The organism is Mycobacterium sp. AT1 (assembly GCF_002043095.1).
Lineage (GTDB): Bacteria > Actinomycetota > Actinomycetes > Mycobacteriales > Mycobacteriaceae > Mycobacterium.
Genome location: NZ_MVOC01000057.1, coordinates 57291 through 113864, shown reverse-complemented (window position 1 = coordinate 113864; position 56574 = coordinate 57291). Strand labels below are relative to the sequence as shown.

Here is a 56574-nt window from a genome sequence, read left to right as displayed (position 1 = left end):
AAGGCCCGAGCCGAAGAGGCTTAGGGCTTGGCGGTGATCCGATCGGCGACCCTGGCGATCGGCGACGTCGTGGCGCGACCGCCGAACTCGTGCCGGTCGGCGGCCTTGTACGCCAGGTAGACGCTGCGAACGCCGAGCCAACGCAGCGGTTCGGGCTCCCAGTTCTTGGACCGGTGCCCCACCCACGCCATCTCCGTCCGCGGCGTCTTCTCACCGAGCACCAGCTCCGCCAGCGTCCGTCCGGCCAGATTGGTCGCCGTCACACCATGCCCGACGTAACCACCCGCCCAGCCGAGTCCCGTCGCCCGGTCGAAGTCGACGCCCGCCGACCAATCCCTCGGGACCGCGAGTACCCCGCACCAGCCGTGCGCGATCGGCACGTCGCGCACCTGCGGCAGCACGTCGTGCAGCATCGCCGTCAGCTCGCGGATCGTGCGCTGCGGCACCCGGCCGTCGACGTCGGTCCGCGACCCGTAGCGGTAGGGCACGCTGCGGCCGCCGATGGCGATGCGGTCGTCGACCGTGCGCTGGGCGTAGAAGAAACCGTGCGCCATGTCGCCGACGGTCTCGCGGCCGTCCCACCCGATGGAATCCCACACCTCCTCACCGATCGGCTCGGTGGCGATCAACGAACTGTTCATCGGCAGCCAGCGCCGCTTCAGTCCGGGCAACCCCGCGGTGAAGCCCTCGGTGGCGCGCAGGATGACGGGCGCCCGGACGGTACCCGTCGGGGTCGTGGCGCGACCCGCGGCGATCTCGGTAACGGGAGACATCTCGTAGACGTCGACGCCGAGGCGCTCCACGACGTCGGCCAGTCCACGGGCCAAAGCCGCCGGCTGAATGCGGGCGCAGTGTGGCGTGTGATGGGCCGCGACCACGCGCGAGAACCGAACCCGTTGCGCCGCTTCGGCCGTCGTCAACTCGGTGAAGTCGGTGAACCCCCAGCTGCTTTCCTCGGCGCGCCGTTCGGCGAGCCGCTGGGCCTGGGCGGCGTTGCGGGCGATCTGCAGGGTGCCGCCCTTGACGATGCCTGCCTCGACGCCCTCGCGTTTGGCGACCTCGATGACCTCGTCGATCGCCTCGAGGAGCGCCCGCTGCCAGGCCACCACGGCGTCGCGTCCGCGCTCGCGAGCCAACGCGTCCCGGTCTCCTGGCGCCATCCCCGACAACCAGCCACCGTTGCGCCCCGACGCGCCGAAACCCGCGAACCGCGCCTCGAGGATGGTGACGCGCAGCGAAGGGTCCGCGCGCTTGAGGTAGTAGGCGGTCCACAGCCCGGTGAAGCCGGCGCCGACGATGCAGACGTCGGCGTCGCGGTCACCCGGCAGCGACGTGCGTGGGGAAGGGATCTTGTCGAACCAGTGCGAGACATGACCGTTGACGGGAGGCACCACGGAAGTGTGCCAGGGCGGGTCGTCCTACGCCTGCCGCTCTTGCCACCGGCCCTGCTCGGCACAGTCCTCGTACCAACACGACGGACCGCGCCGAGACTCGGGTCTTCCACCGAGTTGGACGATCCGGTAGTACATGGGATGTCCGCAGACGCAGGTGTCACCGGTGTATTCGTTGTGCCTGGACATCGTCGATCCCTCCGTTGGGTGGCCCCCACCGGGGATGCCCAATCCCGCCGGAATTACTCCAACGACGGCCGGTCGGGCAGGCTGGACCCACGATGACCACCGCTGCCGCCCTCCTGCCCGACCCGAGCGACCTGTCGACGCTGCGCGCCAACGGCACCGACCCCGACGAACTGTTCGCCTCGTTCGCCGCCTGGGCCGAGGCGAGCGGGACCGTGCTCTACCCGGCGCAGGAGGAGGCGCTGATCGAGTTGGTCAGCGGCGCGAACGTCGTCCTGGCCACCCCGACCGGGTCGGGCAAGTCGCTGGTCGCGACCGGCGCGCTGTATGCGGCCCTCGCCGCGGGGACACGCAGCTTCTACACCGCCCCGATCAAGGCGTTGGTCAGCGAGAAGTTCTTCGCCCTGTGCGACGTGTTCGGCGCGGCCAACGTCGGCATGCTCACCGGCGACGCCTCGGTCAACGCCGGAGCGCCGATCATCGCGTGCACCGCCGAGGTGCTGGCCAACACCGCCCTGCGCGAGGGCGCCGCCGCCGACATCGGGTTGGTGGTAATGGACGAGTTCCACTTCTACGGCGACCCGGACCGCGGCTGGGCCTGGCAGGTGCCGCTGCTGGAACTGCCGCGCGCACAGTTCCTGCTGATGTCAGCCACCCTCGGCGACGTCACGTTCCTACGGGAGGACCTCACCCGTCGGACGGGCCGGACGACGGCGCTGGTGGCCAACGCCGAGCGGCCAGTGCCGCTGCACTACTACTACGCGACCACCCCGATGCACGAGACCATCCAGGACCTGCTCGACACCAAGCAGGCCCCGGTCTACGTCGTGCACTTCACCCAGGCGTCGGCACTGGAGCGGGCGCAGGCCCTGATGAGCGTCAACGTCAGCACCAAGGAGGAGAAGGCGGCCATCGCCGAACTCATTGGCGCGTTTCGCTTTTCGTCGGCCTTCGGCACGACGCTCTCGCGGTTGGTCCGACACGGCATCGGCGTCCACCACGCCGGCATGCTGCCGAAGTACCGGCGCCTGGTCGAACAGCTGGCGCAAGCCGGGCTGCTCAAGGTCATCTGCGGCACCGACACGCTTGGCGTCGGCATCAACGTGCCCATTCGCACGGTGGTGTTCTCGGCCCTGTCGAAGTACGACGGCACCCGCACCCGGATGCTCAACGCACGCGAGTTCCACCAGATCGCCGGGCGCGCCGGGCGGGCCGGATACGACACCGCGGGCACCGTCGTGGTCGAGGCACCCGAGCACGAGGTCGAGAACCTCAAACAGTTCGCCAAGGTCGCCGACGACCCGAAGAAGCGCCGAAAGTTGGTGCGCCGCAAGGTTCCCGAGGGCATGGTGCCGTGGAGCGAGAAGACCATGACTCGACTGATGGAGGCCACCCCCGAGCCGTTGACGAGCAACATGCGGGTGTCGACGGCGATGATCCTCGACGTCGTCGACCGTCCGGGGGATCCCTTCATCGCGATGCGACGGCTGCTCACCGAGAACCACGAGCCACGCAAGCGGCAGCTCAAGCACATCCGGGAGGCGGTCGGCATCGCCCGGTCGCTGCTGCAGGCCGGGGTGCTGGAACGGCTTCCCGAACCCGAGGCCGACGGCCGCCGCTACCGGTTGACCGTCGACCTGCCGCCCGACTTCGCCCTCAACCAGCCGCTGTCGACGTTCGCCCTCGCCGCGATCGACGTGCTCGACCCGGCGTCGGAAACCTATGCGCTGGACGTCGTTTCGGTGATCGAGGCGACGCTGGAGGATCCACGCCAGATACTGTCGGCCCAGCTGAAGAAGGCCAGGGGCGAGGCCGTCGCCGCGATGAAGGCCGAGGGCGTCGAGTACGACGAGCGCATCGCGCTGCTCGACGACATCACCTATCCCAAGCCGCTGGCCGACGTGCTCGGACACGTCTACGACGTGTACTTGCAAAGCAACCCGTGGGCCGCCGACGGCCAGCTGTCACCGAAGTCGATCGTGCGAGAGATGTGGGAGCGGGCCTTCACGTTCCGGGAGTTCGTCAGCGTCTACGCGTTGACCCGCTCCGAGGGCGCCGTCCTGCGCTACCTCTCCGACGCGTTCAAGGCGCTGCGCTCGGGCGTGCCCGCCTCGGCCCGCACCGAAGAGGTCACCGACGTCGTCGAGTGGCTGGGTGAGCTTGTCCGCCAAGTGGATTCGAGCCTGCTCGACGAGTGGGAACAACTCACCAGTCCCGATCAACCGTTGGACGCCCCGGTGGCGGTGCCTGCCCGTCCGCGTCCGCTGACCGGCAACGAGCGGGCCTTCACCGCGATGGTCCGCAACGCGCTGTTCCGCCGGGTCGAGCTCTTCTCGCACCGCCGGTGGTACGACTTGGGCCAGCTCGACGGGGACGCCGGGTGGACCACCGAACGCTGGGCGGAAGTCGGCGCCGAGTACTTCGACGAGCACGACTCGGTGGGCACCGGCGCGGACGCCCGCGGTCCCGCACTGTTGATCGTCGACCGCCAACCCGACCGATGGGACGTCCGGCAGATCCTGGACGACCCTGCCGGCGACCGGGATTGGGGCTTCGACGTCGAGGTAGACCTGGAGGCGTCCGACGAGGAGGGCGCGGCGGTGATCCGGGTGGTCGACGCGGGGCGGATGGGGTAGCCGGCGTCAATTAGGTGTGCGTCGAGCGCAGTCCAATCTGGTCGCTTGTCAGTGCCATACGGCGCCCTGGTGGCATGACGAACACGTCGATGTCTGACATGGGCGACCCCGTAGGTGCCACACTGGGGACATCAGCAGATCGCGAGGTCGATGGCATGCCCAAGATTGCAACCCTGACCGATGACGAGTTACGGGCCCGGCGCGAGCAGATCATTGCCAGGCTGGGCATCTCGTCGGAGGAACTTCGCGACCGGGCTGCGCACTACGCACTGGTGGGCGACGAACACGACGCCTGGGAACAGCTCGAATCAATCGCATTCCTCTTGGGTGAGACCCGGGCTTAACACCGGCGCCCTACTGCATGCCCATCTCTCATAGAGATTTCAACGAGCAAGTAGTCACCTTCGCGACCGACGTCGAAAATGCAATTACCGCCCTGCGCAACGACGATTGGCAGGTCGAGGCCGGGCTGGCGTCGCAGGACAGCGACCGGCTACGCGCCGTAGTGGACGGGAGTGTTCAGCTCCGTGCGACCGGAGACAATACCGTGCTGGCCGAGCTCAGCGCCGTATACAAGCTCTGTGTGGACTCGTTTAGCCACTACCTCGCCGTTGAGCACTCATCGTTCGTGTTGAAGGCAAAGCTTGACCGCGCGCCCATCATCCGATGGGAGTACGACCGGGACGCCCGGAGCAAGCCCAGCTCGCATATTCAATAACGGCTCATCGCGGCGCCTTGTCACACATTCTCTCCCAACCGAACCACGACACACCGCGCAGCATCGAGTCACTGCACCTTCCGATGGGCGGCGACCGCTTCAGACCGTGCATCGAGGACGTTGTCGAGTTCCTCATACGAGACTGTGGTTTTCCTGGAGCCGACGGGTGGAAACACGTTGTCCGCGAGGGTCGCGCAAAGTGGCGGCGAATCCAGACCCGTGCGGCCGTGCGGGATTCACCAGCCGCTGCGGTGGCTCAACTCGAAGCGATGGGATACGCCGCGACCTCACCGGAGAACGGTGAAGAGCGAGTGCATGGAAAACCTCACCGGCTGGTATTCATCGGTCGGACGCGCTCGGACGACCGCCTAGACCACTAGGCCTCAAGTCGCACCAACCATGGTTCCCGCCTGTGGACGAACTCGCCACTGTGGATAGACAACGCTCTCAACGGTTCTCGGCCCGGAAATTGTCGGTGCCGCGAGACACGCTCGCGGCAAGAACCGACAGAAGGGCAGACACGCCATGTGCTGGCAATGCGACCACCCCGACAAGACATTCGACGACTACCTCGCGCTGCTTCGCCAGACGATCGTGGCGCACGGCTGGGCAGTGCAACACGTCGAAAGCGACCGCAGACCCTTCTCCTACACCGTCGGGCTGCACGAGCGCGGCCTGCCGGAGCTCCTGGTCACCGGCCTGCCAACGAAACAAGCCGGCTGGCTGCTGAACACGTTCGCCAAGCGGATGATCGGCGGCCTTCGACCGGTGCCGGGCGATCAGCTCGTGCTGCCGGCGAACACCCGCCTCGAAGTGGTCGACGTCGAGCATCCCGACGCCCACATGGGGCTGGCCATCGCGCTCGAGGGCTACGACGTCCGCGCCATCCAGCTGGTGTGGGCGGACGGCCGGGGCCGGTGGCCCTGGGCGTCCGGCTTCGACGGCGGTCACCGCCGTCAACCGGTACTCGGAGCGCGGACGACCAACGCGTGACTAACCCCAGGAGGTCTCGCCGTGGCGGTCGACGAACCGCCCCGAGCCGTGACCGGGACCCTCCGTGGCGAGCGCGACGACGGCGTCGGTGCCCTCGGTGACGGTCTGCGGCCCGGAGTTCGCGTTCAGGTCATGGGTGAGCTCGAGTGATCCCATTCCGCTGCCGACGTTGACGATCACCGGGTCCGACGAGCGTCGCAGCAACGGCAGGAAGGCGATCGTCGTCCGGACCACTCCGAGCACGTTGACGTCGAACACGGCGTGAAAGTCCTCGGCCGTCAGATCGGCGGCGTCGGCGTACGGACCGGCGACGCACGCGTAATTGATCAGCACGTCGAGCCGACGGGCGGTCTCGTAGCCAAGTCCCTTGTTCGCTCCGGTGATGAAGGTGATCGTCCTGGCTCCATGCTGCCCCTTGGTGACGCGGTCCGAGACCGTGGCGAGCGTCTCCGAGGCCGAGCCGACGCGCGCTGACAAAGGTAGGCAAAGCCATGACCGATGCCGCCAAAATGACCGACCAGCAAATGTGTCGGTGCTAGCCTCCGATCAGTGGGGAGCTGGTCGCAATCGGCACCGGCACGTCTAACGGCGGAGGAACGGCCATGAGCACTGCGGCTGAGCGGGCCACCCAACTCGACCTCGTCGCGCGCCTCAAGTCGTCCTATCCCGAACTGCCCGACGCACCCACCCCTGATCTGCTGGACCACGGCCGGTTCGTCGCCTACATGAAGCCCGTGCACGACGTCGGCGGCGAGCCCGACGCCCCGATGAAGTACGAGAACAAGGACTACGAGTACTGGGAGCACATGACCTACGTCATGTGTGAAGTGCTTGCCTGGCGCGGCATTTGGCTGTCCGAGGAACGGCGTCGCATCGGCAACGTCGACGTGCAACGCGCGGTGTATCTCGGCTTCCCCTACTACGGCCGGTGGCTGCTGTCGGTGGCGCGAGTACTCGTCGAGAAGCACCACATCGGCCTCACCGAGCTCAGCGAACGGATGGCCGAGGTCCAGCAGCGGTACGCGGGCGGGCTGGCCGGCAAGGCCTTGCAGGCACAGCCGAAGTTCGAGGGCGACGGAGCCGAGGTCAAGCGCAACAGCCACATCGTGCACGCGCTGGGCAAGGGCGACCCGCAGGTGTACGCCGGCAAGGCGGGCAACCCGAAGTTCGCGGTGGGCGACCGCGTTCTGGTGCGGGAGCTACCCGTGCTGTTCTACACCCGCACACCGGAATACGTGCGCGGCGCGACCGGCGAAATCGCCGCCGTGGCCTATGAGAGCCCCGCCGCCGAGGACGAAACGTGGGACATCCCCGACGCCAAGCCGGAGTGGTTCTACGTCGTCCAGTTCACGATGGCCGAGCTCTGGGACGACTTCAACGGCCCGCCCACCGACACGCTGCGCACCGAAATCCCCGAACGCTGGCTGCGCGCCGCCGACTGAACGGACCGACATGACCCACGACCACGACCACGACCACGACCACGACCACGACCGCACGGTGAAGCCGATGGTCGACGAGATCACCGACTTCGAGGTGCTGGAGATCGCACTGCGCGAGCTCTGCATCGAGAAGGGCATCTTCACCGCTGCCGAACATCGGCTCTTCACGGAGTTCGCCGAGCAGATCGGGCCGACGCCGGCGGCGCGGTTGGTCGCCCGCGCCTGGCTCGACCCAGACTTCGAACGACTCGCCCTGACCGAGCCGATGACGGCGAGCAAGGAGGTCGGCGTCGACTGGCTCGAGCCGACGGGCTTCGGCACCCCAAGCGACTTCACCGCCTTTCAGATCCTGGCCGACACCCCGACGCTGCACCACGTGATCGTGTGCGCCCTGTGTTCGTGCTACCCGCGACCGATCCTCGGCAACTCACCGGAGTGGTACCGCACGCCCAATTACCGTCGGCGACTGGTGCGTTGGCCGCGGCAGGTGCTTTCCGAGTTCGGGCTCTACCTCGGCGACGACGTCGAGGTGCGGGTGCAGGACTCCAACCAGAAGCATCGCTTCATGGTGATGCCCGTGCGCCCGGCGGGCACCGACGGCTGGACCGAGGATCAGCTGGTCGAGATCATCACCCGCGACTGTCTGATCGGTGTCGCCCTGCCAAAGCCCGGGGTGACCACCAACGTCGTCACCGCCACCCGCGCCGCGATGCACCCGGTCGGGGAGTGACGATGACCGACGTCGACGGCGAGGTGCTGCGGTCCATGGTCGACCCCGATCAGGTGTGGCCGCGGATGGCGGCCAAGTACGGCGTCGAGAATCTCGTGCCGCCGTGGAAGACCAGCCTCGACGGCCTGTGCGACGCTCTGGATCACGCGGCGTGTGACACGCCGGTGCCGAGTTTCAAGGAGCGCCGCGACGAGGAGGACTCGCTGTCGGCGACGGTGTACTCCGACCTGCCGTATCCGGAGAACCAACTGGTCGCCCTCGCCCATTCGCTGCTGGCCCGCGGTGTTATCGCCGAAGACGAACTGCGACAAAGACTCTCGGACGTGCGCCGACGCCTGGAGACGTGACCGGGCGGGGTCAACCCGTTTGCTTGCTCCGCCGTTTGGCCTCTCGCAGACCGACCCAGAACTTGGCGGCCTCCCGGATCGACTCCTCGACCGGCCGGGGGTGCCAACCGAGTTCACGTCTGGCCTTGCTGCAATCCACGGGCGCCTCGGCCCGCATCAGCCGCAGCGAGTCGATCGACAGTTTCTCGTCGGTGCCCGTGATACGCGCCTTCGCACTGCCGAGCACGGCCATCACCCAGGCGAGCGCCAGCGGGATCGACCGGGTGGGTGCGGGCACGCCGGCCGCCTCGGCGGCGATGCGTACCACCTCGGCGTTGCTGATCATCTTCTCCGAGATCAAGTACCGCTGCCCGACGCGACCCTTCTCCGCGGCCAGGACCAAAGCCTTTGCGGCGTCGTCGATTCCGACGGCCTCCAGCTCGACGCCGCCCATCACGAATGGCAGCTTGCCGAAGGCCGCGCCCGCGATGATCGCACCGTGTGGAGTGCGCCCCCAGTCGCCGGCACCGTAGGTGGTCGACACGCACATGGCGATAGCCGGCAGTCCGCGATCGCGGACGTACTCCATGACGAGGTTCTCGGCCTGAACCCGAGACCGCACGTACGGCGTCAACCCGCGGTCGACGATCACGTCATCCTCGGTGGCGACCCGGCCGCGCTCACGGCCCACCGTCGCGTAGCTGCTGGTGAAGACGAAGCGCTCGAGGCTCGCGGCGACGTCGGGCCGGCACGCCACCTCGAGCACGTTCCTGGTGCCCTCGACGTTGGTGCGGAACAGCGGGGCGGGGTCCTTCAGCCAGCCGCGGGTGTCGACGACGCAGTAGTAGACGACGTCACAGCCGATCATGGCCTCGTGCAGGACCTCGTCGTCCCAGATGTCGCCGACGAATCGCGTCACGTCGAGGTCGACGATGCCGATCGTGTTGGCCCCGGCCCGCACCATGACGCGGACCTCCTGCCCGTCCTCGACCAACCGGCGGGCGACATGGGACCCGAGGTAGCCGTTGCCCCCGATGACGAGCGCGGTCACGAGCGCCTCCCGTACGTCGTCATCCACGCCGCCGCCTCGTCGGGCAGCGTGCCCAGCTCCTCGGCCTTGCGGCACCACTTCACGGTGGCGGCCACGAAGCGCAGCGGATTGTAGACGTCTTCCTGCCGACACCACTTCCCGTCACCGGCGTAGGTGACGATCGAGATGTTGGTCGCGCTGATGATGGTGCCGTCGCCGGGATCGCGCATGGGGTTGTCGAGTTCACACAGCACCCGGCTCGTCGATTCGTCGATCACCGTCCACAACGACGGAAACGACGTCATGTAGCTACCCGGGAAGTTCTCCATGGTGTTCCAGATCCACGGCCGCACCTGCTCACGGCCGCGCATCGTGCCCGCGGCGTGCTCGACGTAGGTGACGTCGTCGGTGTACTGGTCAACCCATGGATCCCAGTTCCTGGTCTCGGCGGCCGCGGCGACAGTTGCCTCGAATCCGGCGAACGCCTCGACCAGCTCGGCACGGCTGTAGGTGGTACCCGTCACACCCAGAACTAGAACACGTTCTACCTGACTTTGTCGAGCGGCCGTATCGTCCGGATGGTGAAGGTCCTCCGAGCGGTGGCAGCCGGCGCGGCAGCGATGCTGCTGAGCGCGCCCGTCGCATCCGCCGATGACCACGCGGGCCTCGTCGACGTCGGTGGCGGCCGCAGCCTCTTCATGAACTGTCAGGGGGAGGGTTCGCCGACGGTGTTCGTCATTCCCGGCAAGGGCAGCTACGCCGAGGCGTGGAATGCCGCCATGCCCGACGACGACCCGATTCGCTCGTCGCCGTACGACCTCATCGAAGAGGCCCGCATCGACCTGACCCCGCAATCGACCCAACCCCTGGTGGCACGGACGACGCGGATCTGCGTCTACGACCGCCCCGACACCCGACCCGACGGTGACGAGAAGTCGACCCCGGTATCGCAGCCGCACACCGTGCAATCCGACGTCGACGACGTGGTGAGCCTGATCCGCGCGGCCGGGCTGCCGACACCAATGGTCTTCGTCGCCCATTCCTACGGCGCGCTGATCCTCGACCTTCTCGCCAGAGAGCATCCGGAACTGGTCGGCGGGCTGGTGTTCTCCGAACCGACGTCCGAATTCCTGCCGATCGTCGGCAGGCCTGATCAGAACGCCGCGTTCAACAGCGACGCGCAGATCGGCGCCCCCGGCGAGGAGACCGTGCTGCCCGACGACGCCTTCGCGAGGATCGCCGCCGCGCCGCCGCTGCCGCGGGTGCCCGCGATCGTGTTGAGCGCGGACAGGTTCGCGGCCCCGTCCGCATTGAAGCCGGACAACTACACGCAGGCCCAGATTCACCAGGCAAACGACATGCTGGCGTCCGCCCTCGGCACCACCAACGTCATCGTCGCTGGCACGGGGCACAACCAGATGTTGTACCAACCGCACGCCATTGCTGACGAGATCGTGACGATCGTCGACGAGGTCCGCGCCGGGAACTAACCGAACGCCGCGTGAGGTTGTACGAGTGCCGACCCAAGGAGGATCAGTGGCAGCTACGAACCCCATGAACCCCAAGACCTACGACAAGAACCCCGCGGCGGTGAACGCCCTGTCGCCCGAGCAGTACCAGGTGACCCAGAAGAACGGCACCGAGCGACCGTTCACCGGCGAGTATTGGGACAACCACGAACCCGGCATCTACGTGGACGTCGTGTCGGGCGAACCGCTGTTCGCCTCGACCGACAAGTTCGAGAGCGGATCGGGCTGGCCGAGCTTCACCAAACCGATCGACGCGGCCAACGTGCTCGAGAAGCGCGATCTGAGCCACCTGATGCTGCGCACCGAGGTTCGGTCCGCCCACGGCGACAGCCACCTCGGGCACGTCTTCAAGGACGGCCCGCGCGAGGCCGGAGGGTTGCGCTACTGCATCAACTCGGCTTCGCTGAGATTCATCCATCTCGACGACCTCGAGGCCGAGGGCTACGGCGACTACATCACGCTATTCAAGGAGGCACGGGCATGACGACCAAGAAGGCAATCCTCGCAGGCGGCTGCTTCTGGGGCATGCAGGATCTGATCCGCAAGCAGCCCGGGGTCGTGGCGACGCGCGTCGGCTACACCGGCGGACAGAACGACCACCCCACCTACCGCAAGCATCCCGGGCACGCAGAGGCCATCGAGATCGAGTACGACCCGAGCCAGACCGACTACCGCGCACTGCTGGAGTTCTTCTTCCAGATCCACGATCCGACGACCAAGGACCGCCAGGGCAACGACGTCGGCAGCAGCTACCGGTCGGCGATCTTCTTCGTCGACGACGAGCAGAAGGCCGTGGCGCTGGACACCATCGCCGACGTGGAGGCCTCCGGCCTGTGGCCGGGCAAGGTCGTCACCGAGGTCACCCCCGCGGTCGAGTTCTGGCAGGCCGAGCCGGAGCACCAGGACTACCTGGAGAAGTTCCCCAACGGGTACACCTGTCACTTCCCGCGGGCGGGATGGAAGCTGCCGAGGCGCGAAACCGCCTCGCAGTAGCTCCCTTTCCCACGACAAGACACAAAGGGCCCTGAATCCTCGCGATTGAGGGCCATTTGCGTCTGCTCGCGGGGCTGGAGTTACCCGAGGGGGGTGGTCCGTCGTCGCATGACGACGCGGCCACCCGCCTTGGGCGTGTAGGCGACGCCGCGCGAGTGGATCTTCTCGTCGGGTGCGGTTGTCGTCTCGATCTCGAAGTGGCGCAACACCGTTCGCAGGACGACGTCCATCTCGACGTTGGCGAATGCCGCCCCCACGCACCGGCGGGTGCCGCCGCCGTAGGGCAGGAAGGCGAACGTCGACGGTCGCTTGCCCATGAAGCGCTGCGGGTCGAACCGCTCGGGGGACGCGAAATCCTCCGCGCGGTCGTGGATGTGCTGGATCGCGACGAAGATCGAGTATCCCCGCGGAATCACCCACTCGCCGAGCTGGAACGCCGGGGCGTACACGTGGCGCCCGGCGAAGTCGATGATGGTGCGCGCCCGCTGCGTCTCGAGGATCGTGGCCTGGCGGTACTCGTTGCCGTCGGTGCGCGCCTCGTCGACCAGCCCGTCGAGCACCTGCGGGTGTCTGCTCACCCGCTCCAGCACCCACGCCAGGGTCGACGCGGTGGTCTCGTGGCCGGCGGCCAACAACGTCAGCAACTCGTCGCCAATGTCTCGCCTCGACATCGCCGAACCGTCTTCGTAGGTGCTGCGCAAGAGCAGGGTCAGGACGTCGTCGCGGTCGTCGAAGTTGGGGTCGGCCTTGACGGTGTCGATCAGTCGCTCGACGACGGCGTCGTACTGACGGCGATAGGCGGCGAGCCTGCCCCACGGGGTGAGCCGCCCGTAGGTGCGCGACGGGGCGGGGAGCACGGCGAGCCGGGAACCCAGGGTGACCCACGGCGGGATGATGCGCCGCAGCTCGTCGAGTTGCTCACCATCGGCGCCGAAGACGGCGCGAAGGATCGCGTTCAGCGTGATTCGCATCATCGGTTCGAGGGATTCGAATTGCCGGCCGTCGGGCCACGACGCCGCTTCACGCAGCGTTTCCTCTTCGAAGATGACCTCGTAGTTCTTGATGCTCTTGCCGTGAAACGGCGGGGTCAGCAGCTTGCGGCGGCGCTTGTGCTCGGTGCCGTCGAGGGCGAACACCGAACCCGAACCGAGGATGCGGCTGAGGTTGGGCTGGATGTTTCCGACGTCGTCGGTGTTGGCCGCGAACAGTTGCTTCGCGATCTGCGGATCGGCGACGGTCACCATGTTCCCGAACACCGGCACCCGCAGGGTGAACACGTCACCGTGCCGGCTCGTCATCGCGTCGACCATCCGGCGCCGCGACGCGATGAACCCGAGCGCCTGAAGGAACTTCGGCAGCCGCGGGCTGGGCGGCAGGTTGATCTCCGGCGCTACCTCGACGGCTGGCGTCGCCTCGATCGTCGCTTCACTCACGGAAGGCTCCAAACTCGTTGTGGTACCGCGTCGTACCGGTGTTGGTGTAGTACGGTACCGCCTAGTACCGAACATGCGCAAGGGTCGGAGACGAGGGCGAGGTGAACTCAGTGGTAGTCGACGTGTCGCCGCCCGGTACGACCGCGTTTCGCCGACGACTTCTCGACGGCCTCGCCGAGTCGATCGCCGAACGCGGCTACCGCGCGACGACCGTGGCCGACGTCGTCCGAGGCGCCAAGACCTCCAAGCGGACCTTCTACGACGAGTTCGCCAGCAAGGAGGAGTGCTTCGTCGAACTGTTGGCCGCCAACAACGACGACCTGATCGCCCGCATCACCGCGGCGGTCGACGGCGAGTCAACTCCCGATGAGCAGGTCTCCGCCGCCGTCGGCGCCTACGTCGCGCACATCGAATCGCGCCCCGCCATCACCCTGAGCTGGATCCGAGAGGCACCCGCGCTCGGCGACCTCGCCCGACCGCTGAATCGCCTTGCGATGCAACATCTCACGGACATGTTGGTCGCCATCAGCGGCAGCCCCGGGTTCGTCCGCGCCGGCTTGGCGCCCATCTCCCGATCGCTCGCGCTGATTCTGCTCGGCGGGCTCAGGGAGCTGACGGCACTCCTGGTCGAAGACGGCCGAGACGTCCAGGACATCGTCGAGCCCGCCGCCACCGCGGCGCGGGCCATCCTCGGACTGTCCGTCACCCCAGAATGAGGCGCGCCGACCTCTCCAGGCGCTGCGCAATCCCGTCGTAGGACGCGTAACCCATCCCGACGCGCACCAGCGCGCCCGAATACAGCATCTCCAACGAGTCGATGACGTCTTCGTCGACCTGCGGTCCCAGGGCCGCCGTCAGCCGCTCCCTGATGTCGCGCCCGATCCGCTGACGGAGCACCTCGACGTCCGGATCCTTGCCGAGAAGCGCGCTCGTCACCGCCCCCGCGAACTCCGGCTCGTCGGCGACCAGCAGCGCGATGTGCTGCAGCACGTCGACGACACGGGTGGCGCGGTCGTCGGACTCGTGTGGGGCTGGAGCGGCGCCGGCAAGCCTGCGCCAGAACACCTCGGCGACCAGGTGCTCCTTCGAGGAGAAGTAGGTGTACGCCGTCGCCGCGCCGACACCGGCCTCGGCTGCCACACGCCGTACGGTGAGTCCGCTGAATCCGTCGCGGTTGAGAAGGTCGACCGCGGCGCGCTCGAGACGGTCAACCGTGTCGGCCTGCTTGGCGGTCAGACGGCGCCGAGTCGACTCCAAGGCCGCATCGGACACGTGTCTGGACGCTACTACAACTCGTTGCGACCAGCAACGGTAAGTTGACCGTCATGAGCACCACCGAGACTGCCCTACCGGCTGCCGCCGCCCATTTGTTCGAACTCGCCGCGCAGGTCACCGGCTTCATGCCCGCCGACGAAGGCCGCGCGCTCTACGACGCGGCGGTCACCTACCTCGGTGACGGGGTCGGCGTCGAGATCGGCACCTACTGCGGCAAGTCGACCGTCATGCTCGGCGCCGCGGCCCAGCAGACCGGCGGCGTGCTCTACACGATCGACCATCACCACGGCTCCGAGGAACACCAGCCGGGCTGGGAGTACCACGACACCACCATGGTCGACGAGGTGACGGGACTCTTCGACACCCTTCCGACGCTGCGCCACACGCTCGACGCCGCCGGGTTGGACGACCACGTCGTCGCCGTGGTCGGCAAGTCCTCCCTCGTCGCACGGTCGTGGCGATCCCCGTTGCAGCTCTTGTTCATCGACGGCGGACACACCGACGCCGCGGCCCAGCAGGACTTCGACGGCTGGGCACGATGGGTCGCCGTCGGCGGCACGCTGGTGATCCACGACGTGTTCCCCGACCCCAACGCCGGCGGTCAGGCCCCGTACCGGGTGTACCGCAGGGCACTGGACACCGGTGCGTTCCGCGAGGTGTCCGCGATCGGTTCGATGCGAGTGCTGGAGCGCATCACCGGCACGCCAGGCGAGGCGCTCGACTAAGCCGACCGAGCGGCAGCCCGTTCGAACAGTCCTATGCGCGAGCGGCTGCCCGCTCGACGTCGAGGAGCTGCTCACCCCGCCGTTCCTCGTCGTAGGCCTTGCGTCCACCCCGAAGGCCGAACAGCCGTTTGGACATCAGCAGGTAGATCACGGCAGCCACGTTGATCGTGAACGCGGCCACCCGGGTCGTCGTGATGCCCTTGAACACCAGGTCGTAGATCTCCAACGGCAGGAAGACCGACGTCGCGATGACGGCGAAGTACTCACCCCACCTGGTCAGCAGCCACAGCCCGACGCCCTCGACGAGTTCCAGGATCGCGTAGGCGACCAACGCCAAACTGATCAGCACCAGAGTGGACGGTCGGGCCGCCAGCGCCCGCTCCAACTCGTGGATTGCCGTCATCTGGTCGACCTTGATCCCGGAGGCCCGCAGCAGCGGCAGGTCCCGGTCGAGTGCCGCCTGGATGGATCCCCTGGCACCGTGGAACGTCCACACCGCCCACGCGGCGAACGCGATCAGCACCGCGCGGATCCAGCGCTCCACCGCGAGTGCGCGCAGGATGAGCGCCTGCCGCAGCGCCTTGCCCCGGATGACGAGCGGCGCATCCTCGGTGGGCCCGCGCCCGTGGGGTGGCCCCGACACGAAGTCCCCGCAGCGCAGGCAACGCCACACCTCGCCGAGACCCGTCCTACCGCTGAGCCTCTCGGCGAGCGCGTCGTCGTCGGGCGCGTAGGTGACGTGGCCGCGCCGCGCACACGTGAACAACGCCCAGCGGTCGTGGTCACGAGCTACGTCCATGGCGGGCTCCTTGCCGACGGTGAGTGCGAAATCCGAGGTTGCCCCGGCGACGACACTACCCACGGCGCGTGGCAAACGCGGCGGCGGAACCCCAGCGCGCGGTTGTACGTTGAGCACCTGAGCCATACCGCAATCCGCCGATCTGACGGCCATGCATAATTTGCTCACTGGGGCGGGAGGGTGGACGTGGGCGCATTCGGGCGCTGGTGGCGGCAACCCAGCCATTACGACTGGTTGAGCGGTTACATCCACTCCCGTGGCATCAGCCGGGCCACCCGCCTCATGATGGCGGTGATCTCGGCGTCGCTGTCGCTGTGCCTGGTGGCCCTCCTGCTGGGGGCGGGCGGTCCGCGCGACCCCCTTCCGGTGGCGATGACGTGGCTCGCCTTCGCCGGCGGTGTGTCCGGGATGATCCTGTGGTCGGTGCGGTGGCCGAGCCCCGCGCAATCGGTCGCGTTCGCGTTGGTGACCAACACCTCGATCGCCCTCGCGTGCCTGGCCTACCCCGAACCGGTGTCCACGCTCGTCGGCTGCATCGCCTTCGCGACCAGCGGTGCCTACATCGCGTTCTTCCTCACCTCGAAGTACGTCGTCTACAACTTCGCCGTCGCTGCGGTCGTCGCCACCACCGCGGCGGTCCAGATGGCCTCGGACGGACACGTCGCGCTCGCGGCGGTGGACCTCTTCCTGGTGCTGCAGGTGAACATCGCACTGCCGCTTGCCATTCAGGTGCTCATCCGGGCGCTGACCAACGACCTGGTGCGGGCCGAGCTCGACCCGTTGACCAACCTGTGCAACCGGCGGTCGTTCCAACTGGAGACCACGAGCCTGCTGCTGGCTACACCCGCGACGGACATGTTCCTGCTGGTCGCGGTGGTCGACCTCGACGACTTCAAGTCGATCAACGACCGTCACGGCCATCTTGCGGGCGACCGGGTTCTGGTCGACGTGGCCAACGCCTTGCGGGCGAGCGCCTGCGAGACGGCGATCATCGCGCGCACCGGCGGAGAGGAGTTCGTCGTCGCCGACACCTCCCCCACCGGTGACGCGACGCCGCTGGCCCAACGGATCTGCGACACCATCGCCCAACTTCCGGTGCCCGTCACCGCCAGCGTCGGCACGGCGTGCGCACGGCTCGACGAGGTGCCCGCGCGTCAGCACGAGTCGATGGTGCACTATCTCGTCGGGGTAGCCGACAAGGCGATGTACCGCGCCAAGCGCAGCGGCGGGAACAGGTTCCACCACCACGGTTACATCCGGTGAACTCCGGTGGTCAGCGGCCGGATGTCGCGCAGGCGCAGTCGAATTCGCCCTCGAGACCGCGGGGAAGATCGACGCCACGGAAGATGCCGCTGCCCGCCGTCGTCGACGACAGCGCGTCGGCCGCGAGGATCATGGCGGCACCCGTCCACGTGGTGCGCTCGACGGGCCAGCGCTTGCCGTCGGAGAACACCAGACCGGTCCAGTAGGAGCCGTCCTCCTCGCGGAGGTGCTGCATGGCGGCGAACTGCTCGTGTGCTCGTACCGAATCGCCGATGGCGTCCAGCGCCAGCACCAGTTCACAGGTCTCGGCGCCCGTCACCCACGGCCGGTGGTCGACACAGCGAATGCCGAGACCCTGCACGACGAACCGGTCCCACCGCTCGTCGATGCGCGCCCGTGCGGCGCCGCCGCGCAAGGCTCCGCACAGCACCGGGTAGTACCACTCCATCGCGTGGTCGTCCTTGAGGTTGAACGACTCGGGATGCTCCACGATCGCGTGGCCAAGGGTGCCGACGGCCACCTCCCACTCCGGCTGCGATTCGCCGACGTAGTTGGCCAGCGCCAGCGCGCACCGGATGCTGTGGTGAATGCTCGCGCAACCCGTGAGCAACGCCTCCGGCAAGATTCCGGATTGACTTCTGGCCCAAGCGATCTCGCCGCCGTCGAGCTGCATCGTCAACACGAAGTCGACGGCTCGCCTGACGACCGGCCACATGTCGTGAGCGAAGCCGCGGTCACCCGTGACCAGCACGTGGTGCCACACGCCGGTGGCGACGTAGGCGCAGAAGTTGCTGTCGCTGTTGCCGTCTTCGAGAACGCCGTTGCGCATTTGGATCGGCATCGAGCCGTCGGTGCGTTGCACGTTGCGGCACCAGTCGAAGGCCGCCCGCGCCTGGTCCCACAGTCCGGTGACGGTCAACGCCATCGCGTTCTCGACGTGGTCCCACGGGTCGGTGTGCCCACCGGTGAACCACGGCAGCGCCCCTGAGGACTCCTGCGTCGCGGCGATCGACTCCCCCGTTTGACGGCACTGTTCCGGCGTCAGAACGCCTGGGACCCCAGGAATCTCGTGACGCCGCACGGATCAGGCCGCCGGCTTCTGGAAGCCCGCCGGCTTTTCAAAGTACAAAGCGACGCTCTTGCCGATCAGCGGGTTGAGCAGCGACTCGGCGTTGCGGGTCAGCCACGGCCGGGACATCATGTCCCACACCAGCATCTTGTGATAGGTCGTGACGAGCGGATTGTCCGGCTTGTCGACGCCGACGGCGCACTTCAACCACCAGAACGGCGAATGCAGCGCGTGCGCGTGATGCCGGTGGTCGAACCGCATGCCCCTTGCGGTGACCTTGCCCTCGAGTTCGTCGGCTCGGTAGATGCGGATGTGTCCGCCCTCGTTGGCGTGATACTCGTCCGAGAGCGCCCAGCACACCTTCTCGGGCAGCCAGCGCGGAACCGTAACGGCAAGTCGCCCACCGGGTTTGAGCACGCGGACCAACTCGTCGATCGCGGCTTCGTCCTGCGGGACGTGCTCGAGGATCTCCGAGGCGATCACGAAGTCGAAGGTGCCGTCGTCGTATGGCAGGTCGAGCGCGTCACCCTTGACGGCCTCGGCCTTCGCCGACGCGGGCGCCTCGCCCTGTTCCTGCATCGCCTGCAGGATCGCGTCGACGTTGTTCAGCTCGGCGACGTCCTGGTCGAAGGCGACGACGTCGGCCCCCCTGCGGAACGCCTCGAACGAGTGCCTGCCCGCTCCGCATCCCACGTCGATGAGGCTGCTGCCCGCACCAACACCCAACCTGTCGAAGTCGACGGTCAACATGTCTTCACTCGTTTCATTGCGCGTTCGTAGACGGCGACCGTCTGTGCGGCCACCGATTCCCAACTGAAGACGTCCACGGCGCGCGCGCGGCCGTTGGCGCCGAGTCTGCGCAACTCCAATGGGGAGTCGAGCAATTCGCCGAGCACTCTGGTCAGGTCGTCGACGTCGCCGGGGCGGACCAGACGTGCGCACACGTTGTCCTCGCCGACGACCTCGGGAAGGGCGCCAGCGCGGCTGGCGACGATCGGCGTGCCGCTGGCCATCGCCTCGACGGCGGGCAACGAAAAGCCTTCGTAGAGAGAAGGAATGCAGGCCACCTCGGCCGAAGCGAGCAGGTCCGCCAGTTCGTTGTCGGTCAAGCCGCTCGAGCTGTGCACGATGTCGGAGATGCCGAGTTCGGCGATCAGCTTCTCGGTGGGCCCGTTCGGTTCGAGCTTCGAGACCAGCTGAACGTCGAGATCACGCTCGACCCGCAGCCGGGCCACGGCATGCAGCAGATGGCTGACGCCCTTGAGCGGGACGTCGGCACTGGCGATCGCGATGATGCGGTTGCGCACCCGGTGCTCGCTGGGCCGGAACAGCTCGGTGTTCACGCCGAGGGGCACCACGTGCAGCTGGTCGGGGTCGACGTCGAAGTCGTCGGCGATGTCCACGGCCGACGACGTCGACACGGTCAGCAGCTCGGGAATCTTGCGCGCGACCTGCTTCTGCATCTCGGCGAAGGCGTACCACCTCTTGACCAACGGCTTGCGCCACCACGTCGCGGCGGCGACGTCGACGACGCGGTCCCTGGTGATCGGGTGGTGCACCGTGGCCACCAGCGGCAGGCCGAGCTTCGCCACCTTGAGGAGAGCGTCGCCAAGGCTCTGGTTGTCGTGGACGACGTCGAACTCGTCGCGCCGTTCACGCAGAATCCGCGCGACGCGCATGCAGAACGTCTTCGGCTCGGGGAAGCCGGCCGTCCACGTCGTGAGGAGCTCGAGCAAATCGATGCGGTCGTGGATTTCCCTGACGTGCGGGACGCGGAACGGATCGGGCTCTCGATAGAGGTCCAGGCTCGGCACCTTGGTCAGACGCACCCGCGGGTCGAGACCCTCGGGATATGGCTGCCCCGAGAACACCTCAACGTCGTGGCCAAGTTCTACGAGACCGCGACTCAAATGACGGACGTAGACGCCCTGTCCACCACAGTGCGTCTTGCTTCGATACGACAGAAGGGCAATCCGCATGGCTAATTCACCGCGGCCAGAGTCGGAATCTGCGCTCTGGACATGTGTCCAGACTATAGTTTGACTGGCTAGCTGCCGCAACGCGGCCATCCGCGACGACCGCGGCGGGCAACGTCACGGCGGCGGGAATCCGCCGGTCGCCACCGGCCCCCAACGCACCGGCGTGACCCTGATCAGGCATTTTCCCTGGTCGACCATGGCCTGGCGGTACTCGTCCCAGTTGGAGTGCTCGCCGGCGACCGCCCGGAAGTAGTCGACCAACGGCTCGACCGCATCGGGCAGATCGATCACTTCCGCATCCCCGTCGACCTGCACGTACGGGCCGTTGAAGTCGTCGGAGAGCACCGTCACGCTGGCGCGTGGATCGCGGCGAACGTTCGCCGCCTTGGCCCGCTGCGGATAGCTGGCGACGACGATCCGGCCCGCCTCGTCGACCCCGCCCGTCACCGGCGAGCTCTGCGGCGAACCGTCCGATCGGAAGGTGGTCAGCACCATCCGATGCCGGGGTCGGACGAAGTCGAGCAGTGCGACGAGGTCCACCCGGTCGGCGGTGGCGTAGTTGCGGGCCATCCCTGCAGCCTACGGACGGTGGTCCGGCTTGCGCTTCAACGTCCAGGACGGAATCCAGTGGGTGACGGACTTCCGGTTGGGGCCGTAGGTGATGTCGTAGGTGACCAATCCCCACCAGAAGCCCTGCTCACAGAGCCCCCAGCAGCTGAGTCGACCCTCGACGACCGCGTGCATCTGCAGGCCGGCCGGGTTGTAGCCGCCGGTTCGGTGGGGTTCGCGGGGGAAGACGGCCGACAGGTCGACCAGGACGGGCGTCGGTGGGTCGACGCGGCGGAACGCCTGCTGCACCGGCTGACCGTGATAGCCGATCGACTGGAGCTCGCCCATCGTTCGATCATATGTTCGAACGGGGTAGCACGAATGCGAAAGGCCGCGGGAAGCCGAGCACCTGGAGTTGGGCCCCGGGAATCGCCGCCGTCGGCACCCGCCGCACCTCGCCCGACGACGGCTCGTAGCAGTCGAACGCCATGCCGTCGCAGCCGACGAGGAGCACCCAGTGCCGCGGGATCACGTTCCCGATCAGCATCGCGACCGGCCATCGCGCCCGAACGGCACGTTCCACATCGGCCAGTTCGTCACCGGGTCGCGCCAGCCGCCAGCCGTAGCGGACGCGGTGCGCGGCGCTGTGCACGCTGACGACCTTCGCCATGCCCCACGGCGTGGTGCCGAGCGTGCGCGGCCAGATCCGATTCGCCACCGCATGCACCCGGCCCTGCTCGGCGTCCGACCAGCGCGGGTCCGCGAGGTTGGCGCGGTAACCGGGGTCGAGAAGCGCACCAGCCATCAGCGCGACGGTGGGCCCGCAGGTCACCCCGTCGCGCTGGCGAAGACGCGGCACGACGAGCTTCACCCCTCCGAGGCTAGGCCGACCGACGTGATTCGGCGCCGCCCGAGTGGGTATCAGTGAACACATGTATACCGAAGGGCGGACCGCATGAGTTTCGACCTCACCCCCACCATCGCGCAGCACGACCTGGCCAGGCGCGCCCACGAGTTCGCCGAGGACGTGATCCGTCCGGTGGCCGCCGACTACGACGCCCGCCAGGAGTTCCCGTGGCCCGTGCTCGAGGAGGCCGCTCAGCAGGGCTTCTACAGTCCGCTGTTCTATCGCGACCTCATCGGCGACCCCAGCGGCCTGTCACTGCCGATGTTCATGGAGGAGATCTTCTGGGGGTGTGCGGGCATCGGCCTCGCCGTCGTCATGCCCGCGCTCGCCCTTTCGGCGATCGGGCAGGCCGCCTCACCGGAGCAGATGCTCGAATGGGCGCCGCAGTGCTTCGGCACCCCCGGCGACCTGAAGCTGGCCGCGCTGGCCATCTCCGAACCCGAGGGCGGCAGCGACGTCCGGAATCTCCGCACCACCGCGCGCCGGGATGGTGACGACTGGGTCATCGACGGCCACAAGATGTGGATCGGCAACGGCGGCATCGCCGACGTGCACGTCGTCAACGCGAACGTCGACCCCGACCTCGGTCACGAGGGCCAGGCGCTGTTCATCGTGCCCGGCCTCACGCCGGGGCTGGAGATGGTCCGCAAACTCGACAAGCTGGGGTGCCGCGCCTCGCACACCGCGGAGCTGAAATTCTCCGGCGTCCGCGTGCCCGCCGCGAACCTGCTTGGCGGCCACGAGAAGTTGGAACACAAACTGGCCAAGGCCCGCGAGGCCGTCGAAGGCGGCAAGCACTCCGGGTCCGCGACGCTCGGGGCGCTCGAGCAGACCCGGCCGATGGTCGCCGCGCAAGCACTCGGAATCAGCAGGGCCGCACTGGAATACGCGACGAGCTACGCCAACGACCGCGAGGCGTTCGGCGCTCCGATCATCGACAACCAGGGCATCGCCTTCCCGCTGGCCGACCTGGCGACCCAACTCGACGCCGCGCGGTTGCTGACCTGGCGGGCCTCCTGGATGGCGGCGACCGGCGTGCCGTTCGAGCGAGGCGAGGGATCGATGGCCAAACTCGCCGCCACCGAACTGGCGGTGAAGACCACCGAGCGCGCGATCCAGACGATGGGCGGCTACGGCTACATCAAGGACCATCCGGTCGAGAAGTGGTACCGCGACGCCAAGCTCTACACGATCTTCGAGGGCACCAGCGAGATCCAGCGGATGGTCATCTCCAACGCGCTGGGCGCCGCGGACGGCAGGCCCCCGATGCACGTCGACCTGGAGCCGACGGGCGGACCGCTGAACGCCTGGTTCGGCCGCGGCACCCCCGCAAGAACCAGGGTCGCCAATCGGGCCATGGAGGCCCGCGACCGCGTGCCGCCGCCGGTGATGAACCTCGCGATGAAGGTGCTCAAGCCCCCGCGCAAGAAATGACGGCCGAGGTTCGCGGTACCCCTGGTATCGCCTCGCCCGGTCTGGCAACATTACCGACGGGTAGGGTTCCGTCGTCCGCAGGACTCGACAAGGGGATATGACAGTGCAGTCGTTGCAACCGAACGTGGCGTATCTCGCGCAGGGCACCGAGGGTGGCGGCGCCGCCCTCAACGAGATCATCGGCCTCTCCGCGGGCGGGTTGGTCGTCGGCGTCGCCCTCATCTGGGTCGGCTACCTGCACCGAATGCGGAAGATCACCTGGCTGCACGATCTGGGCGAGTGGGCCGGGCGCAAGTTCAACCGGCCGGCGTGGGTGGCGCTGCCCATCGCGTTGTTCATCACGACCATCATCAGTGCGCTCTTCGGCTTCATCTGGGACGTCAGCCTGCACATCGGAAAGGGCCGCGACCCCGGCCCCCTGGCGAACCCCGCGCACTACTTCATCCTCTTCGGACTGTTCATCCTCTTCGTCGCCGGCTGCTTGGCCTGCGTGCTGCCCTACGACAAGCCGGGACCGTCCGCCGTCCGCATCACCCGGCACTGGTATGCCCCCGTCGGCGGCCTCCTGATGGCCGGCTGCGGCCTCTACGCCCTGATCGGATTCCCGCTCGACGACGTCTGGCACCGCATCTTCGGCCAAGACGTCACGCTGTGGGGTCCCACCCACCTGATGCTGATCGGCGGCGCCGGCTTCTCGACGCTGACCGCGCTGTACCTCGAGCACGAGGGCCGCCGCGCGGTCGGTGAGAACCAGCCCAAGGACGGCCCCGGCATCAAGTTCATCCAGTACCTGGCCTTCGGCGGCATCGTCATCGGCTTGTCGGTCTTCCAGGTGGAGTTCGACTTCGGCGTCATGCAGTTTCGCCAGGTGTTCGAGCCGATGCTCATCGCCGCCGCAGGCGCCTTCGCTCTGGTGGCCGCCCGGATCATGCTCGGCCGCGGCGCGGCGATCGTCGCCGCCCTGCTGGCCATCGCGCTGCGCGGACTGGTCGCGATCCTCGTCGGCCCCATCCTCGGCGCGCCGATCAACTGGTTCGCCCTCTACCTCGGCGCCGCCGTCGTCGTCGAGTTGATCGCCCTCACCCCGCTGATCAAGAAGCCCCTGCTGTTCGGTCTCGTCGGCGGCATCGGCGTCGCGACCCTAGGCCTCTGGCTGGAGTCGTTTTGGATCGACGCCGTCTACCGGTACTCCTGGCCCACCAGCATCTGGCCCGAGGCGCTGGCCATGGCCGTGCCGGTCGCCGCACTGGTCGGCGTGTGCGGCGCGATGGTCGGCATGGTGCTGACCAACCAGAAGCTGCCCAGCCGCGCGATCGGCATCGGCATCGTCACGCTCGCCGTGATCGCCATCGGAGGCGCCACCGCGAACGGCCTGCGGTACGACGTCCCGCAGAACGCGACCGCCTCGTTCACCATGACCGAGGCGCCCAGCATCGGCGACCAGCGCATGGCCACCGCCGACATCCGGATCAACCCACCGGACCTGATCAGCGAGGACCCCAACTGGGTCTCGGTGCTTGGCTGGCAGGGCGGGCTGGCCAACCAGCGCGGCATCTTCGTCGACCACCTCGAGAAGGTCGGCCCTGGCCACTACCGCTCGACCCAACCGATGCCCGTATCGGGCCAATGGAAGACGCTGCTGCGCGTCCACGACGGCCGCATGCTGACCGCGGTGCCCATCTACCTGCACGGCGATCCCGGCATCGGAGCGCCCGAGGTGCCCGCCGACGCGCAGATGACCCGGCCGTTCGTCTCCGAGATCACCATCCTGCAGCGGGAGCGCAACCCCGACACGCCGCAGGCACTCTGGCTCATCGGCTGCCTGATCGTCCTCGCCGGCACCCTCCTCATGATCGCCGGACTCGCTTGGGGCGCAGGCAGACTCAACAAGAACGAGCCGACCGAGAGCAAGACCGAGTCCGAGCCAACCGCGCGGGTATGAGCCAGGCACCCGACGTCCAAATCCTCGCCGACCACTCGGCGCTGCTGGCGATCCCGGCGTTCGCACCGGCCATCCTGGTGGTGGCCGTGGTCATCTGGGTGGCGCGGCGAGACCGCAGGCTGGAGGCCGAAGAGGACGAGGACGCGACACCCAGCGGACCTTCAGCCGCCGCCGACCAAGATGGGACACCGTGACCACGCAGACGACACTCGCCGCCCTGACCGCCACCACCGCGTTGCTCCTCGCGGGATGCGGCGGATCCACCGATTCCGGTGCGACGTCGAGCAGTGCGACGGCCTCCGGCGGCTCGGGCAGCTCGACCTCCATCCCGCAGCTGTCCGACCAGCAGGCTCCCCCTGAGCAGCTCGTCGTCGACGTCACCATCAAGGGCGGCAAGGTGACGCCAACCAACGAACAACTTCAGGCCAAGGTGGGCGACCCGATCGTGCTTCGGATCGACAGCGACGCCGCCGACCAGCTGCACGTCCACTCCAATCCGGAGCACACGTTTGCCGTCGAGCCGAAGCCCGGTCAGTCGTTTCAGTTCACCGTCACCGTGCCCGGCAAGGTCGACGTCGAACTGCACGAACTGAACCGCACGATCGCCTCCATCGCCGTGCAGTGATCCTCGCGCACGGCCTTGGTGGCTCGAACGATCTACCGATCCCGTACACCTACGCGCTGATCGGCGCGGCGTGGGCGCTGACGTTCACCTTCGCCGTCGTGGCCCTGGCGTGGAAGAAGCCGCGCTTCGACGCGAACAAGCCTGGCCGCCCGCTGCCGCAATGGGTGACGACGGTGTGCGACGCCCCCGCGACGCGCTGGACGGTGGCCGTTGCGGGGCTGCTGCTGGCGGCGTGGGTGGCGGTCGCGGCGGTGTTCGGTCCGCAGGACGGCGACAACGCGCTGCCCGGCGTCTTCTACGTGCTGCTGTGGGTCGGTCTGGTGGCGCTGTCGCTGGCGATCGGCCCGGTGTGGCGCCTGCTGTCGCCGGTGCGCACCGTCTACCGGCTGCTGCCGCCGTCGCGTCGCGCCCCACCGCTGAGCTATCCGGACGCGTGGGGCTACTGGCCCGCCGCCGCCGGACTGTTCGCATTCGTGTGGCTCGAACTCGCCAGTCCCGACCCCGGATCGCTTGCGGCAGTGGAGATTTGGCTTTCGGTCTATGTCGCCGTGACGTTCGCCGGCGCGTTGGCGTTCGGCACCAGGTGGAACGCGCGCGCCGATCCCTTCGAGGTGTACGGCGTGGTGGCGTCGCGGTTGTCACCGATGCGGCGCAACGACGACGGCCGCATCGCGATCGGCAACCCCTTCGACCACCTGCCGTCGATGCCGGTGCGGCCGGGAACGATCGCGGTGCTCGCGATCCTGCTGGGGTCGACGGCGTTCGACAGCTTCTCGGCGATGCCGCAGTGGCGCAACCTCGTCGACGAAGCGTCCGGCAGCACGCCGGCGATCGCGGTCCTCATCCGCACCGCCGGACTCCTGCTGTTCGCCGGCGTCGTGGCGACGACGTTCTGGTTCGCGGCCCGCGCGACCGGCGGGGTCGACGCGCAGCGCCGTCGCGAACTGCCAGGGCTGATGGCGCACTCGCTGATCCCCATCGTGATCGGCTACGTGTTCGCCCACTATCTGACCTACCTCGTCGAACGCGGCCAGCAGACGGTGCTGCGGCTGGTCGGACTGCCCGACGTCCAGCCGTACTACCTGCTGTCGTCGCACCCCTCGGTGCTGGCGACGCTGAAGGTGGGATTCGTCGTCGGCGGGCACGTCGCCGGGGTCATCGCCGCGCACGACCGCGCGCTGCGCCTGCTGCCCAAGCGCCACCAGGTGACGGGGCAGCTCGCGATGATGCTGGTCATGGTCGGCTACACCTTCACCGGGCTCTACCTGCTGTTCGGCGGCTGATCGGGGATACTGGCGGCATGCGCGCTCTGATCGTCGTGGACGTACAGAAGGACTTCTGCGAGGGCGGTTCGCTGGCCGTCGAGGGCGGTGCCGAGGTGGCGCGGCGGATCACCGAGCTGCTGGCCGGGCACGACTACGACCACGTCGTCGCCACGATGGACTATCACGTCGACCCCGGTGGGCACTTCTCCGAGGACCCCGACTTCCGCGACACCTGGCCGCGGCACTGCGTCGCGGGCACGCCTGGCGCGGAGTTCCACGACGGGCTCGACCCGTCGGCGTTCGAGGACGTCTTCCACAAGGGCCACTACTCGGCGGCGTACAGCGGCTTCGAGGGGTTCCACTGCGACCACGGCACCGGGCTCGCCGACTGGCTGCGCGGGCACGACGTCGACGCGGTGGACGTGGTCGGGATCGCCACCGACTACTGCGTGAAGGCGACCGCCGCCGACGCGGTCGCGGCCGGGTTCAGCACCCGGGTCCTGACGGGCCTGACGGCGGGAGTGTCGCCCACGACGACCGCCGAAGCACTCGACTCATTGCGGGCCGCCGGGGTCACGATCGCCTGAACCACCCCGGGTGACCGTGACCACACGGCCACCCGCCGTCGGTTTGCACACCCCGGTAATTGGGCAGTTCACACCCGGTGGCCAACCGGCATACCTCACGTTGGTGCGTTTCGCCCGCCATGCTCCCGCGGCCGATCGCACCGTATCGTCGCCTTGTTCGACCTTCACCTACACGGAGTGTGCATCTTGGCCCCACCCAGCTCGTCAGCCACCAGTTCGAAGGACACCGCGACGCCTGCCGTCATGCCGGCGTCGCAGCCCGACCCCCCTGCACGAGACGAGATGCAGTGGGAAATGTGGCCCGGCAAGGCCTACCCGCTCGGCGCCACCTACGACGGCTCCGGTAGCAACTTCGCGGTCTTCAGCGAGGCGGCCGACTACGTCGAGCTCTGCCTCTTCGACGCCGACGGCGTCGAGACCCGGCTGAAGCTCCCCGAGGTCGACGGATACATCTGGCATGGCTTCGTGCCCGACGTCGAACCAGGTCAGCGCTACGGCTACCGCGTGCACGGCCCGTACGATCCACCGTCCGGGCAACGCTGCAACCCGAACAAGCTGCTGCTCGACCCGTACGCGAAGGCCATCGACGGCACCTTCCAGTGGGACCAGTCGCTGTTCTCCTACGACTTCGGCGACCCAGACAGCCGCAACGACGACGACTCGGCGGCGAGCATGCCCAAGTCCGTCGTCATCAACCCGTTCTTCGACTGGGGCACCGACCGTCCGCCGCAGCACGAATACGCCGACTCGATCATCTACGAGGCCCACGTCAAGGGTCTGACCGAGACGCACCCCGACATCCCGGAGCGCAGCCGCGGAACGTACGCCGCGATCGCGCATCCCGCGATCATCGAGCACCTCAAGGACCTCGGGATCACGGCGATCGAGCTGATGCCGGTGCATCACTTCGCCAACGACTCCACCCTCATCGACAAGGGGCTGTCCAACTACTGGGGTTACAACACCATCGGCTTCTTCGCGCCGGACTCCAAGTACGGCGCCAGCGCCACGCCCGGCGGTCAGGTGCAGGAGTTCAAGGCGATGGTGCGGGCCCTTCACGAGGCCAACATCGAGGTCATCCTCGACGTGGTCTACAACCACACCGCCGAGGGCAACCACATGGGGCCCACCCTGTCGATGCGCGGCATCGACAACGCCGCGTACTACCGACTCGTCGACGACGACAAGCGCTACTACATGGACTACACCGGCACCGGAAACAGCCTCAACGCCGGCCACCCGCACGCGCTTCAGCTGATCATGGACTCCCTGCGGTACTGGGTGACCGAGATGCACGTCGACGGCTTCCGGTTCGACTTGGCGTCCACGTTGGCCCGCGAGTTCTACGACGTAGACAAGCTCTCGACGTTCTTCGAGCTGGTGCAGCAGGACCCGACCGTCAGCCAGGTGAAGCTGATCGCCGAGCCGTGGGACGTCGGCCCCGGCGGCTACCAGGTGGGCAACTTCCCTCCGCAGTGGACCGAGTGGAACGGCAAGTACCGCGACACCGTCCGCGACTTCTGGCGTGGTGAAGACGCCAGCCTCGGCGAGTTCGCGTCGCGACTGACCGGCTCGGCCGACCTGTACGAGCACACCGCCCGCCGGCCGGTCGCGTCGATCAACTTCGTCACCGCCCACGACGGTTTCACGCTGCGGGACCTGGTGTCCTACAACGAGAAGCACAACGAGGCCAACGGCGAGGGCAACAACGACGGCGAGAGCAACAACAGTTCCTGGAACTGCGGCGTCGAGGGTGAGACGGACGACCCGGAGATCCTGGCGTTGCGCGCTCAGCAGGTGCGCAACTTCATCACCACCAACATCCTGTCCCAGGGTGTTCCGATGATCTGCCACGGCGACGAGTTGGGCCGCACGCAGGGCGGCAACAACAACGGCTACTGCCAGGACAACGAGATCACGTGGATCGACTGGTCGACCGCGGACGCCTCGCTGATCGCGTTCACGCAGTCGGTCGCCGCGTTGCGCGCGGCGCATCCGATCTTCCGCAGGCGGCGGTTCTTCGACGGACGCCCGGTCCGCGTTCGGGGTTCCGAGCGGTTGCCGGACATCTCGTGGTTCGCGCCCGACGGCTCGGAGATGAGTGACGAGGACTGGGATTCGGGCTTCGGCAAGTCCATCACCGTGTACCTCAACGGGCAGGGAATTCCCGACCTCGACCCACGCGGCCAGCGGGTCACGGACGACTCGTTCGTGATGTGCTTCAACGCCCACCACGAGCCCATCGACTTCACGCTGCCGCCAAAGGAATTCGGCGCGGCCTGGCAGCCCGTGATCTACACCGTCGAGGGTGCGGTCATGGAGGGATCACGGCCGGTGGCGGCGGGCGCCGCCCTGTCGGTCGAGGCCCGCTCGGTAATGGTGCTGCAGGCCGCCGAGGAAAGCTCGGGAGCCCCCGACTAGACGCGCTGGACGATCCCGGATGGCCCGCCTGTGGCGGGCCATCCGGCGGTCGCGCGTTATTCGACGATGTCGAAGAACGACGAGCCGTCCTCTGGTGTGCCGTCGATCTGACCCTGCTCGCGGCCGTGGCGCTGCGTGTCGAGCCGGTCCAGCTCGTCGTCGGCCACCACCTCGAGCCCGCCGCCAGCGTCGGAGTCGTGGGCCTCGGTCTCGTCGTCGTCCTCGGCGTCCTCGTCGTCCAGCTCGGCCGTCACGTCGGGCACCTCTTCGGACAACCGCTCGTCGAGGGTCTCGTCGTCCTTGGCGTCGATCCACCGCTCGGGCGGATCGGCGACCTCGTCGCCGTCGTCGTTCCGGATCTCGTCGGAGTCGAGTTCTTCGGACTGCGACAGCGGGAAGTCGTCGAAATCGGATGTGGACATGCCGCCATGGTGCCCGAGGTGAGCCCCGGGTAAACCCCGACCCCAATCGTTACCTCTGCGACAGAGGTAACGTGGCGGGATGCACACCAGCACCGACCTCGCGGCCGAACTGCTCGCGACCGCGGGGCGCTTCCGTCGGCAGGTTCGCCGATCCGGCGGAGGCCCCCGGATCGGCTCCGGACTTCCCGAATCGCAGGCCGAACTTCTGCGGTTGGTCGGTCGCCAACCCGACATCGCGGTGCGCCACGCCGCCGCCGACCTTGGCCTGGCCCCCAACACCGCGTCCACCCTGGTGTCGCGGCTCTGCGCCGACGGGTTGTTGGTGCGCACCGTCGACCCCGACGACCGGCGCGTCGGCCGGCTCCGGCTGACCGAGTCGGCCCAGCGGGTCGCCGACGAATCCCGGGCCGTCCGCAGAGCCGCGCTCGGCGCCGTGCTGTCCCGCTTGGAGCCCGGTCAACGCGAGCGCCTGCACGACGGCCTGACGGTGCTGGCCGAGGTCACCCGCCTGTTGCACGAGGAGGAGGCATGACCCCCACACCGGCGATCGAGTGCCGCAACCTGACTCACCGCTACGGCGACTTCACCGCAGTCGACGACGTCACCCTCGAGGTCCAGGCGGGCGAGACGCTCGGCCTGCTCGGCCCCAACGGCGCAGGCAAGACCTCGGTGGTCCGGGTGCTCACCACGCTCACGCCCGTCCAGCACGGCGAGGTGCGCATCTTCGGCCTCGACGCCCGGCGCGACACCATGGACATCCGCCACAACCTCGGCTATGTGCCACAACAACTCTCGATTGAGTCCGCCCTGACGGGCAGGCAGAACGTCGACCTGTTCGCCCGGCTCTACGACGTCCCTCGCAAGCAGCGCAGGGCGCGGGTCGACGAGGCACTGTCGGCCATGCAACTCCTCGACGTGGCGGAGAATCTCGCAGGCACCTACTCCGGCGGCATGGTGCGCCGACTGGAACTCGCCCAGGCTCTGGTGAACCGGCCGTCGCTGCTGATCCTCGACGAGCCGACGGTTGGACTGGATCCCATTGCCCGCGACGGGGTTTGGTCACAGGTGGCCGACATGCAGGCCGAGTACGGCATGACCGTCCTGCTGACCACCCACTACATGGAGGAGGCCGACGCGCTGTGCGACCGCGTCGCGCTCATGCACCACGGCGTGCTGCAGGCCGTCGGCTCACCGCACGACCTGAAGTCCGCGCTGAGCTCCGACGCCTCCCCCGACCCGACGCTCGAAGACGTGTTCCGCCACTACGCCGGGTCCGATCTGACCGAGGACGCCGCCAAACGCGGCCTCAACGAAATCCGTTCCAGCAGAAGGGCGGCACGTCGTGCCAGTTGACCTGATCCGGGCGCCGCGCGGCATCCGGCGCACGGGCGGCCTGTTGCGCCGGATGGGCGCGTTCGCGCTCGTCGAATTGCAGAAGCTCAGCCACGACCGCAGCGAACTCGTGACTCGCATGGTGCAGCCCGCGCTGTGGCTGCTGATCTTCGGGCAGACGTTCTCCCGGCTGCACGTCATCGACACCGGGAACGTGCCGTACCTGGCCTTCCTCGCCCCAGGAATCATCGCGCAGTCGGCCCTGTTCATCTCGATCTTCTACGGCATCCAGATCGTCTGGGACCGCGACGCAGGAATCCTCGCCAAGCTGATGGTCACCCCGGCGCCGGCGTCGGCCCTCATCACGGGCAAGGCGTTCGCGGCCGGCGTGCGGTCGGTCGCGCAGGTCGTCGGTGTCATGGTGATCGCCTACCTGATGGGAATCCACCTGACCGCCAACCCCATTCGCATCCTCGGGGCGATGGTGGTGGTGGTGCTCGGGTCGGCGTTCTTCGCGTGTCTGTCGATGACGCTGGCGGGTCTCGTGCGCAACAGGGACCGGCTGATGGGCATCGGACAGGCCATCACGATGCCGCTGTTCTTCGCGTCGAACGCTCTCTACCCCGTGGAGGTGATGCCGCAGTGGTTGCGCTGGCTCTCCGCGGTGAATCCGCTGAGCTACGAGGTCAACGCGCTACGGGCGCTGCTGCTCGGCACGCCGGGCAACACCCTGCTCGACGTCGGAGTCCTGCTGATCGCCGCCGCGCTCGGAGTCTTCACCGCGTCATCACTGTTGCGGCGCCTCGTCAGATAGTCCCGCCCGCTCCGGCGCGAGCAGGTCGTAGGCCGTGACACCTCCGACCGTCACGGCCGGAAACTGGCTGCGGACCCAGCGCTGGATGTCGGAATGGGTACCCGAGCGGAACTCGCCATTCTTGTCGCCGCGGACGGCGGCGGTGGTGCGCGCCGGACTTCCCGTCGCCAGGTAGTACGCCACCCGATGCTTGGCAACGTCGTCTTGAAACTGCTGCAGCGTCGGAGTGGGGTCGGTGCCGGAGAACCCGCCGATCGCCATTACCGCGGTGCCGGTGGCCAATTCGAGGCCGGCCGCTGCCGTCGACCGGTCGACGGCCGCCGACCACGGCGTGTCGGTCGCCTCGAGAAGCGCGTCGAGGCGCGGGTTGCTCAGCGTGCGGCCGCCAAGGTATCCCCTGCCGGGCGGGCCGACCGACGGCCCGATGCCCTGATGCGGTGTGGCGACGGTCGCCACCGCGTACGCGGCCGGCCCGCCAAGGGCTCCGACCAACGCCGCGGTCAGAAGGGTAGGGGCGACGAACCGTCGCCCGGCCCGACCACCCGGGGGCCACGACCACAGCAACGCAGTCGACGCGAGCGTCGTCACGCCGAAGACGCCCCACCGCAGCACCGGTGACGACATCGCACTGCCGCCAAGCAACCACCACCCCCACAGTCCGGCCGCCAGCAGGGTGACAGCGAGAGCGGTTCTGCTCCAAAGCCTTTCGCGACGAGTCCAAGCCTGGGACACCCCGATGGCGAAGATCGCCGCGACAGGTGGCGCGATCGACAAGCTGTAGTACGCGTGGATGGTGCCGTGCATGAAGCTCAGCACCACACCGTCGACCAGGAACCACCCACCGAACAGCACCGCACCGGCGCGCACCGGATCGGTCCTCGGCGCCCTGCCCCGCAGCGCGACGGTCAACACCGTTGCCAGCAGCGCAGCCGGTACCAACCACCCGATCTCGAAGCCGAACTCGCCAGACACCAGGCGTCTCAACCCCTGCGGGTGACCGGCGAAGCCGCCGATGGTCGCCGTCCCGATCTCCCGACCGGCGGTCACGGGCCCGACCGAGTGACCATGCCCCAAAACCCTTGCCACCCCGTTGTATCCGAGCACCAGATTCATGAAGTCGTTGTCCGTCGACCCGGCGATGTACGGCCGCGCGCTCGCGGGCCACACCATCGTCAACACCACGAACCAGCCGGCCGACACCACGAACGCCACGGCCGCACCCAGCAGGTGTAACAGCCTGGCGCGCAACCGGATCGGTGCGGCCATCAGATAGGCGGCAGCCAGCGCCGGCATCACCAGGGCACCCTCCAGCATCTTGGCGAGGAACGCGAATCCCAGTGCCACCCCGGCGCCCGCCAACCACCTGCCCGACCCGTGCTCCAGCGACCGCACGGTGCAGTAGGCCGCCGCCGTCATGAGAAGGACCATCGCGGCGTCGGGATCGTTGAATCGGAACATGAGCACTGCGACCGGCGTCACCGCCAACGTCCCGCCGGCGAGCAGGCCGGCACCCGGTCCGCTGATCCGCCGGACGGCGCCGTACAGCAGGGCGACGGCGCCGACCGCCATCAGCGCCTCCGGGACGAGCATGCTGGCGCTGGAGAAACCGAACAGCTGCCCCGAAAGCCCCATCGCCCACTGCGACAGCGGCGGCTTGTCGACGGTGATGAAGTTGTTGGCGTCGAGCGAGCCGAACAGCAACGCCTCCCAGTCACGCGAACCCGCCTGGGCGGCCGCCGCATAGTACTGGTTGGCCATGCCGTTGATCGTGACGTTCCACAGGTACAGGACGGCGGTGCCGACCAGGAGGAGCCCGAGGCGGACCCGGTCCCCGGTCACGGCCCGCGCCCGTCGCGGCACGCGCTCGGCGGCGAGGACCGGAACCGGGGTCCCCAGCGTGTACGTCACACCTGACAGTGAGGCATCCCGACATTCGGTCAACCTGTGAAGGAGCGGTGAGACCGCTGCGGAACCTCGTCGGGTAACGCTCCACCGGGCCGACGACGAAACCCCTAGTACAGAGCTCTTTGTTAGGTTCGTGGTGCCGAGGCTCGGCCCAAGATGGGGGATAGCGTGCGCAACATCTTCAAGACGATCGCCGCGGTGGCGACCGTCACTGCCGTGTCGGCGACCGCCGCACTCGGGTGGCAACCCACGTCACGCACCATTCCGTTCGTCGAGACGGCGTCGATCAACACCTCGGCCAGCACCGTCGGCATCTCCGACTCCGACATCTACGGCATGTCACCCGACGACGTGAACCGCACCTTCGACCTGATGACTGCCACCGGCATCCGCAACGTCCGCGTGATGATGCCGTGGGCCGGCATGGAGCCCAACCCCGGTCAGTTCGACTTCGGCCAGACCGACCTGATCGTCAACGCCGCCAACGCCCGCGGCATGTCGGTGCTCGGCACGCTGGTGTCGTCGCCCGGGTGGGCCGTCGCACCGGGGCTGCCCGCCATCTCCAGCCCCCCGGCCTCGGCTGGCGCATACGGCGACTTCGCCGCGGCGACGGCCAGCCACTTCCGCGGCCGGGTCGCGGCCTACGAGATCTGGAACGAGCCAAACGCCGTGACGTCGTGGACGTCCGGCCCGCAGGGACCCGAGCCAGCCGTGTACGCCGGACTCCTCAAGGCGGCCTACCCCAAGATCAAGGGCGCCGACCCGTCGGCGCTCGTCGTCGGTGGCGTCGTCGGCGCCGTGGTCGCGTTCTTCGCGCTGACGATGGACCCCGTGACGTTCGTCGAGCAGATGTACGCCGCAGGAGCGAGGGGCTCCTTCGACGCGCTGTCCTACCACCCGTACCAGTACACGACGATGTTCTCCGCCGGTGGCAACCTGCCCAACTCCCCGCTCCTGCAGCTGGGGGCGATCCACGACCGCATGGCGGCCAACGGCGACGGCGGCAAGAAGATCTGGGCCACCGAGTACGGCGAGCCGACCTCGAGCGTCGACGAGGCCACCCAGGCCGCGTACCTGACGGACTTCCTCACCAAGTGGCGCACGCTCCCGTACGCCGGACCGGCCTACGTCTACACCACCCGTGACCGCAACACCGGCAGCGGCAACCCCGACGACACGTTCGGGCTGTACCGCTCGGATTGGACGCCGAAGCCCGCGCAGGCGGCCGTCGCGGCGCTCGCCTAGCCGCCCACCAGCCGGGCGATCGACGCCATCGGGATGGGCAACCAGGTCGGGCGGTACCTGGCTTCGTAACCGGCCTCGTAGACCGCCTTGTCGAGTTCGTAGGCGGCAAGCGTCCCGCCAGAGTCCCTCGGGTCGTGACCGGCCGCCGCGGCGTACCCGTCGCAGAAGGACGCGCAGTTGCGGTCGGCCCACGCACTGGCCAGCGCGGCCAACTCGTCGTCGCGCTCGGAGCCGTCGACCAACCGTTGGTAGGCCGCGTACTCGTAGGACCGCAGCACGCCCGCGACGTCTCTCAGCGCCGAGTCCGGCCTGCGGCGTTCCTCGAGCGGTTGCCCCGGCTCGCCTTCGAAGTCGATGACCAACCACCGCTGCGGCGTACGCAGAACCTGGCCAAGGTGCAGGTCGCCGTGCACGCGCTGCACGGTCTGCGACTCGCCAGCCAGCTTCCGATAGCGTTCCTCGATCGCCTCCCGGTACTGCTCGACGGCGGGCACCATCGAGGCCACAGCGTTCAAGCGCTCGAGAAGCGCCTCGACCGGAAACGGCTGCTGCTCGGTCCCCAGCGCCGCGGCCAACGTCTGGTGCACGGAGGCGACGGCCTCACCAAGGCGGTAGGACTCCCCGGCGAAGTCCGCACCGGTGCCAGCCAGGTCTCGCGTGCTCGCGGTGGCCATGTCCCAGCCCTCGGAGGAGTTGGCGGCGAACTCGGTCACCATGCCAAGCGAGTACGACTCCCCGCCGAAGGTCGTCTCGAACGAGCCGAGCAGCCGGGCAACGTGCGGATTGCCCGCGCGGGCCAGCTCGCGGTTCAGCTCGATGTCGGGGTTGACGCCGGGGGTGACCCGGCGGAACACCTTGAACATGGCGGCGTCGCCGAACACCACGCTGGTGTTGCTTTGCTCGGCGCCGATGACCCGACCGTCGAGGTGCAACGGAAGCTCCGCGCCCGGTTCCTTGACGAAGCGAAGCGGACCCACGCTGGCGGACTCGTCGATCAGCGACAGCAGAAACTTGGCCGCGGCCGGGTCGTAGAGGGCGTCGTAGCCGGTGTGCACGCCCGACGAGCCGATCGTCGCGGTGCCCGGTTCACCGTCCCAGCGGACCAGCTGCTGGTAACGGTGCGACGTGCCGTCGGTGAACTCGACGTCGAGCAGCACCAAGTCGAGATCGCCCCGCAGCGGGACCACCTCACCCGCCCGCACCGTGGAGAGTTCGCGGCCCCGACCCGCGTACCACCGCTGCGTCGGGAGCCATTGGTCGAACGGAAGGTTCATCGCCTCAGTCATCAGTCTTCAAAGCTACCCACGGCCAGCCACTTTGAACCAGCGGACGGGACCTTGTCGAGCTCACTGCAGGAATCGCGCAGCGTCGGTCCGGAGGTAGCGCCCCGAGTTGGCCTGCCGGTATCCGATGACGCCGCCGCCGAACGTGACGGCGATCAGTGCGGCCAGCCCCGGCACCGCGACCATTGCCAGCTCGTTCGCGCGCGCCGTACGCAGGTAACGGGGGTATCCCTGCCGCGGGGCCGGGGCCCCCATGCCGGACGCGGAGGCCGACGCCGATCCGGCCGGCGGCAGCTGCTCCGTCGGCATCGAACCGGTCTGGGCCACCGATCCCTTGAGCTCGGGGGCCCGGACGCCCGCCGAACCCGCCGCGAGGACCTTCACCCCCGCGGGCGCCGAACCGGTGATGGGACGCGGCGGCGGCGCGATGCGGATCGGCGGGACCACCACTGGCGCCTGCAGCACGGGGAGACCCGAGGAGCCGTTCGACATCGGGACGATGCCACCGGTGCCCTCGGCCTCGACGACGGAGGGCTCCTCCTGCATGGTCCGGAACGTCGGCTGCGGTTTGGGCGCAGGCGGCCGGAACGGGTCGTACGGCGCGTAGGCGTCCATCAGCAGCGAGTTCACAGTGCTCAAGGTCTCCCCGACCGACGTGTAGGCCGCATAGGGATCGGTCAGGTTGAGCGACCATCGCATGTTCTCGTAACCGGGCACGGGGACCGAGGGAACCGGAACGGTGATCTTCGGAGTGAAGGGCAGCGCGACCTCGAAGGTGCTGACGCCGCGGCGGGTCGGCGCGGGCGCGACGCCCGGGGGTGGGGCGAGGTCCGGCTTCGGCTCGATCTTCCCGGTGATGGGCCGGTCGCGCTTGCGGCCGGTCGACGAACCGTCGGACTGGACGTCGGGTGTGGTCGGAGTGCCAGGGACGCGCCCGTTTCCGAAGATGCTGAGGGGTTTGCCGAACATGTCGCGCAGCTGGGTGGCGATCGTCTGCGGGATGTCGAAGATGCTGGGCTGCGGGACGGTCGGCGGCAGCCCCGTCGTCGGCTCGGGTTCGCTGGAGGTAGGCGGGTCACCACCACCGGTGCCAGGATCCGTCGGGTTGGTCGGATCCTCTGGATCGGCTGCCGCCACACCCGTCCCGAAGCCGCTCATCAGCAACGCTGCTATCAGCGCAGCGCCGGCGAGCAACACACGGAGCACAGCGTTCGGCACAACCCTCTCGTTTCAGCTACATCCATTGTCTGAGCTGGTGAAACACAGTTGGTCGATTCTCTCACATCACCCGGCCGCGACATCGACCTTTGGGTGGCTGGCGACCCCCAGCGAACCGGCCCCAGCGCCAGCGAGGCAAACCCGCCACCGGGCGGCGGTAGGGTGCGGACGTGGCATCCGGTGAGACATTGCGCGACCATGGCGACCCCGGCGACGCGCCGTCGATTCCGCCCCCGCTGACCGCGGCCGTCAACACGACGCGACCGTCGGCTGCCGAGGAGGCCCGCACCATCGCGGCGTCGACCAACACCGGCACGCTGGCCTCGCTGACGGCCACCGGCGATCCGTGGGCGTCGTTCGTCACCTACGGACTGCTGGGCGGCGCGCCGGTGCTGTGCGTCTCCAACCTCGCCGAGCACGGCCGCAACCTGTCCGGCGACCCTCGGGCGAGCATCGCGATCGTCGCCGCGGCCACCGACACCGATCCGCTCGCCAACTCCCGCATCACCCTGGCCGGTGTGGTCGAACGCCCGGCCGGCGACGAGCTGGCAGCGGCCCGTCAAGCCCACCTCGACGCCGTTCCGGCAGCGAAGTACTACGTCGACTACAGCGACTTCACCCTGTGGGTGCTGCGGGTCGACCGGGTCCGCTGGGTGGGCGGCTACGGGCGGATGGACTCCGCTGCCGGGCCCGACTACGCGACGGCGCAACCCGACCCGGTTCAGCCGATCGCCGCGGGAGCCATCGAGCACCTCAACGCCGACCACGCCGACGCCCTGGCCGCGATGGCCAGGACGCTCGGGGGCTACCCGGACACCACGGCGGCCACCTGCACTGGCGTGGACCGGTACGGCCTCGACCTCAAGGTGGTCACCGACCGGGGCGTGGCCTACCCGCGCGTCGGCTTCGCCGAACGCCTCGACTCGCCCGACCAATTGCGGGCCGCCACGGTGGAACTGACGCGGCGGGCGCGCGAAGGCTGATCGTCACGCGAGCCGGGCCATCCGAGCCGTGCCATACGATCTATGCGTGTCCGAGCGCCCCGAGACCTGGCAAGCCGCCTTCGACCTGATTCGCACCCGTGGCTACGAACGCCGCGAGGAGCCGTTCAAGCTGGCCAGTGGCCAGCTGAGCCACGACTACATCGACGGCAAGAACGCGATCAACACCGGGGAGCGACTCACCACCGTCAGCCGCGCGGTCGCCGACCTCGCCGTCCAGACCGGCATCGAGTTCGACGCCGTCGGCGGACTCACCATGGGCGCCGACCCTCTGTCGCACGGCATCGCCATGGTGACCGGCAAGGCCTGGTTCTCGGTCCGCAAGGAGCAGAAGCAGCGCGGTCGCGAACAGTGGATCGAGGGCACCCGTATCGAGCCAGGCATGCGCGTCCTGCTGGTCGACGACGTCATCAGCACCGGCGGCTCCACCGAGATCGCCCTCGAACGCGTCGTCGCGGCGGGCGCCGTCGTGACCGGTGTCATCCCGATGGTCGACCGTGGCGACGTGGCCGCCGGCCGATTCGCCCGTCGCAACGTGCCGTTCGCGGCGCTGGTCACCTACCGCGATTTGGGCATCGAGCCGGTCAAGGACGTCTAGCCCCCGCAAAGATGCGTGCAGTCGGCGTCGAGAAGCCGTAAAGATCCTCGCCGAGGCCAGGTCGGCACGCGCATCGTGAAACGGTGACCCTGCTCGATCATCTGCCCTCGCTGCGCCGCGCCGCCGCCCAGCGCATCTCCGCCGACCTTTGGCCGCACAGCACCATCGTCGACGAGCTCGGCAGGCTGCGCCTCGGCGGCGTGCCGATCACCGACGTGGCAGCCGAATTCGGCACTCCGACATACCTTCTCGACGAAGTCGAGGTGCGGGAGAGACTACACTCTCAGCACGCGACCGGCGACCTGGTGCCCGTCCTGGCCGCCAAGACGTTGCCGACCACCGTCATGCGCTGGGTCGACGACGAGGGCATTGGCCTGGCCATCCGGTCCGGCACCGACCTCGCCGCGGCGCGCGCTGCCGGCGTCGACCCAGCCCGGATGGTCGTCCACGCCCGCGGCCTGTCCCACGACGACCTCGTGCTCGCTGCGTCCGTCGCACCGGGGCGCCTCGTCGTCGAGTCGACCATGGACGTCGCCTACCTCTGCGGCAGGACGTCCGGCCGGCAGCGCATCCTGGTGGGCGCACCCGACGGCGCACCGGATCCGGCCGTCGTCGACCGGGTGGTCCGCGAGCCCGGTCTGGAGCTCGTGGGGTTCCACTGCCGGCCCGACGACGACGTCGAACGGTCGGTCCGGCGGCTGTTCTCGGCGATGCGGGCGACGCGGCGCGACCACGGGAAGTTCCTCACCGAGGTGCATCTGACGTTCGACTCCGATCCCGTCACCGCGTTCGTCGACGACGCCCTTGACGCGGCGTGCGCGGCCACCCGACTGGCGCGGCCACGGGTCGTTCTCGAAACCGGTTGCTCGGCAGTGACGTTCGCCGGCGTCACGGCGTGCCGGGTCGCGTCGGTGATCTCGCCGGCCGGCTCACCTCGGATCGTCGTCGTCGACGCAGGGGTCTCCCACCCGGCCGACGGTGCCGTGGCGCTGGCGAATCGGCATCCACTGTCCACCGCGGAGCGAGTCACCGTGACCGCGGGCGAGACGGAGATCGCGCGAGACGTCCTGCTGCCCTCCGACATTCACCCCGGCGACGTGCTCGCCGTCGCGCGCTCGTGCGCCCCCGACGGATCGCCGGTCGTGGCCGTACGCGGGGGCACTCCCACCGCCCTGACCCGTCGGGTGCTGGTCGAGGAGATGCTCGCGCGCGACCTCGGCTACTCAGCGCGAACGGGTACGACCAGCACGTCGGTGGGCTGAACCCCCACCGCGACACGTTGCCCAGTGCTGAACTCCCTGGCCTGTGAGCTGCTCAGCTGCGCATGCACGACGGCGCCGTCGGACAGTTCGACGTATACCCGCGAGATCGGTCCTAGGAAGGCCACCGACCGGACCGTCGCCGCACCCGACTCGTCGGCGGTGACGGTGACGGACTCAGGTCGCACCATCGCGGTACCGGAACCCGAGGTGATCGACCCGGCCAGCGTCGGCAACTCGGAGCCGAACACCGAGGCTCGCCCGCCCGAAACCGTGGCAGGCACTTGGTTGTTCAGGCCGACGAACTCCGCGACGAAGGGGGTGGCGGGGTTGGCGTACACCTCGGCAGGCGGGGCGAGCTGCTCGAGGCGGCCCTTGCTCATCACGCCGACCCGGTCGGCGACGGCAAGCGCTTCCTCCTGGTCGTGGGTGACGAACAGCGTCGTCGTCCCGACCTCGAGCTGCACTCGACGGATCTCGTCGCGGAGCTGGGTGCGCACCTTCGCGTCGAGTGCCGACAGCGGCTCGTCGAGCAGCAGAACCCGCGGGCGGATCGCCAGCGCGCGCGCCAACGCGACGCGCTGCTGCTGACCGCCCGACATCTCCGATGCGTACTTGTGTGCGTGCTCCGACAACCCAACCAGGTCGAGCATCTCGGCTGCGCGCGTTGCCCTTTCGCCCTTCGCGCTGCCCCGCATCTTGAGCCCGAACTGGACGTTCTCCGACGCGGTGAGATGCGGGAACAGGCTGTAGGCCTGGAACACCATTCCCATGTCACGCTTGCTGGCCTGCACCGAGGTCAGGTCCCGGCCGTCGACGGTCACCGTGCCGGAGGTGGCCTTGTCGAGGCCGGCGAGGATGCGCAGCGCGGTGGTCTTGCCGCACCCGGACGGACCGAGCAGCGCGATGAACTCGCCGGGCTCCATCTTCAGGTTCAGCCCGTCGAGCGCCTTCACGCTGCCGTAGGTTCGGGTGAGGTCGGTCAGCTCGACCGCCACCCCGCCGCCAGTGGTGCTCATGCGTGACGCCTCCGTCGGGTGACCAGTGAAAGTGCAAGAAGCAGAACGAAACCGAACAGCAACGTGGCCAACGACGCCGCCACCGAGGTGGGGCCGTCGGTCTTGCCTAGCGCGACGATCTGGATGGGCAGGGTCTGATAGCCGGACAGCGACGCGATGGTGTACTCGCCGAGGACGACCGCCACCGAGATGAACGCCGCCGACAGCACACCCGACCAGATGTTGGGGACGACGACGCGAGCGATGGTCGTCGTCCACCCCGCCCCGAGTGACCGCGCGGCCTCCGACAGCGTGCCGAGGTCGATCGCCGACAGCGCCGCGTCGATCGACCGGTAGGAGAACGGCAGCACGACGACGACGTAGACGAAGGTCAGGGTCAGCGCGGACTCTCCGAAGAAATACGTCACCCACAGGTAGACGTTCTTCAATCCGACGACGACCACCAGCGCGGGAATGGTCAGCGGCAGCAGACACAGGAATTCGACGATGCCCTTGGCCCACGGTGTCCGCAGCCGCACCCAGATCATGGTGGGCACCAACAGAATCAGCATCACCACCACGGTCAGCACCGCGAGCAACAGCGACGTGACGATCGACTGGTAGAGCGCGTCGTCGGTGACGAGGTTGGCCCAGGCCGTCATCGTGCGCCCGCCCTGGAGCAGGTTGCGCGTGGAGAAGTCAGCCATCGCGTACAGCGGGAACAGGAAGAACAACCCGAACGCCACCCACAGCGCGCCCTTGACCACCCGGGTGCTCATCGCAGCCACCGGGACGTACGACGCACCAGCAGGCTGTAGGCGCCCATCACCAGGGCCACCACGACGATCATCTCCAGCGCCAGGGCGTACGCGAAGCCCGACTGACCGAGTACCACCTCGCTGGTGAGCGCGGCGCGGATCAGCAGCGGCACGATCGGGCTGCCCTGGCTGACCAGGGCGGCCGCGGTCGCGTAGGCGGCAAAGGCGTTGGCGAACAACAGAAGCACCGCGCCGAGGAACGCCGGCGTCAGCAGTGGAACGGCGACCTCGCGCCAGTACTGCCACGTCGACGCGCCAAGGCTTACCGCGGCTTCCCGCCACTGCTCGCGCAGGCCCTCCAGCGCGGGCAGGAACACGATGACCATCAGCGGGATCTGGAAGTACGTGTACACCAGCACCAGCCCCGGCAGCCCGTACAGCCAGCCCGAGCCGGCGAGGTTCCAGCCGAGGTGCTCCTGAACCCACAGCGTGAGAACGCCGTTCAGCCCGATCGTGGCAAGGAACGCGAACGCCAGTGCCACACCGCCGAATTGAGCCAGCACGCTGCACAGCGAGATGACGCCGCGGCGGATCATCGACGAGGCGGGCCGCGACACGATCAGCCACGCCAGCAGCGCACCGAACACCGCCCCGAGCAATGCGGTACTGCCGGAGAGGAACACGCTCCTGCCCAGCGCGGTCAGGGCCGTCTCGGAGAACAACGCGCTCAACCGAGCGAGCGAGAACCGGCCGTCCTCGATCACCGCGCTCGTGATGACGGTGACGGTTGGCACGATGAGGAAGATCCCCACCACCGCGAAGAACGGCAGCAGTGGCAGGGAGTCGACGAGGCGACTTCGCATCTTGGCCAGGGCGATCAGCCGATCGCCTTGGCCCAGTTGGCCTCGAGGTACTTCTTCGCGGCGTCGCTCTGCTGCTGCGTCACGAAGACCGCCGAACCGTCGACCGGCGGCAACTGCCGGTAGGCGGTCAGATCGATCGTGCCCGCGGTGACCATGCTGTCCGCCCGCACCGGACGGGCACTGCCCTGCAGGTACAGGTTCTGTCCCTCGTCGCTGTAGAGGAATTCCTGCCACAGCCGGGCGGCCGCGGGATGCGGTGCGTCCTTGTTGATCGCCTGGTAGTAGTAACCCGCCAGCGCGGCGTTGGGTGGGATGACCACCTTCCACGACGGCAGCTTCTTGGTCTCTGCGACGTTGAGGTAGTCCCAGTCGATGACGACCGGCGTCTGACCGGACTCGACGGTGGCCGGCGTCGGGTCGACGGGCAGGAAGTTGCCCGCTTCCTTGAGCTTGCGGAAGAACTCCACCCCGGGGGCGATGTCGTCGGGCGAACCACCCTGGCTCAGGGCGACCATCATGACGCCGGAGAATGCCGCACCGGCCTGGGTCGGATCTCCGTTGAGCGCGACCTTGCCCTTGAAGTCGGGCCCGAGGAGGTCGTCGACGTTCTTGATCTCCGGCCCCTTGGCCGAGTCGTAGCCGATCGAGATGTAGCCGCCGTAGTCGTTGACCCAGGCGCCGTCGGCCGCCTTCATCTCCGTGGAGATCTCGTCGAACTTGGCCACCTTGTACGGCGCGAACATCGCGGTGTTGGCCAGCGCGACGGCCTGGCCGAGGTCGAAGACGTCCGGCGCGGACGACTTGCCCTTCTGCTGGGTGGCGGCGTTGATCTCGTCCTGGCTGGCGGCGTCGGGCTGAGCAGAGTTGACCTTGATGCCGTACTTGTCGCCGAACGCCTTGATGATGGCGCCGTAGTTCGCCCAGTCCGGCGGCAACGCGATGACGTTGAGCTCGCCTTCCTTCTTCGCGGCGTCGATCAGCCCCGCCATGTTCTCTCCGCCGAAGTCGGCTGCCGAGGTGGCCTCGCTCGAGTTGACGCCCGAGGAGGTCTTCTCTCCCTTGTCCTTTGACTCCGGTGGTGCGCACGCGACGAGGCCGCCTGCGACGACGAGGACCAAGGCGCTGGCGGCGAGCCGCATTTTCTTCATTCGCGAACCTTCTAATGGGCGGGATGCGCGACGGTGACGCTGAGATGACCACGCCTGGTCGCGACGGTGAACGAACCGGTTCGAACTATCGGTCTTGGGGGACCTTACCGTCGGGCCCGCGGGTCGGCAGCGGTTCGCAAGGGTCTCTCCCGCATCTTCGGTCCACGGGGCCAATTTGGCATCCGGTGACCCATAAGCGCTGGTCGCCACCTAACATCGTGGGGTGGCGGACGGCGAGGCCTCGGGGGAGGCCAGGTTGGACGATCCGGTCGACGAGCCAGTCGACACGGATCCCTTGGCCGTCACGCGGTCGGACGACTACGTCGACGACCCGCAGCCCCACGTCGAGTGGATCGAACCCCCGCCTCCCACCGAGGCCGAGGAGCAGACGTTCGACGCGTTCGACTCGAGCACCTGGAACTTCAAAGCCGCTCCGACGCCGTGGTACCGGACCGGTCCCACGGCCGTCGTCGTGGTTGCCGTGTCGGTGGCGACCGTTGCGTTGGTGGTGTCGGTCGTCCTGCTGGCCTTCCGCGGAACCTCGGGCGAGCAGACCGTTCCCGCCGACGAGACGTCGAACGCGCCCTCGTCGTCGTCGGCCCCGACGACCACCAGCGACGAGCCCTTGCCACCACCGCCTCCGCCGCCACCCCCGCCACCTCCTCCCCCGTCGGCGTCGGAGATCGAGCGGGCGCCGGTGATCGTGCGTCAACCGTCACGGCCGACCAAGAAGCCCGAACAAAACGTCACCCGCTCGCCCATGAGCGTGAGTCCCCAAAAGCCCTCGCGGTGACCGAGTTCGACGCCGTCGCACGGTTCGCGGAGGCGCCGGTGGCGGTGCTGTCCACCGTCGGCGAGGACGGTGCACCGCATCTGGTTCCCATCGTCTTCACGGTGCGGACGGTCGGGGACGAGACGACGCTGTACACCGCGGTGGACGCCAAGCGGAAGTCGACGTGGCGCTTGCGCCGGCTCGCGAACATCGCCGCAAATCCCCGGGTGAGCCTGCTTGTCGACCACTACGACGACGACTGGTCGCAGCTGTGGTGGGTGCGCGCGGACGGGTTGGCGTCGGTGCACGAGAGCGGCGAGCAGATGGCCGTCGGGTATGCCGCGTTGCGCCAGAAGTACACCCAGTACGAACGGGTGGCGCTCGACGGTCCGGTGGTCACCGTGGCGGTGACGCACTGGTCGTCGTGGCATGCCTGAACGCCGGTAGTCGAAAGCCTCGACGTGCCAGGGGCTGACATGTCACTGTGATCGGATGGCACTACGCATCATTCAGTGGGGTACCGGCGCAGTCGGAAAGGAAGCGCTTGCGACGATCCTCGATCCGCGCTCCGGTCTCGAGTTGGTGGGTGTCAAGGTTCATTCCGCGGACAAGGACGGGGTCGACGCCGGCACCCTGATCGGTCGCGACCCCGTCGGCGTGCTTGCGACGACCGACCTCGACCGGGCGCTGGCCGTCGAGGCGGACTGCGTGGTGTACACGCCGAGGCTGACGTCGATCGGCGAGGTGTGCGCGATCCTGGCCAGCGGCAAGAACGTCGTGACGACGGCATTCCTGTTCCACCCCAATCGCATTCGGCTCAGGGACCGCGACCGCGTGTTGGCCGCCTGCTTGAAGGGCGGGACGAGCGTTCACGGTAGCGGCCTCAACCCTGGCAACCTCTCGGGTGCGCTGCCGCTGGCGCTGTCGGGCATGAGCCGCACCATCGACAAGCTGAAGCTCCAAGAACGGGCGGACTGGTCGGTGTACGACAGCACGGCGATCACGTTCGACAACATGCGCTTCGGTCGACCGGTCGACGAAATCTCCACGACGTCAAGCGACTTCCTGGCGTTCAACAGTTCGATCTTCGTCGAACAGGTGTGGCTGTTGGCCGACGCGTTGCATGCCGGCATCGACGAGGTGACGGCGAACGTCGAGGCCGTCGCCGCCAAACACGATCACGAGATCTTCAATCACGTGTTGCGGGCGGGGACCACCTCGGGTCAGCGGTGGAACTGGGTGGGCCGCCGCGACGGTCGGCCACTCGTCGAGATCGAGACGTTGTGGACCGTCGGCAACGAGTACCCCGGGCACTGGCCGAAACCCCGCGAGGGCTGGACGCTGACCATCGAGGGCGATCCCTCGATGCGGGCGCACTTCCTGTCGCTGGCGAGCTTCGAACGGGACGCCTCGATGCTGGAGCACGTCAACTCGGCGAACGTCGCCACCGCCATGCAGGTGCTCAACGCGATTCCAGCGGTCTGCGCGGCCGCACCCGGTTTCGCCACCACGGCGACCCTTCCGCAGGTGCACAGCCTGATCGGCTTCGGCAACGGCTGACGGGACCGCCGCTCGATCGGTGTGTCCCAGACCATGATTGGCCCGAAAAGGTGATCACGGCCGCACTCTTCCCGTCGGGCTTGCATCCCCACCAACCGGTTGGGACACTTCTGCCGTCGTACCGCTCCGGGGCCGACGGTCCGAAGGGAGCAGGTCATCCACTCGCCGCTGACCGCCTTGGAGCCCCGCTTCCGGCATTGGCGGCACGACCCTCCGGTCAAGACGTCGGCGACGGTGCTCTTCCTGATCGTCGGGGTCGTACTGGCCTTGGTGTGGTGCCAATTCCGCGGCGTGTTCTCCGACAACACCCAGCTGACACTGCTCTCCCCACGATCCGGCCTGTCGACTGACCCGGGGTCGAAGGTGACCTACAACGGCGTCGAGATCGGTCGCGTCGCGGCGGTCGACGCCGTGAACGTCGACGGGACGCCGATGGCGAGGTTGGCCCTGGACGTGGCGCGAGACGACGTCGGACTGCTTCCTGCCAACGTCGACGCGGAGATCAAGGCCTCCACGGTGTTTGGCAACAAGTACGTTGCGCTGTCGACCCCCGCCAAGCCGGACGCGGCGCGGGTGAACCCGGCCACCCCCATCCGGTCGACGAACACCAGCACCGAGTTCAACACCCTCTTCGAGACGGTGGTGGAGGTGGCCCATCACGTCGACCCCGTCAAGCTGAACCAAACGCTCACCGCGACAGCACAAGCGCTGAGCGGCTTGGGAAACCGCTTCGGCGAGTCGATCGAGAACGGCAACGCGATCCTGGCCGACGTCAACCCGTTGCTGCCCAGGGTCCGCGAGGACAACCAGAGACTGGCCGACCTCGCCGACGTCTACTCCGCAAGTGCGCCAGACCTGTTCGACGGGTTGACGGGCGCGGTGGTCACGGCGGGCACGCTCAACGAGCGCAGCGGTGACCTCGACGCGGCGCTGATGTCGGCGGTCGGTTTTGGCAACACCACCGCCGACGTCGTCGAGAAGGGCGCGCCGTACCTGGTCCGCGGAGTGGCCGACCTGGTACCCACCAGTGCCCTACTCGACGAGTACAGCCCCGAATTGTTCTGCACCATCCGCAATTACCACGACGTCGAACCGGCGTTCTCGAAGTTCGGCGGCGGCAACGGCTACTCGTTGAACCTCCGCGACGAGCTCGTCGGCCCCGGCAACGCCTACGTCTACCCCGACAACCTGCCGCGGGTGAACGCGCGCGGCGGGCCCGAGGGCCGGCCGGGGTGCTGGCAGCCGGTGACCAGGGATCTGTGGCCGATGCCGTATCTGGTGATGGACACCGGGGCCTCCATCGCGCCGTACAACCACCTCGAGCTCGGGCAGCCGTTGGCCACCGAGACCGTGTGGGGACGCCAGATCGGCGAGTACACGATCAACCCCTGAGTCCTCCAGCGGCTACAGCAGGCCGAGCAGCTTCAGATCCGTCACGTACTTGACGATCACCGGCGCCGTAATGTGCGGAATGTCCTTGTCCGGCCCAATCTTCGCGTCCTGCACCGCAGCCCGGAACCGATCCGTCGGGGCGATCGACCCGTTCACCGGATGCTCCGGGGACTGGTAGTTGTGCAACAGCGGCAGCAGTGAAGCGTTGCGCTGCTTCTCGGGCAGGCTCCGCAGCGTGGTCTCGAACCGCTGCAGCCAGTCGCCGTAGTCCTCGACGCGGCCAATCGAATGGCCGGCCTCGACCAGCCAGTCGACGAACTCGTCCATGCCGATGCCGTCGTCATACGGGTTCATCACGTGATAGGTCTCGAAGCCGTCCTGAACGTGCACGCCCAGCGTCGAGATGGCCTCGGCGATGAACTCGACCGGCAGCCCGTCGTAGTGCGCCCGCTGGCGACCACCGTCGGCGCCCAGCTGGTAGAACGACTGCGGCGCAACGCCTGTCGCCACCAGGCTCAGCATCATGCGGGTGAACATGTCGGGCAGGTTGAGCTGACCGGCGTAGGTGGTGTCGGCCAGGATCATGTCGCAGCGGAACACCGATGCGGGCAGGCCGTAGTGCTCGTTGGCCTCGCGCAGCAGCACCTCACCGCCCCACTTGCTGTTGCCGTACCCATTGGCGTAGCCGTCGTCGACCGAGCGGGTGGAGCTGACCACTCGAACGTCGGCGTCCTCGGTGTTGTCGGCCGGGTTGATGCCGGCGCCGACGGCGATCGTGGACACGTAGACGAAGGGCTTGATCTTCGTGGTGAGGGCGATGCGGATGAGCTCCGCGGTGCCGAGCACGTTCGGCGCGAACAGCTGGCTGTAGGGCAGGACGTGGTTGACCAGCGCCGCCGGGTCGACGATCAGGTCGACGGTGTCGGCCAACCGCTGCCAGGTGGCGTCGTCGAGGCCGAGGTTGGCCTCACCCTTGTCGCCGGCGAGCACCTCGAGGTGTTCGGCGGCCAGAGAGCGGTAGTGCTCCAACAGCTTTGGGTCACCACTGTCGAAGGTGGCGTCCAGCCGGGCGCGGGCCTCGGCGTCGGACTTGGCGCGGACGATGCAGATGACCTTGCCGTCGACCAGGTCCATCCGTTCCAGCCATTCCAGGGCCAGGTAGCGGCCGAGGAATCCCGTTGCGCCGGTGAGCAACACGGTGCGTACCTCGGAGGTGGGGCCGGGGATCGATGTCGCGGCGGCCAGCGTTTCGGCGTCGACGAACTCGTCGAGGGTCAGGTCGGCGGCGCGCACCACGGTGGCGTCGCGACCGTGGATCGCGTCGTACGTCGGCCGCTTGCTGCCGCCTGCGCGCTCCGCCTCGACGTACGCGGCGATCGACGCAAGGTCGCTGGCCGGGCTGACGATCACGCCGACGGGAACGTCGACCCCGAAGATGTCGTGCAGCAGGTTGGCGAAGGTCAAGGCGGACAACGAGTCTCCACCGAGATCGGTGAACTGTGCGTCGGCTTGAACGTCGGAGGCGGCCGCACCGAGCAGCGCGCTCGCCGCCCGGCTGACGGTCTCGAGCACCGGCTGGTCGGCGCCGCTCTGACGCAGTGCCCGCAGTTCGCCTTCCTGGCCGTCGGCCAGATCGGCGTACCGCTGCTCCAGCTCGGCGCCGTAGCGCTCCTTGAGCTTGGGCCAGGCCAGCTTGCGGATGCCGGTCAGCAGACCGTTCTCCACCGTGAAGGGGGTCGTCTCGACGAGGAAGTCGCGGGGAACTTCGTAGGACTGGAGTCCGGCCGTCTTGGCGGCCTCCTTCAGCGAGTCTGCGATCGCCGACTTCAGTTCGGTTGCGTCGTAACGTGATTGCGCGTCGTCGGTGGGCACCACCACGGACAGCAGGTAGGGCCGGGCGCTGTTGCCGTAGATGTAGATCTGGTGCACCAGCGGGCTGGCGGTGAAGGCGGCCTCCAGCTTGGAGACGGTGACGAACTCGCCCTGCGAGAGCTTCAAGACGTTGTTGCGTCTGTCGAGGTATTGGACCTGGTCGGGCCCGAGCTCGGCGACGATGTCACCGGTCTTGTAGTAGCCGTCGGCGTCGAACACCTGGGCGGTGACCTCGGGACGCTTGTAATAGCCGGGGAAGACCTGCTCGGACTTGACCAGCAGCTCGCCGCGGGGGTGTGGCCGGTCGGTGCCGTAGTAGCCCAGCTCGGGCACGTCGACGAGCTTGTAGTCGATCACCGGTGGGCGCCGGATGACGCCGTCGACGAAGACCGCGCCCGCCTCGGTCGAGCCGTAGCCCTCCAGCACGTGCATGTCGAGGAAGTCCTCGACCCAGGTCTTCAGCTCGGGCGAGATGGGTGCGGACCCGGTCAGCGCGGTGACGAACCGGCCGCCGAGCAGGCTCTGCCGGAGCTCTTCAACCGTCGCGCCACGGTCGGTCTGACTCAGGTACTCCTGATGCAGCATGTCCCAGATCCGGGGGACGAAGCTGAGCTGCGTGGGCCTGGTCAGCGCCAGGTCCTCGAGGAAGGTGGACAGGTCGCTGCGGGCGGCGAAGTTCACGGTGCCGCCGGCGGCCAGCGCACCGTAGAGGATGCCGCGGCCCATCACATGGCTCATCGGAAGGAAGGCGAGCGAGATGGCGGGAAGTACGCCCTGGTTGTCGTCCCAGTGCGTGTTGGCGACCGTGCGCCACATGTTGGCGACCTTGGACTCGGGGTAGATCGCGCCCTTGGGCGCCCCGGTGCTCCCCGAGGTGTAGACGAGAAGCGAGATGGGATCGTCGTCCGCCGCGGTCACGCCGCGGGGCGCGTCCAGTGTGCGGCCGCGGGTCAGGACGTCGGCGATGGTCTCCACGACCACGGAGGTCCCTGCCAGGCGGGCCTTGGCGGCCTCGAGCGCCTCGCGCTGGTCGTCGACCTGCGGCTGGAAGTCGAACACGATCAGGCGGGCGGGTTCCTGCGCTGCGGCGAGGATGAGCTCGACGGCGTCGTCGAGGTAGTCGACGCTCGAGGCGACCACGACGGGCTCGGTCTCGGCGACGATCGGCTGCAGCTGCGCCTGGGGGGCGCTGGTCTGCAGCGGGACCGATACCGCGCCGAGTTGCGTGGTGGCGACGTCGACGACGGTGTAGTCGACGCTGGTGAAGCCGAGGATGGCGATGCGGTCACCGGCGTCGACCGGCTGGCTCCGCAGCGCGGCGGCGAAGGCCTGCACGCGCTCCCAGAGCTCGCCGTAGGTGACGGTGTCGAAGCGGGGCGCCAACTTGGCGGTGGTGCGGCCCGCGTCGGTGACGTATTCGACGGCGCGCTGGCCGAGGGCGGGCCGGTCGGCGTAGCCCTCCATGATCGTTCGGACGACGTCGGGCAGGCGTAGCTCGGGTTGACCGGCGGCCTCGCTGACGGCGTTGTCTGGCTTTGCGGCGGCGAACTGCTCGTCGTCGTTGTACAGGTTGGCGATGCGGCGCTCGAGGCGCGCTTCGCGGCTGTTGTTCGACATGGAAGACCCCTAGAAATATCTACGTTCTATTCGATGAAGACTGCTTCGGCAGGCACCGTTGCCCGAACCGATCGTTACAACGTTAGCAAAACTAAACATATGCCCCAAATGCCTGACCTGGCAGTTTCCTGTGACAGAGCCCACTCGCAGGGTTAGTCGTTACACTGGCTAAGCAATCAATACGAGAGGTACACGATGACCCGCACGAACGAAGACACCTGGGATCTCGCCACCAGCGTGGGCGCCACCGCAACGCTGGTGGCGGCGGCCAGGGCAATCGCCACCCGCGAGGGCGTGATCGACGACCCGTTCGCCGAACCATTGGTGCGCGCCGTAGGGGTCGACTTCATGACCCGCTGGGCCAGCGGCGAGCTGTCCTCCGCCGACGTGGACTCCGGTGGCACCAGCTGGGGTCTGGCGCAGATGCCGGCCGCGATGGCCGCCAGGACGCGCTACTTCGACCAGTTCTTCGCCGCAGCCGCGGCCGCCGGCATCCGCCAGGCCGTGATCTTGGCCTCCGGCCTGGACGCCCGGGCCTACCGACTGGACTGGCCTGCGGACATGACGGTGTACGAGATCGACCAGCCGGCCGTCGTCGAATTCAAGACGACGACACTGGCCGGACTCGGCGCGGCGCCCAAGACCGACCGTCGCACTGTGGCCGTCGACCTGCGTGACGACTGGCCGGCCGCTCTCCAGGCCGCCGGCTTCGACGCCACCCAGCCGTCGGCCTGGATCGCCGAGGGCCTGTACGGCTACCTGCCCCCCGAGGCGCAGGACCGGCTGCTCGATGCCGTCACCGCGCTCAGCGCACCCGGCAGCCGGCTGGGCAGCGAGGCCGTCCCGAACACCGCCGACCTCGACTCCGAGGAGAACCGCGAGCGGATGCGCGAGTCGACCGCCAAGATGCGCGAGCACGGCCTGGACCTCGACTTCACCGACCTCACCTTCGTGGGTGAGCGCAACGACGTCGGCGAGTACCTCGACGCCCGCGGCTGGTCGTCGGTCAGCACGCCCATGGGGCAGCTGTTGTCGTCCAACGGGTTCGACGCGATCCCCGAGGCCGAGGACGACGGTCCCACCATGAACGGCGTCACCTACTTCACCTCGACGCGGAACTAGTCAAGCGGCGCGGGCCGCCTCGATCTCCAGCTCGGCCGCATAGGCACCTTCGCCTCGCCCGAGCGAGAAGGTCGCGGCGGTCATCGCGCCGACCGCAAGGGCAAGCGCGATGAGCTGGAAACCGTCGACGTCGAGTTCCTCGCCGAGGAGGACGGCGCCGAGGCACACCGCGACGATGGGCTCGAGGACGAGCATCGCGGGCACCGACGTCTGCAGCGCTCCGGCGTGGAAGGCGGACTGCTGCAGCAGCGTCGCGATGATCCCCAGCGCGACCAGGAGGTACGGCGCGGGTGTGGCCAGCAACCCGAGGGCCCCGCGTTCGTTCATCAGGTGCATGACGTACTTGGTGACGACCGCGACCGCTCCGAACAGGACCCCGACGCCGACGGCGAACAGCACAGCCCTGCGCGCACCCTCCATGCGTCGAGCAATCAAAATGCAGGCGGCGATGAGCACCACGCAGGCCAGGGAGACGACGGCCGAAACCACCGGCGACGCCGGCCGGTCCGGCGGACCTGGGCGCGCGAGCAGGACGAAGAAGGCCAGCGACACCGTCAGCAGTGCCGCCCACAGCCATTCCCGACGGGTGACGCGGCGGCCGGCCAGCCGAGCGCTGAGCGGAAGGGCAAACAGCAACGCCGACACCAGAAGTGGCTGGACGACGATCAGCGAACCCTTGATCAGCGCGAGCGCCTGAAAGACGTAGCCCAAGACCGCCACCGACGTGCCCGCCCACCAGAGCGGTCGCCGCAGCAGGGTGGCAAACATGCGAGTGCTGACACTCTGATCGGCTGGCAGATCCATCGTGGCCCGCTGTCGCACGACGATGCCGATGGCCATGCACACGGCCGAACACAGCGCGAAGAGGACGACCAGCCCATGGCCCAACAACGTCCTCGACACCCTTCATCGGCTATGCGACACACCTCGTGCCTACACCGTAGAGGTGTCGCCAACCCGCTTCGACCCGAGCGCCCTCTTCAGCGCTCTGACGTGCAGCGGGATTGATGCGCCCCTCGACAACGCCGCTTCCCCCGGGTACACGCCTTCTTCGCGCTACCACAGGCGTGCCCACCGGGGGACTCGTCGGACCATCCCTCGTGCAGCGGGCCACTGGATCCCCGGCCAGGACGCGTCTCGTGGCGCACCATATGCACCATGGACATGAACCTCGCGGACAAGATCGTCGTCGTCACCGGCGCAAGTAGGGGTATCGGGCTGGCCGTCAGCCAGGCGTTCGTCGCCGCGGGAGCCTTCGTCGTCGCGGGCGCCAGGAACAACTCACCCGAGCTTGGCGCACTCGAGGACGCGGGTTCGGCCCTGTTCGTCGCCGCCGACCTCGCCACCGCCGAGGGGCCGCGGGCACTGGTCGACGCGGCCGCCGCCCGGGGTGGGGTCGACGTTCTCGTCAACAACACCGGGGCCGTGGCGACGCGGTTCGGCGGCATCCTGTCGGTGACCGACGAGGAATGGGACGCGGCACTCGCCGTCAACTTCATGTCGGCCGTGCGCACCACGCGAGAGGCGTTGCCGCACATGCTGACTCGCGGCGGCGGCGCGGTGGTCATGATCGGATCAGTGAACGCGACGCTGCCCGAACCCAACATCGTCGACTACAGCGCCACCAAGGCCGCCTTGGCCAGCTACGCGAAGAGTCTGTCGAAGGAGTTCGGCCCCAAGGGGATTCGCGTGAACACGATCAGTCCAGGGCCGGTCTCGACCGATCTGTGGCTCGCCGACGGCGGGGTGGCGGCCCAGTTCGCCTCGGCCAGCGGCGCGACCGCCGACGACGTCGTCGCCTCCGTCGCCGCTGGTGCACCGACGGGCCGCTTCACCACCCCGGGCGAAGTCGCCGACCTCGCAGTCTTCCTGGCCAGCAGTCGCTCCGGCAACACCACCGGAGCGGACGTCCGAGTCGACGGCGGTTACGTCGCCACGCTCTAGGGGTACCGCGGCGTTCGACCCGACTGTTCTTGCGGGACAAGCCCGTACCGAAGCTGTCGATCGGCTACCCAGACCTGAGCCCTACTGCAAGCTCGCGAGATTCTCGACCGACCGCTTGACGTCACCCTTGATCACCCGCGCGACCAGTGCCCCGACGGGCCCGTTGAGCACCGCGCCACTGAGATCGGCAACCAGGTGGAACGTCGTGCCGGGGTCAGCGTCACTGATGTCGGTGCGCAGCGAGATCTGAACCCCGCCGAAACCCTTGCCACACATCTCGATGCGGTTGGGCTCGTCGTAGTTCGTCACCTCCCAGTGGATGGTGTTGCGGAAGCCCTTGACCTTGATCAGCGACGACACCTTGGTGCCCTCCTCGATCACGTCGGGCACCGGACCGCGCCACCCGCCGAAGATCGTCAGCCACTCGTCGAAGCGACCGAGGTCAGACGCCAACTTCCACGCCTTGTCGGGAGAGAGCTTGGAGGTAACCGCTACGTCGACGCTGGCCATGTCTCACTTCTACCCGACCTGGGCCGGTTCTACCCGACCGGCGGGGCAGGCGGCGGTGGCGGCGGCGGCACGCCGACGCCGAGCACCCTGAGCAGATCGGGCTTCATCGCCTGCAGTTGAGCGCCCCAGTAGCCCCAGCTGTGGGTGCCGTCGTTGGGGAAGTTGAACACGGCGTTGCGGCCGCCAAGGGCCAGGTACTGCTTCTGGAAGTCCTTGTTGGTGTTGATGGTGATGTTCTCCAGGAACTGCGCGCTGTACTGCACGCCGAAGTCGCCTGCGGAGTCCAGGTCCGACGTCCTTCCATTGCCGCAGTACACCCAGATGGCGGTGTTGTTGGCTACCAGCGTCGGCAGGTTCACCATCGGGTCGTTGCGCCGCCAGGCCGGGTCACTCGACACGCCCCACATGTCGGTGGCGTTGTAACCACCCGCATCCTTCATGGCGAAGCCGATCATCGTCGGCCACAGGCCCGCCGACGGGTTGAGGAAGCCGGACAGCGACCCGGCGAAGATGAACTGCGACGGATAGTGCGCCGCCAGGTTCAGCGCGGCGCCCCCCGACATCGACAGGCCGACCACGGCGTTGCCCGTCGGCGAGATGCCCTTGTTGGCGGCCAGGTACGCGGGCAGCTCCTGGGTCAGGAACGTCTCCCACTTGTAGGTCGACGTGCCGTTGCTTCCCTTGGCCGGCTGGT

Annotated in this window: 60 protein-coding genes (2 of these 60 running past the window's edge); 34 read left to right on the top strand and 26 right to left on the bottom strand. The window is 68.1% G+C overall.

Translation table 11 applies throughout. From position 1 onward, the window contains the following. On the top strand, positions 1-24 hold the end of the coding sequence (locus B1790_RS25340; protein WP_079926045.1) for an SRPBCC family protein. The gene continues 438 nt to the left of window position 1, outside the view; only the last 24 of its 462 coding nucleotides appear in the window; the start codon falls outside the window, past its left edge; the stop codon is at positions 22-24. Here the strand turns inward: B1790_RS25340 and B1790_RS25335 are convergent. Beyond that, on the bottom strand, positions 21-1391 hold the full coding sequence (locus B1790_RS25335; protein WP_142271497.1) for an FAD-binding oxidoreductase: 1371 nt from the start codon (positions 1389-1391) through the stop codon (positions 21-23). The two genes, B1790_RS25340 and B1790_RS25335, sit on opposite strands and share 4 nt — an antisense overlap. Positions 1392-1418: 27 nt before the next feature. Continuing rightward, positions 1419-1580, bottom strand: coding sequence for a hypothetical protein (locus tag B1790_RS34795; protein WP_158083879.1), 162 nt, complete (start codon positions 1578-1580; stop codon positions 1419-1421). Positions 1581-1672: 92 nt separating this feature from the next. Between B1790_RS34795 and B1790_RS25330 the strand changes: the two genes are divergently transcribed. The 4 genes from B1790_RS25330 to B1790_RS25315 all read left to right on the top strand — a co-directional run bounded on the left by B1790_RS25330 (position 1673) and on the right by B1790_RS25315 (position 5924). Further along, on the top strand, positions 1673-4213 hold the full coding sequence (locus B1790_RS25330) for an RNA helicase (RefSeq protein WP_079926043.1): 2541 nt from the start codon (positions 1673-1675) through the stop codon (positions 4211-4213). 155 nt (positions 4214-4368) lie between these two features. After that, positions 4369-4557, top strand: a complete 189-nt coding sequence (locus tag B1790_RS25325) for a hypothetical protein (protein ID WP_079926042.1) — start codon at positions 4369-4371, stop codon at positions 4555-4557. Positions 4558-4574: 17 nt separating this feature from the next. Further along, positions 4575-4931, top strand: a complete 357-nt coding sequence (locus tag B1790_RS35095) for a hypothetical protein (protein WP_198952118.1) — start codon at positions 4575-4577, stop codon at positions 4929-4931. A 525-nt stretch (positions 4932-5456) separates the two neighbouring features. Next, positions 5457-5924 carry a DUF4262 domain-containing protein gene (locus B1790_RS25315; protein ID WP_079926041.1) on the top strand — a complete coding sequence of 156 codons (468 nt, stop codon included), beginning with the start codon at positions 5457-5459 and terminating at the stop codon, positions 5922-5924. Here B1790_RS25315 and B1790_RS25310 read toward each other — a convergent pair whose 3' ends face one another. Continuing rightward, positions 5925-6401, bottom strand: coding sequence for an SDR family NAD(P)-dependent oxidoreductase (locus B1790_RS25310; protein ID WP_079926039.1), 477 nt, complete (start codon positions 6399-6401; stop codon positions 5925-5927). It abuts the gene before it with no gap. 125 nt (positions 6402-6526) lie between these two features. Here B1790_RS25310 and B1790_RS25305 point away from each other — a divergent pair, with 125 nt between their 5' ends. From B1790_RS25305 to B1790_RS25295, 3 genes are read left to right on the top strand one after another with little or no spacing between them, the layout of a single operon-like run. Beyond that, positions 6527-7366 carry an SH3-like domain-containing protein gene (locus tag B1790_RS25305; protein WP_079926037.1) on the top strand — a complete coding sequence of 280 codons (840 nt, stop codon included), beginning with the start codon at positions 6527-6529 and terminating at the stop codon, positions 7364-7366. Positions 7367-7376: 10 nt separating this feature from the next. After that, a complete protein-coding gene (scnC, locus tag B1790_RS25300) occupies positions 7377-8096 on the top strand; it encodes a thiocyanate hydrolase subunit gamma (protein WP_079926036.1) in 720 nt (239 codons plus the stop codon). 2 nt (positions 8097-8098) lie between these two features. Beyond that, the gene (locus tag B1790_RS25295; protein WP_079926130.1) at positions 8099-8443 is read left to right on the top strand and encodes a thiocyanate hydrolase; all 345 of its coding nucleotides are present in this window, start codon (positions 8099-8101) and stop codon (positions 8441-8443) included. A gap of 10 nt (positions 8444-8453) precedes the next feature. Here the strand turns inward: B1790_RS25295 and B1790_RS25290 are convergent, their stop codons facing one another. Both B1790_RS25290 and B1790_RS25285 read right to left on the bottom strand, forming a co-directional pair. Beyond that, positions 8454-9473 carry an NAD-dependent epimerase/dehydratase family protein gene (locus B1790_RS25290; protein WP_079926034.1) on the bottom strand — a complete coding sequence of 340 codons (1020 nt, stop codon included), beginning with the start codon at positions 9471-9473 and terminating at the stop codon, positions 8454-8456. Beyond that, a complete protein-coding gene (locus tag B1790_RS25285; RefSeq protein WP_079926033.1) occupies positions 9470-9976 on the bottom strand; it encodes a nuclear transport factor 2 family protein in 507 nt (168 codons plus the stop codon). The genes B1790_RS25290 and B1790_RS25285 overlap by 4 nt, the downstream gene beginning before the upstream one ends. A 54-nt stretch (positions 9977-10030) precedes the next feature. On the opposite strand from B1790_RS25285, the gene B1790_RS25280 reads away from it, so the two are divergent. From B1790_RS25280 to msrA, 3 genes are all read left to right on the top strand, one after another. Then, positions 10031-10942: an alpha/beta fold hydrolase gene (locus B1790_RS25280; protein WP_079926031.1), complete on the top strand. Its 912-nt coding sequence runs from the start codon at positions 10031-10033 to the stop codon at positions 10940-10942. Positions 10943-11006: 64 nt separating this feature from the next. Further along, positions 11007-11465 (top strand): peptide-methionine (R)-S-oxide reductase MsrB, encoded by a 459-nt coding sequence (gene msrB / locus B1790_RS25275; protein ID WP_079926030.1) that lies wholly within the window; start codon positions 11007-11009, stop codon positions 11463-11465. After that, positions 11462-11974, top strand: a complete 513-nt coding sequence (gene msrA, locus B1790_RS25270; protein ID WP_079926029.1) for a peptide-methionine (S)-S-oxide reductase MsrA — start codon at positions 11462-11464, stop codon at positions 11972-11974. The genes msrB and msrA overlap by 4 nt, the downstream gene beginning before the upstream one ends. 80 nt (positions 11975-12054) lie before the next feature. On the opposite strand, the gene B1790_RS25265 is transcribed toward msrA, so the two are convergent. Continuing rightward, positions 12055-13419: a cytochrome P450 gene (locus B1790_RS25265; RefSeq protein ID WP_369832423.1), complete on the bottom strand. Its 1365-nt coding sequence runs from the start codon at positions 13417-13419 to the stop codon at positions 12055-12057. A gap of 89 nt (positions 13420-13508) precedes the next feature. Here B1790_RS25265 and B1790_RS25260 point away from each other — a divergent pair, with 89 nt between their 5' ends. After that, positions 13509-14123, top strand: coding sequence for a TetR/AcrR family transcriptional regulator (locus B1790_RS25260; RefSeq protein ID WP_079926025.1), 615 nt, complete (start codon positions 13509-13511; stop codon positions 14121-14123). On the opposite strand, the gene B1790_RS25255 is transcribed toward B1790_RS25260, so the two are convergent. Further along, positions 14110-14679 (bottom strand): TetR/AcrR family transcriptional regulator, encoded by a 570-nt coding sequence (locus B1790_RS25255; RefSeq protein WP_079926024.1) that lies wholly within the window; start codon positions 14677-14679, stop codon positions 14110-14112. The genes B1790_RS25260 and B1790_RS25255 overlap by 14 nt on opposite strands. Before the next feature lie 53 nt (positions 14680-14732). Here B1790_RS25255 and B1790_RS25250 point away from each other — a divergent pair, with 53 nt between their 5' ends. Continuing rightward, positions 14733-15407, top strand: coding sequence for a class I SAM-dependent methyltransferase (locus B1790_RS25250; protein ID WP_079926022.1), 675 nt, complete (start codon positions 14733-14735; stop codon positions 15405-15407). Between the two features lie 31 nt (positions 15408-15438). Here the strand turns inward: B1790_RS25250 and B1790_RS25245 are convergent, their stop codons facing one another. Then, a complete protein-coding gene (locus tag B1790_RS25245) occupies positions 15439-16206 on the bottom strand; it encodes a DUF2127 domain-containing protein (RefSeq protein ID WP_079926129.1) in 768 nt (255 codons plus the stop codon). Positions 16207-16392: 186 nt separating this feature from the next. Here B1790_RS25245 and B1790_RS25240 point away from each other — a divergent pair, with 186 nt between their 5' ends. Continuing rightward, positions 16393-17469, top strand: coding sequence for a GGDEF domain-containing protein (locus tag B1790_RS25240; protein ID WP_233165310.1), 1077 nt, complete (start codon positions 16393-16395; stop codon positions 17467-17469). Between the two features lie 10 nt (positions 17470-17479). On the opposite strand, the gene B1790_RS25235 is transcribed toward B1790_RS25240, so the two are convergent. From B1790_RS25235 to B1790_RS25210, 6 genes are all read right to left on the bottom strand, one after another. Then, positions 17480-18550 carry a prenyltransferase gene (locus B1790_RS25235; protein WP_079926021.1) on the bottom strand — a complete coding sequence of 357 codons (1071 nt, stop codon included), beginning with the start codon at positions 18548-18550 and terminating at the stop codon, positions 17480-17482. A 3-nt stretch (positions 18551-18553) separates the two neighbouring features. Next, positions 18554-19288 carry a class I SAM-dependent methyltransferase gene (locus B1790_RS25230; protein ID WP_079926020.1) on the bottom strand — a complete coding sequence of 245 codons (735 nt, stop codon included), beginning with the start codon at positions 19286-19288 and terminating at the stop codon, positions 18554-18556. Then, on the bottom strand, positions 19282-20517 hold the full coding sequence (locus B1790_RS25225; protein ID WP_079926018.1) for a glycosyltransferase family 4 protein: 1236 nt from the start codon (positions 20515-20517) through the stop codon (positions 19282-19284). The genes B1790_RS25230 and B1790_RS25225 overlap by 7 nt, the downstream gene beginning before the upstream one ends. Positions 20518-20631: 114 nt before the next feature. Beyond that, positions 20632-21087 (bottom strand): PPOX class F420-dependent oxidoreductase, encoded by a 456-nt coding sequence (locus B1790_RS25220; protein WP_079926017.1) that lies wholly within the window; start codon positions 21085-21087, stop codon positions 20632-20634. A gap of 9 nt (positions 21088-21096) precedes the next feature. Next, positions 21097-21414, bottom strand: coding sequence for a hypothetical protein (locus tag B1790_RS25215; RefSeq protein WP_079926016.1), 318 nt, complete (start codon positions 21412-21414; stop codon positions 21097-21099). Positions 21415-21421: 7 nt separating this feature from the next. Further along, entirely contained in the window at positions 21422-21937 is a 516-nt protein-coding gene (locus B1790_RS25210) for a hypothetical protein (RefSeq protein ID WP_079926014.1), read from the bottom strand. An 84-nt stretch (positions 21938-22021) separates the two neighbouring features. Between B1790_RS25210 and B1790_RS25205 the strand changes: the two genes are divergently transcribed. The 7 genes from B1790_RS25205 to glgX all read left to right on the top strand — a co-directional run bounded on the left by B1790_RS25205 (position 22022) and on the right by glgX (position 30247). Next, positions 22022-23407, top strand: coding sequence for an acyl-CoA dehydrogenase family protein (locus B1790_RS25205; RefSeq protein WP_079926013.1), 1386 nt, complete (start codon positions 22022-22024; stop codon positions 23405-23407). A 97-nt stretch (positions 23408-23504) separates the two neighbouring features. After that, on the top strand, positions 23505-25349 hold the full coding sequence (locus B1790_RS25200) for a hypothetical protein (protein ID WP_079926012.1): 1845 nt from the start codon (positions 23505-23507) through the stop codon (positions 25347-25349). Then, positions 25346-25543, top strand: a complete 198-nt coding sequence (locus B1790_RS25195; protein WP_079926011.1) for a hypothetical protein — start codon at positions 25346-25348, stop codon at positions 25541-25543. Before B1790_RS25200 ends, B1790_RS25195 begins: the two co-directional genes overlap by 4 nt. Then, positions 25540-25974: a hypothetical protein gene (locus B1790_RS25190; RefSeq protein ID WP_079926010.1), complete on the top strand. Its 435-nt coding sequence runs from the start codon at positions 25540-25542 to the stop codon at positions 25972-25974. The genes B1790_RS25195 and B1790_RS25190 overlap by 4 nt, the downstream gene beginning before the upstream one ends. After that, the gene (locus B1790_RS25185) at positions 25971-27257 is read left to right on the top strand and encodes a hypothetical protein (RefSeq protein WP_079926009.1); all 1287 of its coding nucleotides are present in this window, start codon (positions 25971-25973) and stop codon (positions 27255-27257) included. Before B1790_RS25190 ends, B1790_RS25185 begins: the two co-directional genes overlap by 4 nt. A 17-nt stretch (positions 27258-27274) precedes the next feature. Beyond that, positions 27275-27826 (top strand): isochorismatase family protein, encoded by a 552-nt coding sequence (locus B1790_RS25180; RefSeq protein ID WP_079926008.1) that lies wholly within the window; start codon positions 27275-27277, stop codon positions 27824-27826. 243 nt (positions 27827-28069) lie between these two features. Further along, positions 28070-30247, top strand: a complete 2178-nt coding sequence (gene glgX, locus B1790_RS25175; protein WP_079926127.1) for a glycogen debranching protein GlgX — start codon at positions 28070-28072, stop codon at positions 30245-30247. A gap of 56 nt (positions 30248-30303) precedes the next feature. Here the strand turns inward: glgX and B1790_RS25170 are convergent, their stop codons facing one another. Beyond that, positions 30304-30669 (bottom strand): hypothetical protein, encoded by a 366-nt coding sequence (locus B1790_RS25170; protein ID WP_079926007.1) that lies wholly within the window; start codon positions 30667-30669, stop codon positions 30304-30306. 79 nt (positions 30670-30748) lie between these two features. Between B1790_RS25170 and B1790_RS25165 the strand changes: the two genes are divergently transcribed. From B1790_RS25165 to B1790_RS25155, 3 genes are read left to right on the top strand one after another with little or no spacing between them, the layout of a single operon-like run. Beyond that, positions 30749-31201, top strand: coding sequence for a MarR family winged helix-turn-helix transcriptional regulator (locus tag B1790_RS25165; protein WP_079926006.1), 453 nt, complete (start codon positions 30749-30751; stop codon positions 31199-31201). Then, on the top strand, positions 31198-32022 hold the full coding sequence (locus B1790_RS25160; protein ID WP_079926005.1) for an ATP-binding cassette domain-containing protein: 825 nt from the start codon (positions 31198-31200) through the stop codon (positions 32020-32022). Before B1790_RS25165 ends, B1790_RS25160 begins: the two co-directional genes overlap by 4 nt. A 52-nt stretch (positions 32023-32074) precedes the next feature. Continuing rightward, positions 32075-32815 (top strand): ABC transporter permease, encoded by a 741-nt coding sequence (locus B1790_RS25155; RefSeq protein WP_079926126.1) that lies wholly within the window; start codon positions 32075-32077, stop codon positions 32813-32815. Here B1790_RS25155 and B1790_RS25150 read toward each other — a convergent pair. Then, the gene (locus B1790_RS25150) at positions 32789-34723 is read right to left on the bottom strand and encodes a glycosyltransferase family 39 protein (RefSeq protein ID WP_233165309.1); all 1935 of its coding nucleotides are present in this window, start codon (positions 34721-34723) and stop codon (positions 32789-32791) included. The two genes, B1790_RS25155 and B1790_RS25150, sit on opposite strands and share 27 nt — an antisense overlap. A 165-nt stretch (positions 34724-34888) precedes the next feature. On the opposite strand from B1790_RS25150, the gene B1790_RS25145 reads away from it, so the two are divergent. Then, entirely contained in the window at positions 34889-35965 is a 1077-nt protein-coding gene (locus tag B1790_RS25145) for a cellulase family glycosylhydrolase (protein WP_158083878.1), read from the top strand. Here B1790_RS25145 and B1790_RS25140 read toward each other — a convergent pair. Continuing rightward, the gene (locus tag B1790_RS25140; RefSeq protein ID WP_079926002.1) at positions 35962-37239 is read right to left on the bottom strand and encodes a phosphotransferase; all 1278 of its coding nucleotides are present in this window, start codon (positions 37237-37239) and stop codon (positions 35962-35964) included. The genes B1790_RS25145 and B1790_RS25140 overlap by 4 nt on opposite strands. 72 nt (positions 37240-37311) lie before the next feature. Further along, positions 37312-38466 carry a hypothetical protein gene (locus tag B1790_RS25135; protein WP_142271495.1) on the bottom strand — a complete coding sequence of 385 codons (1155 nt, stop codon included), beginning with the start codon at positions 38464-38466 and terminating at the stop codon, positions 37312-37314. Between the two features lie 170 nt (positions 38467-38636). Between B1790_RS25135 and B1790_RS25130 the strand changes: the two genes are divergently transcribed. The 3 genes from B1790_RS25130 (at position 38637) to B1790_RS25120 (ending at position 41327) form a co-directional block, all read left to right on the top strand. Next, positions 38637-39449 carry a HugZ family protein gene (locus B1790_RS25130; protein ID WP_079926000.1) on the top strand — a complete coding sequence of 271 codons (813 nt, stop codon included), beginning with the start codon at positions 38637-38639 and terminating at the stop codon, positions 39447-39449. 46 nt (positions 39450-39495) lie between these two features. Then, positions 39496-40065, top strand: a complete 570-nt coding sequence (gene pyrE / locus B1790_RS25125) for an orotate phosphoribosyltransferase (RefSeq protein ID WP_079925999.1) — start codon at positions 39496-39498, stop codon at positions 40063-40065. A gap of 83 nt (positions 40066-40148) precedes the next feature. Next, positions 40149-41327, top strand: coding sequence for a hypothetical protein (locus tag B1790_RS25120; protein WP_079925998.1), 1179 nt, complete (start codon positions 40149-40151; stop codon positions 41325-41327). Here the strand turns inward: B1790_RS25120 and B1790_RS25115 are convergent. From B1790_RS25115 to B1790_RS25100, 4 genes are read right to left on the bottom strand one after another with little or no spacing between them, the layout of a single operon-like run. Beyond that, complete coding sequence (locus B1790_RS25115) at positions 41285-42343, bottom strand: ABC transporter ATP-binding protein (RefSeq protein WP_079925997.1); 1059 nt, start codon at positions 42341-42343, stop codon at positions 41285-41287. The genes B1790_RS25120 and B1790_RS25115 overlap by 43 nt on opposite strands. Beyond that, positions 42340-43101, bottom strand: a complete 762-nt coding sequence (locus B1790_RS25110; protein WP_079925995.1) for an ABC transporter permease — start codon at positions 43099-43101, stop codon at positions 42340-42342. Before B1790_RS25110 ends, B1790_RS25115 begins: the two co-directional genes overlap by 4 nt. Continuing rightward, positions 43098-43943, bottom strand: coding sequence for an ABC transporter permease subunit (locus B1790_RS25105; protein ID WP_079925994.1), 846 nt, complete (start codon positions 43941-43943; stop codon positions 43098-43100). The genes B1790_RS25110 and B1790_RS25105 overlap by 4 nt, the downstream gene beginning before the upstream one ends. A 14-nt stretch (positions 43944-43957) precedes the next feature. Beyond that, positions 43958-45091, bottom strand: a complete 1134-nt coding sequence (locus tag B1790_RS25100) for an ABC transporter substrate-binding protein (protein ID WP_079925992.1) — start codon at positions 45089-45091, stop codon at positions 43958-43960. A 223-nt stretch (positions 45092-45314) separates the two neighbouring features. Here B1790_RS25100 and B1790_RS25095 point away from each other — a divergent pair, with 223 nt between their 5' ends. The 4 genes from B1790_RS25095 to B1790_RS25080 all read left to right on the top strand — a co-directional run bounded on the left by B1790_RS25095 (position 45315) and on the right by B1790_RS25080 (position 48815). Continuing rightward, the gene (locus B1790_RS25095) at positions 45315-45884 is read left to right on the top strand and encodes a hypothetical protein (RefSeq protein WP_142271494.1); all 570 of its coding nucleotides are present in this window, start codon (positions 45315-45317) and stop codon (positions 45882-45884) included. Continuing rightward, a complete protein-coding gene (locus tag B1790_RS25090; protein WP_079925991.1) occupies positions 45881-46300 on the top strand; it encodes a TIGR03668 family PPOX class F420-dependent oxidoreductase in 420 nt (139 codons plus the stop codon). Before B1790_RS25095 ends, B1790_RS25090 begins: the two co-directional genes overlap by 4 nt. A gap of 55 nt (positions 46301-46355) precedes the next feature. After that, positions 46356-47423 (top strand): dihydrodipicolinate reductase, encoded by a 1068-nt coding sequence (locus B1790_RS25085; protein ID WP_079925990.1) that lies wholly within the window; start codon positions 46356-46358, stop codon positions 47421-47423. Positions 47424-47600: 177 nt separating this feature from the next. Continuing rightward, complete coding sequence (locus B1790_RS25080) at positions 47601-48815, top strand: MCE family protein (RefSeq protein ID WP_079925989.1); 1215 nt, start codon at positions 47601-47603, stop codon at positions 48813-48815. Positions 48816-48827: 12 nt separating this feature from the next. Here B1790_RS25080 and car read toward each other — a convergent pair whose 3' ends face one another. Further along, a complete protein-coding gene (car, locus tag B1790_RS25075) occupies positions 48828-52304 on the bottom strand; it encodes a carboxylic acid reductase (RefSeq protein WP_079925988.1) in 3477 nt (1158 codons plus the stop codon). 195 nt (positions 52305-52499) lie between these two features. Here car and B1790_RS25070 point away from each other — a divergent pair, with 195 nt between their 5' ends. Beyond that, positions 52500-53426, top strand: a complete 927-nt coding sequence (locus B1790_RS25070; protein ID WP_079925987.1) for a class I SAM-dependent methyltransferase — start codon at positions 52500-52502, stop codon at positions 53424-53426. Here B1790_RS25070 and B1790_RS25065 read toward each other — a convergent pair whose 3' ends face one another. After that, positions 53427-54317 carry a DMT family transporter gene (locus B1790_RS25065; RefSeq protein WP_079926123.1) on the bottom strand — a complete coding sequence of 297 codons (891 nt, stop codon included), beginning with the start codon at positions 54315-54317 and terminating at the stop codon, positions 53427-53429. A gap of 267 nt (positions 54318-54584) precedes the next feature. Here B1790_RS25065 and B1790_RS25060 point away from each other — a divergent pair, with 267 nt between their 5' ends. Further along, entirely contained in the window at positions 54585-55370 is a 786-nt protein-coding gene (locus B1790_RS25060) for an SDR family NAD(P)-dependent oxidoreductase (RefSeq protein ID WP_079925986.1), read from the top strand. Between the two features lie 81 nt (positions 55371-55451). Here B1790_RS25060 and B1790_RS25055 read toward each other — a convergent pair whose 3' ends face one another. Further along, positions 55452-55880, bottom strand: coding sequence for an SRPBCC family protein (locus B1790_RS25055; protein ID WP_079925985.1), 429 nt, complete (start codon positions 55878-55880; stop codon positions 55452-55454). A gap of 29 nt (positions 55881-55909) precedes the next feature. Then, a protein-coding gene (locus tag B1790_RS25050) for an esterase family protein (protein ID WP_079926122.1) crosses the window boundary here: on the bottom strand, positions 55910-56574 show its 3' portion. It continues 289 nt past the right edge of the window; 665 of the gene's 954 nt are visible here — the last part of the coding sequence; its start codon lies beyond the right edge, outside the window — the gene reads right to left on this strand; it ends in the stop codon at positions 55910-55912.

Coding starts and splice junctions, on each gene's coding strand:
- B1790_RS34795 (WP_158083879.1), bottom strand. CDS start 1,580: ATGTCCAGGCACAACGAATACACCGGTGACACCTGCGTCTGCGGACAT.
- B1790_RS25330 (WP_079926043.1), top strand. CDS start 1,673: ATGACCACCGCTGCCGCCCTCCTGCCCGACCCGAGCGACCTGTCGACG.
- B1790_RS25325 (WP_079926042.1), top strand. CDS start 4,369: ATGCCCAAGATTGCAACCCTGACCGATGACGAGTTACGGGCCCGGCGC.
- B1790_RS35095 (WP_198952118.1), top strand. CDS start 4,575: ATGCCCATCTCTCATAGAGATTTCAACGAGCAAGTAGTCACCTTCGCG.
- B1790_RS25315 (WP_079926041.1), top strand. CDS start 5,457: ATGTGCTGGCAATGCGACCACCCCGACAAGACATTCGACGACTACCTC.
- B1790_RS25305 (WP_079926037.1), top strand. CDS start 6,527: ATGAGCACTGCGGCTGAGCGGGCCACCCAACTCGACCTCGTCGCGCGC.
- scnC (WP_079926036.1), top strand. CDS start 7,377: ATGACCCACGACCACGACCACGACCACGACCACGACCACGACCGCACG.
- B1790_RS25295 (WP_079926130.1), top strand. CDS start 8,099: ATGACCGACGTCGACGGCGAGGTGCTGCGGTCCATGGTCGACCCCGAT.
- B1790_RS25280 (WP_079926031.1), top strand. CDS start 10,031: ATGGTGAAGGTCCTCCGAGCGGTGGCAGCCGGCGCGGCAGCGATGCTG.
- msrB (WP_079926030.1), top strand. CDS start 11,007: ATGAACCCCAAGACCTACGACAAGAACCCCGCGGCGGTGAACGCCCTG.
- msrA (WP_079926029.1), top strand. CDS start 11,462: ATGACGACCAAGAAGGCAATCCTCGCAGGCGGCTGCTTCTGGGGCATG.
- B1790_RS25250 (WP_079926022.1), top strand. CDS start 14,733: ATGAGCACCACCGAGACTGCCCTACCGGCTGCCGCCGCCCATTTGTTC.
- B1790_RS25245 (WP_079926129.1), bottom strand. CDS start 16,206: ATGGACGTAGCTCGTGACCACGACCGCTGGGCGTTGTTCACGTGTGCG.
- B1790_RS25230 (WP_079926020.1), bottom strand. CDS start 19,288: ATGTTGACCGTCGACTTCGACAGGTTGGGTGTTGGTGCGGGCAGCAGC.
- B1790_RS25225 (WP_079926018.1), bottom strand. CDS start 20,517: ATGCGGATTGCCCTTCTGTCGTATCGAAGCAAGACGCACTGTGGTGGA.
- B1790_RS25220 (WP_079926017.1), bottom strand. CDS start 21,087: ATGGCCCGCAACTACGCCACCGCCGACCGGGTGGACCTCGTCGCACTG.
- B1790_RS25215 (WP_079926016.1), bottom strand. CDS start 21,414: ATGGGCGAGCTCCAGTCGATCGGCTATCACGGTCAGCCGGTGCAGCAG.
- B1790_RS25205 (WP_079926013.1), top strand. CDS start 22,022: ATGAGTTTCGACCTCACCCCCACCATCGCGCAGCACGACCTGGCCAGG.
- B1790_RS25200 (WP_079926012.1), top strand. CDS start 23,505: ATGACAGTGCAGTCGTTGCAACCGAACGTGGCGTATCTCGCGCAGGGC.
- B1790_RS25195 (WP_079926011.1), top strand. CDS start 25,346: ATGAGCCAGGCACCCGACGTCCAAATCCTCGCCGACCACTCGGCGCTG.
- B1790_RS25180 (WP_079926008.1), top strand. CDS start 27,275: ATGCGCGCTCTGATCGTCGTGGACGTACAGAAGGACTTCTGCGAGGGC.
- glgX (WP_079926127.1), top strand. CDS start 28,070: ATGCCGGCGTCGCAGCCCGACCCCCCTGCACGAGACGAGATGCAGTGG.
- B1790_RS25170 (WP_079926007.1), bottom strand. CDS start 30,669: ATGTCCACATCCGATTTCGACGACTTCCCGCTGTCGCAGTCCGAAGAA.
- B1790_RS25165 (WP_079926006.1), top strand. CDS start 30,749: ATGCACACCAGCACCGACCTCGCGGCCGAACTGCTCGCGACCGCGGGG.
- B1790_RS25160 (WP_079926005.1), top strand. CDS start 31,198: ATGACCCCCACACCGGCGATCGAGTGCCGCAACCTGACTCACCGCTAC.
- B1790_RS25155 (WP_079926126.1), top strand. CDS start 32,075: ATGGGCGCGTTCGCGCTCGTCGAATTGCAGAAGCTCAGCCACGACCGC.
- B1790_RS25140 (WP_079926002.1), bottom strand. CDS start 37,239: ATGAACCTTCCGTTCGACCAATGGCTCCCGACGCAGCGGTGGTACGCG.
- B1790_RS25115 (WP_079925997.1), bottom strand. CDS start 42,343: ATGAGCACCACTGGCGGCGGGGTGGCGGTCGAGCTGACCGACCTCACC.
- B1790_RS25110 (WP_079925995.1), bottom strand. CDS start 43,101: ATGAGCACCCGGGTGGTCAAGGGCGCGCTGTGGGTGGCGTTCGGGTTG.
- B1790_RS25105 (WP_079925994.1), bottom strand. CDS start 43,943: ATGCGAAGTCGCCTCGTCGACTCCCTGCCACTGCTGCCGTTCTTCGCG.
- B1790_RS25100 (WP_079925992.1), bottom strand. CDS start 45,091: ATGAAGAAAATGCGGCTCGCCGCCAGCGCCTTGGTCCTCGTCGTCGCA.
- B1790_RS25085 (WP_079925990.1), top strand. CDS start 46,356: ATGGCACTACGCATCATTCAGTGGGGTACCGGCGCAGTCGGAAAGGAA.
- car (WP_079925988.1), bottom strand. CDS start 52,304: ATGTCGAACAACAGCCGCGAAGCGCGCCTCGAGCGCCGCATCGCCAAC.
- B1790_RS25070 (WP_079925987.1), top strand. CDS start 52,500: ATGACCCGCACGAACGAAGACACCTGGGATCTCGCCACCAGCGTGGGC.
- B1790_RS25060 (WP_079925986.1), top strand. CDS start 54,585: ATGGACATGAACCTCGCGGACAAGATCGTCGTCGTCACCGGCGCAAGT.
- B1790_RS25055 (WP_079925985.1), bottom strand. CDS start 55,880: ATGGCCAGCGTCGACGTAGCGGTTACCTCCAAGCTCTCTCCCGACAAG.